The 57671-nt window shown below is 45.3% G+C and carries 46 protein-coding genes (2 of these 46 running past the window's edge); 16 read left to right on the top strand and 30 right to left on the bottom strand.

Features of this window, described 5'->3' with window-relative positions:
* Positions 1–708, top strand: the 3' portion of a protein-coding gene (locus GJS45_RS17255) for a sodium:solute symporter (RefSeq protein WP_162343102.1). It extends 771 nt beyond the left edge of the window; 708 of the gene's 1479 nt are visible here — the last part of the coding sequence; its start codon lies beyond the left edge, outside the window; its stop codon occupies positions 706–708.
* A 9-nt stretch (positions 709–717) separates the two neighbouring features.
* On the opposite strand, the gene GJS45_RS17250 is transcribed toward GJS45_RS17255, so the two are convergent.
* The gene (locus GJS45_RS17250; protein ID WP_162343101.1) at positions 718–1377 is read right to left on the bottom strand and encodes an MCP four helix bundle domain-containing protein; all 660 of its coding nucleotides are present in this window, start codon (positions 1375–1377) and stop codon (positions 718–720) included.
* Positions 1378–1575: 198 nt separating this feature from the next.
* On the bottom strand, positions 1576–3675 hold the full coding sequence (locus tag GJS45_RS17245; RefSeq protein WP_235954839.1) for an ATP-binding protein: 2100 nt from the start codon (positions 3673–3675) through the stop codon (positions 1576–1578).
* A 549-nt stretch (positions 3676–4224) separates the two neighbouring features.
* On the opposite strand from GJS45_RS17245, the gene pgi reads away from it, so the two are divergent.
* Positions 4225–5871 (top strand): glucose-6-phosphate isomerase, encoded by a 1647-nt coding sequence (pgi, locus tag GJS45_RS17240; RefSeq protein ID WP_162343099.1) that lies wholly within the window; start codon positions 4225–4227, stop codon positions 5869–5871.
* 22 nt (positions 5872–5893) lie between these two features.
* Here pgi and GJS45_RS17235 read toward each other — a convergent pair whose 3' ends face one another.
* On the bottom strand, positions 5894–6175 hold the full coding sequence (locus GJS45_RS17235; protein ID WP_162343098.1) for a TIGR03643 family protein: 282 nt from the start codon (positions 6173–6175) through the stop codon (positions 5894–5896).
* Between the two features lie 21 nt (positions 6176–6196).
* Here GJS45_RS17235 and GJS45_RS17230 point away from each other — a divergent pair, with 21 nt between their 5' ends.
* A complete protein-coding gene (locus tag GJS45_RS17230) occupies positions 6197–7678 on the top strand; it encodes a cryptochrome/deoxyribodipyrimidine photo-lyase family protein (protein ID WP_235954835.1) in 1482 nt (493 codons plus the stop codon).
* Between the two features lie 2 nt (positions 7679–7680).
* Here GJS45_RS17230 and GJS45_RS17225 read toward each other — a convergent pair whose 3' ends face one another.
* Positions 7681–8799: a DegT/DnrJ/EryC1/StrS family aminotransferase gene (locus tag GJS45_RS17225; RefSeq protein WP_162343096.1), complete on the bottom strand. Its 1119-nt coding sequence runs from the start codon at positions 8797–8799 to the stop codon at positions 7681–7683.
* Positions 8800–8962: 163 nt separating this feature from the next.
* Between GJS45_RS17225 and GJS45_RS17220 the strand changes: the two genes are divergently transcribed.
* Positions 8963–9808, top strand: coding sequence for an alpha/beta hydrolase (locus GJS45_RS17220; RefSeq protein ID WP_162343095.1), 846 nt, complete (start codon positions 8963–8965; stop codon positions 9806–9808).
* 116 nt (positions 9809–9924) lie between these two features.
* Here GJS45_RS17220 and GJS45_RS17215 read toward each other — a convergent pair whose 3' ends face one another.
* Positions 9925–10905 carry a hypothetical protein gene (locus tag GJS45_RS17215; protein ID WP_162343094.1) on the bottom strand — a complete coding sequence of 327 codons (981 nt, stop codon included), beginning with the start codon at positions 10903–10905 and terminating at the stop codon, positions 9925–9927.
* Between the two features lie 350 nt (positions 10906–11255).
* Between GJS45_RS17215 and GJS45_RS17210 the strand changes: the two genes are divergently transcribed.
* From GJS45_RS17210 to GJS45_RS17200, 3 genes are read left to right on the top strand one after another with little or no spacing between them, the layout of a single operon-like run.
* Positions 11256–11747: a QcrA and Rieske domain-containing protein gene (locus tag GJS45_RS17210; RefSeq protein ID WP_162343093.1), complete on the top strand. Its 492-nt coding sequence runs from the start codon at positions 11256–11258 to the stop codon at positions 11745–11747.
* Positions 11744–12295, top strand: a complete 552-nt coding sequence (locus GJS45_RS17205) for a YceI family protein (RefSeq protein WP_162343092.1) — start codon at positions 11744–11746, stop codon at positions 12293–12295. Before GJS45_RS17210 ends, GJS45_RS17205 begins: the two co-directional genes overlap by 4 nt.
* Before the next feature lies 1 nt (position 12296).
* Complete coding sequence (locus GJS45_RS17200; RefSeq protein WP_235954833.1) at positions 12297–13184, top strand: DUF5777 family beta-barrel protein; 888 nt, start codon at positions 12297–12299, stop codon at positions 13182–13184.
* Between the two features lie 39 nt (positions 13185–13223).
* On the opposite strand, the gene GJS45_RS17195 is transcribed toward GJS45_RS17200, so the two are convergent.
* The 5 genes from GJS45_RS17195 to GJS45_RS17175 all read right to left on the bottom strand — a co-directional run bounded on the left by GJS45_RS17195 (position 13224) and on the right by GJS45_RS17175 (position 18098).
* A complete protein-coding gene (locus GJS45_RS17195) occupies positions 13224–14180 on the bottom strand; it encodes a sodium-dependent bicarbonate transport family permease (protein ID WP_162343091.1) in 957 nt (318 codons plus the stop codon).
* Between the two features lie 33 nt (positions 14181–14213).
* Complete coding sequence (locus GJS45_RS17190; protein ID WP_162343090.1) at positions 14214–14729, bottom strand: hypothetical protein; 516 nt, start codon at positions 14727–14729, stop codon at positions 14214–14216.
* A gap of 140 nt (positions 14730–14869) precedes the next feature.
* Positions 14870–15793 (bottom strand): LysR family transcriptional regulator, encoded by a 924-nt coding sequence (locus GJS45_RS17185; protein ID WP_162343089.1) that lies wholly within the window; start codon positions 15791–15793, stop codon positions 14870–14872.
* 170 nt (positions 15794–15963) lie between these two features.
* Positions 15964–16581 (bottom strand): NADPH-dependent F420 reductase, encoded by a 618-nt coding sequence (locus GJS45_RS17180; RefSeq protein ID WP_235954832.1) that lies wholly within the window; start codon positions 16579–16581, stop codon positions 15964–15966.
* 215 nt (positions 16582–16796) lie between these two features.
* On the bottom strand, positions 16797–18098 hold the full coding sequence (locus GJS45_RS17175) for an MFS transporter (RefSeq protein WP_162343088.1): 1302 nt from the start codon (positions 18096–18098) through the stop codon (positions 16797–16799).
* A gap of 113 nt (positions 18099–18211) precedes the next feature.
* Between GJS45_RS17175 and GJS45_RS17170 the strand changes: the two genes are divergently transcribed.
* Entirely contained in the window at positions 18212–18883 is a 672-nt protein-coding gene (locus tag GJS45_RS17170) for an FAD-binding oxidoreductase (RefSeq protein WP_162343087.1), read from the top strand.
* Between the two features lie 263 nt (positions 18884–19146).
* On the opposite strand, the gene GJS45_RS17165 is transcribed toward GJS45_RS17170, so the two are convergent.
* The 3 genes from GJS45_RS17165 to GJS45_RS17155 form a co-directional block, all read right to left on the bottom strand.
* Entirely contained in the window at positions 19147–20211 is a 1065-nt protein-coding gene (locus GJS45_RS17165) for a sensor histidine kinase (protein ID WP_162343086.1), read from the bottom strand.
* Between the two features lie 8 nt (positions 20212–20219).
* On the bottom strand, positions 20220–20909 hold the full coding sequence (locus GJS45_RS17160; RefSeq protein WP_162343085.1) for a response regulator transcription factor: 690 nt from the start codon (positions 20907–20909) through the stop codon (positions 20220–20222).
* Positions 20910–21058: 149 nt separating this feature from the next.
* A complete protein-coding gene (locus tag GJS45_RS17155) occupies positions 21059–21853 on the bottom strand; it encodes a DUF3108 domain-containing protein (RefSeq protein ID WP_162343166.1) in 795 nt (264 codons plus the stop codon).
* Between the two features lie 184 nt (positions 21854–22037).
* On the opposite strand from GJS45_RS17155, the gene recA reads away from it, so the two are divergent.
* Complete coding sequence (recA, locus tag GJS45_RS17150; RefSeq protein WP_162343084.1) at positions 22038–23087, top strand: recombinase RecA; 1050 nt, start codon at positions 22038–22040, stop codon at positions 23085–23087.
* A 33-nt stretch (positions 23088–23120) separates the two neighbouring features.
* Here recA and GJS45_RS17145 read toward each other — a convergent pair whose 3' ends face one another.
* A complete protein-coding gene (locus GJS45_RS17145; protein ID WP_202928116.1) occupies positions 23121–24365 on the bottom strand; it encodes an ABC transporter permease in 1245 nt (414 codons plus the stop codon).
* Between the two features lie 117 nt (positions 24366–24482).
* On the opposite strand from GJS45_RS17145, the gene queA reads away from it, so the two are divergent.
* Positions 24483–25532 carry a tRNA preQ1(34) S-adenosylmethionine ribosyltransferase-isomerase QueA gene (gene queA / locus GJS45_RS17140; RefSeq protein WP_162343083.1) on the top strand — a complete coding sequence of 350 codons (1050 nt, stop codon included), beginning with the start codon at positions 24483–24485 and terminating at the stop codon, positions 25530–25532.
* An 80-nt stretch (positions 25533–25612) separates the two neighbouring features.
* On the opposite strand, the gene GJS45_RS17135 is transcribed toward queA, so the two are convergent.
* Both GJS45_RS17135 and GJS45_RS17130 read right to left on the bottom strand, forming a co-directional pair.
* Entirely contained in the window at positions 25613–27631 is a 2019-nt protein-coding gene (locus GJS45_RS17135; RefSeq protein WP_162343082.1) for a cation:proton antiporter domain-containing protein, read from the bottom strand.
* Positions 27632–27758: 127 nt separating this feature from the next.
* Complete coding sequence (locus GJS45_RS17130) at positions 27759–28238, bottom strand: Mpo1 family 2-hydroxy fatty acid dioxygenase (protein ID WP_162343081.1); 480 nt, start codon at positions 28236–28238, stop codon at positions 27759–27761.
* 196 nt (positions 28239–28434) lie between these two features.
* On the opposite strand from GJS45_RS17130, the gene nhaC reads away from it, so the two are divergent.
* A complete protein-coding gene (gene nhaC / locus GJS45_RS17125; RefSeq protein WP_162343080.1) occupies positions 28435–29919 on the top strand; it encodes a Na+/H+ antiporter NhaC in 1485 nt (494 codons plus the stop codon).
* Complete coding sequence (locus GJS45_RS17120) at positions 29916–30518, top strand: 3'-5' exonuclease (protein WP_162343079.1); 603 nt, start codon at positions 29916–29918, stop codon at positions 30516–30518. The genes nhaC and GJS45_RS17120 overlap by 4 nt, the downstream gene beginning before the upstream one ends.
* On the opposite strand, the gene GJS45_RS17115 is transcribed toward GJS45_RS17120, so the two are convergent.
* Positions 30511–31164, bottom strand: coding sequence for an IMPACT family protein (locus GJS45_RS17115; RefSeq protein ID WP_317165113.1), 654 nt, complete (start codon positions 31162–31164; stop codon positions 30511–30513). The two genes, GJS45_RS17120 and GJS45_RS17115, sit on opposite strands and share 8 nt — an antisense overlap.
* Before the next feature lie 176 nt (positions 31165–31340).
* Here GJS45_RS17115 and GJS45_RS17110 point away from each other — a divergent pair, with 176 nt between their 5' ends.
* Positions 31341–32312 (top strand): glycosyltransferase family 2 protein, encoded by a 972-nt coding sequence (locus tag GJS45_RS17110; RefSeq protein ID WP_162343078.1) that lies wholly within the window; start codon positions 31341–31343, stop codon positions 32310–32312.
* Here the strand turns inward: GJS45_RS17110 and GJS45_RS17105 are convergent.
* Genes GJS45_RS17105 through GJS45_RS17085 form a run of 5 tightly spaced genes read right to left on the bottom strand, consistent with a single transcriptional unit; the run spans position 32307 to position 39396 of the window.
* Positions 32307–33584 carry a M16 family metallopeptidase gene (locus GJS45_RS17105; protein WP_162343077.1) on the bottom strand — a complete coding sequence of 426 codons (1278 nt, stop codon included), beginning with the start codon at positions 33582–33584 and terminating at the stop codon, positions 32307–32309. The two genes, GJS45_RS17110 and GJS45_RS17105, sit on opposite strands and share 6 nt — an antisense overlap.
* Entirely contained in the window at positions 33581–34798 is a 1218-nt protein-coding gene (gene porV / locus GJS45_RS17100) for a type IX secretion system outer membrane channel protein PorV (RefSeq protein WP_162343076.1), read from the bottom strand. The genes GJS45_RS17105 and porV overlap by 4 nt, the downstream gene beginning before the upstream one ends.
* Entirely contained in the window at positions 34795–38058 is a 3264-nt protein-coding gene (gene porU / locus GJS45_RS17095; protein ID WP_162343075.1) for a type IX secretion system sortase PorU, read from the bottom strand. The genes porV and porU overlap by 4 nt, the downstream gene beginning before the upstream one ends.
* Positions 38042–38746 carry a CDP-diacylglycerol--serine O-phosphatidyltransferase gene (gene pssA, locus GJS45_RS17090; RefSeq protein ID WP_162343074.1) on the bottom strand — a complete coding sequence of 235 codons (705 nt, stop codon included), beginning with the start codon at positions 38744–38746 and terminating at the stop codon, positions 38042–38044. Before pssA ends, porU begins: the two co-directional genes overlap by 17 nt.
* Positions 38743–39396 (bottom strand): MBL fold metallo-hydrolase, encoded by a 654-nt coding sequence (locus tag GJS45_RS17085; protein WP_162343073.1) that lies wholly within the window; start codon positions 39394–39396, stop codon positions 38743–38745. The genes pssA and GJS45_RS17085 overlap by 4 nt, the downstream gene beginning before the upstream one ends.
* A gap of 56 nt (positions 39397–39452) precedes the next feature.
* Here GJS45_RS17085 and GJS45_RS17080 point away from each other — a divergent pair, with 56 nt between their 5' ends.
* Genes GJS45_RS17080 through GJS45_RS17070 form a run of 3 tightly spaced genes read left to right on the top strand, consistent with a single transcriptional unit; the run spans position 39453 to position 44883 of the window.
* Positions 39453–40508 carry an NAD(P)/FAD-dependent oxidoreductase gene (locus GJS45_RS17080; RefSeq protein ID WP_162343072.1) on the top strand — a complete coding sequence of 352 codons (1056 nt, stop codon included), beginning with the start codon at positions 39453–39455 and terminating at the stop codon, positions 40506–40508.
* 30 nt (positions 40509–40538) lie between these two features.
* Positions 40539–43988, top strand: coding sequence for a biopolymer transporter Tol (locus GJS45_RS17075; RefSeq protein ID WP_162343071.1), 3450 nt, complete (start codon positions 40539–40541; stop codon positions 43986–43988).
* Positions 43989–44004: 16 nt separating this feature from the next.
* Positions 44005–44883, top strand: a complete 879-nt coding sequence (locus tag GJS45_RS17070) for a YicC/YloC family endoribonuclease (protein WP_202928112.1) — start codon at positions 44005–44007, stop codon at positions 44881–44883.
* 7 nt (positions 44884–44890) lie between these two features.
* On the opposite strand, the gene GJS45_RS17065 is transcribed toward GJS45_RS17070, so the two are convergent.
* From GJS45_RS17065 to GJS45_RS17030, 8 genes are all read right to left on the bottom strand, one after another.
* A complete protein-coding gene (locus GJS45_RS17065) occupies positions 44891–45250 on the bottom strand; it encodes a DUF2237 family protein (RefSeq protein ID WP_162343070.1) in 360 nt (119 codons plus the stop codon).
* 79 nt (positions 45251–45329) lie between these two features.
* Positions 45330–46004, bottom strand: coding sequence for an energy transducer TonB (locus tag GJS45_RS17060; RefSeq protein WP_162343069.1), 675 nt, complete (start codon positions 46002–46004; stop codon positions 45330–45332).
* A 73-nt stretch (positions 46005–46077) separates the two neighbouring features.
* A complete protein-coding gene (locus tag GJS45_RS17055; RefSeq protein ID WP_162343068.1) occupies positions 46078–46416 on the bottom strand; it encodes a VanZ family protein in 339 nt (112 codons plus the stop codon).
* Positions 46417–46468: 52 nt separating this feature from the next.
* Positions 46469–46846: a glycine cleavage system protein GcvH gene (gene gcvH / locus GJS45_RS17050; RefSeq protein WP_162343067.1), complete on the bottom strand. Its 378-nt coding sequence runs from the start codon at positions 46844–46846 to the stop codon at positions 46469–46471.
* A gap of 50 nt (positions 46847–46896) precedes the next feature.
* On the bottom strand, positions 46897–53967 hold the full coding sequence (gene sov / locus GJS45_RS17045; protein ID WP_162343066.1) for a T9SS outer membrane translocon Sov/SprA: 7071 nt from the start codon (positions 53965–53967) through the stop codon (positions 46897–46899).
* A gap of 103 nt (positions 53968–54070) precedes the next feature.
* Positions 54071–54673, bottom strand: a complete 603-nt coding sequence (ruvA, locus tag GJS45_RS17040; protein WP_162343065.1) for a Holliday junction branch migration protein RuvA — start codon at positions 54671–54673, stop codon at positions 54071–54073.
* Positions 54670–56934, bottom strand: a complete 2265-nt coding sequence (locus GJS45_RS17035) for an NADP-dependent malic enzyme (protein WP_162343064.1) — start codon at positions 56932–56934, stop codon at positions 54670–54672. The genes ruvA and GJS45_RS17035 overlap by 4 nt, the downstream gene beginning before the upstream one ends.
* A gap of 34 nt (positions 56935–56968) precedes the next feature.
* A protein-coding gene (locus GJS45_RS17030; RefSeq protein WP_162343063.1) for a DUF4837 family protein crosses the window boundary here: on the bottom strand, positions 56969–57671 show its 3' portion. 398 nt of this gene lie beyond the right edge of the window; only the last 703 of its 1101 coding nucleotides appear in the window; its start codon lies off the right edge, out of view; its stop codon occupies positions 56969–56971.

Here is a 57671-nt window from a genome sequence, read left to right as displayed (position 1 = left end):
CTTAGTGCCAAAACCGATAAGGAAGCGGTGAAATCCACTTTGTTGGGCAGTTTGCTTTATGTGCCGGTTTCCCTGTTGTTTTTCTTTATTGGTACGGCTTTGTTTGCCTATTACCAAGCCATGCCGGGGTTGCTACCCGAAGATTTTAGCGGGAGCGAGCATGCTGACAAGGTGTTTCCCTATTTTATTGTCAATGGCCTGCCCGTTGGCATGACCGGATTGCTGATTGCTTCCATTTTTGCAGCTGGAATGAGTACCATTTCAACCAGTATTAACAGCTCAGCAACCATTATTTTGACGGATCATATTAAGAAATACCTTTCACCGGACCTGCCTGAAAAGTCCGAAATGAAGGTGTTGGTTATCGCATCCTTGGTAATGGGTTGTCTGAGCATTCTGATTGCCATCGCTTTTAACGGAGTAGAGAGTGCGTTGGATGCCTGGTGGGCACTGTCGGCGATATTTAGTGGAGGTATTTTAGGCTTGTTTTTGCTGGGCTATATTGGTAGAAACATTCGAAGGAAATATGCCGCTATTGGTGTGGTTTTAGGGGTGTTGCTGATTGGCTGGATGAGCTTGTCGCCGGTTATCTTTGAAAAAGGCATGGCTTTCAGGAGTCCTTTTCATGCTAACCTAACCATTGTTTTTGGTACGTTGGTTATTTTCCTTGTTGGATTTCTGCTTTCCGCCTGGGCGAATAGAAGGTAGGGTTTCAAGTTATTTCGAATAACTTTCCTTTTTTTCGATGCCCCTGGATGAATAGATCAGCATGCTAATGATGATCAACAGTACAAATAGCACCGCATATTCAAATTGAAGCCATATATCAGATCGGGCTTTAATTCGGTAACTGAGATTGGTGAGTTTTTCGCCCTCTCTCAGCTGAATTTTTGACAGCTCTCGAAGGTCATAAAACACCCTTTCAAAGTCGGTATTGAATTTATCCACGCTTGTTTGGTAATTCTGTTCGGACTTTTCCAAATTGGTAAAGTAGCTTTCAATTTCCAGCTTGTCGGCGACCAGGCTCTTAAATTCTTGTAAGTATTCGGACTCCTTCGGCGTGAGGTGGGTTTTTTCAAAATCTGATATAATATTCAGAATCTGTTCATGATAATCCATTACCTGGTTTTTTACAGAAAGGTACTGATCCAGCGATTCTGTATTGGCGACAATCAGGCGCATCCTGAAGAGCAATTCAGTGATATTAAAAATATAATCCTGAACCACCAATCTGTCTTCATAAACCGTCACAAAGGAAGCCTCCAACTCATCCACGTTACTTTTATCGACCAGACTTTTTGCAAAAATTAAAAACAAAACCAAGGATAAAGCGATGGCTATCTTGATTTTAAAGGCTTTGAAGGAACTGTCGCTCATTTCATTCGGGTTTAGATTATTTATTTGGATTTGCGGTGTTAATAAACGCCCGCGGCACGAAATTAACTGAGAAAACCGCGTTTGTCAATTAGTTTGAAAATAACAGGGTGGTTTTTGGTCTAACACAACTCTCTAAATAAATAAAGGGAAAAAAATTCAAATTAGCAATTTACCCTGGAAGAATTAATGCCCCGAGGGTTAGGCGATTGGTAAGGTGAAGGTGAAGGTGCTTCCTTTACCCAACTCACTTTCTACATGAATATCTCCTCCATTGATTTTGACAAAGTCCTTGGTTAACTGAAGCCCCAATCCGGTACCTTTTTCTCCGGCCGTTCCATACCGGTTTTTTTCTTTAAAGGCCGGGGTAAATATTTTGGTCAGCGTCTGACGATCTATACCTATCCCATCGTCTTGAATGGAGATTTCCCAATAGGAATCATCTACCTTTTTACTAGTGATAGAAATGTTACCTCCCCGATTGGTGAATTTTAGCGCATTATTGATCAGGTTTCTCAAAATCAGGTTGCATTGCTCACGGTCTACCAGGCAGTCCGTATGGGCTTCGAGATTATCGGCGATGCTGATGTCTTTCGCCTCCGATACCGGTTTGTAAAGACTCATTATTTCCTTTAGAATTTTATTGATGGATACCTTTTCCGTGTCGGTAACGATGCCTTTCATTTGTCCTTTGGCCCAGTGGAGCAGGTTAATTAAGGTGAAATGAACCTGTTCTACTTCGTTTCTCAATTGTGCAGACACCAAAAGAAACTCCTCCTGGGTCAGTTTTTCGTCTACTACGTATTGCATGAGCCCTTTCAGGCTGTTGATCGGGCTTTTCAAATCATGGCCAACGATGCTAAATAATTTATCCTTCGTCTGGTTAACCTCGAACATTTGGTTAGCTACTTTTTCGATCTCATTTTTTTGCAGTAAGATTTTTTTATTCAGTTTCTCCAACTCATTTTTCTGCGTGGTGACCGTCTCCCTGGCTTTTATTTGAGACTTGATTGATCGTAGTGCAATAAAAAAGGCAACCAACAGAATTACCAGAATGATGGTCACTCCGGTACGTAGTCGCTGTTCCATTCTGGCTTCATTTCGAAGCTCTGTTTCCCGCCGCGCCTGAAGAAATTCGGCTTCCTTTTTTGCCAGCGCGTATTCGGTTGTGAGTTTTTGAATTTCTACTTTTGTGCCCTCATTCAAAATACTGTCCTGATAAGCTTTGTGCAATTTAAAATGATACAAGGCTTTTGAGGGATTGTTTTCTCCTTCGTACAGTTCACTTAGCAGCAAATGAGCTTTTTGTACCTCCCCTTTCAAATGGCTTTCCAGTGCCACTTCAAGACCTTCTTCAATAGTTTTTTTGGCCGCAGTTAGGTTTCCCAGCTTCATTTGAGTTTCGCCGATTCCTAACAGGTCGTATGAGATGCCTACTTTGTCATTTCTTTCTGTATCCAGCCCCAGGGCGGTTTCAAAATGAAAAAGCGCCTCCTCAAATTTCTCCTGCTCCAGGTAGATATCCCCTATGTTAAAGTGACAAACGGAAACCAATTGCCTGTTGTCTATATCCTCCCCAATTTTCAGGGAAGCCTGATAGTTTTGAAGCGATTTTTCCAGTGCTCCATTTTCTTTGTATACCTCTCCTATATTGGCCATCGAATAGGCCATTCCGGGTACATTTTGGATTTGTTTGCGAATTTCCAATGCCCTATTGTGGTAGCTCAAGGCCTTCTCAAAGTCCCCTAAATCCAAAAAAACCAACCCAAGGTTGCTGAGCGTCTTACTTTGCTCGTTTTCTGACAAATGTTGCTCTTTAATTTCCAGCGCCCGGAGATAGGCCGTCACTGACTCCTCCAAAAGCCCCCTTTCGTAATAGTTTAGGCCAATACTATTGTTTATATTGGCCATGCCTCGCCAGTACTGGATTTTCTCGGATAAATGCAGGCCTTCCTCAAAGAACCCCATGGCCTGTTCGTACTCACCACGAAGGTTATGATAAGCACCGATATTACGATAAGCATCTATGATACCCTCGGTGTATTCCACCTTTTCGCTGGCTTCCAGGCTTTTCATTCCCAAAAGGAAAGTGCTGTCAGGATTTAAATTATAGTATAGCTCTGCCAACTGATTGATAAAATCGATATAGGGCTTGTCAGGCGTGAAATTTTCTTTGTTTTCTATCGAATCGATTTTGGTTTTGATGGCATCAATCGCTTCTCTTTGACCGAAAGAAAAATGTGACCACAATACGGCTGCAGTGGTGGCGGTCAGAAAAAATAGTTTAAAATTTAAAATCACTTTCAAGATTTATGGTATTTGACTTCTCAGATCAATGTTTCAATAGGTCGCAAAAATGATGCAAATATGGGGACTCGATTTTATTAAAGGTCACCATTCCCATACGGGTCAATTCCCTTTTATTTAATAGTTAATAATATACTAAATTTAACGATGGTTAGAAATGTTCTGATATTTTTAATTCAAATAACCTATCCGATATTCTGTCTCCCTGGTCTTGAATAGGGCTCAATTTATTCATTTTGATCCAATTATTATTCGATTTGAAAAATTTGACAGAAGAAATATGTGATTGGTAACTAACTAGTATAATGGAACAGAGGAGACTGGATTTAGCCCTGGTGATTTGCGAAAATTGAGGGTTGGAAATTTCAAAATTTTGGTTCCTGAATTCTTCGAGTCAGGCATTCAAAATCCAGTTTTTAGGATGACCTGGGTCATTACCCGATTTTAGCTGTTCTTTTTTCCGGCTGGCATTTTTAGAATCTTATTTTTCTTGCGGACATTTATTTTTAGTTTTACTCCTTTAACGATGAACATACCAGTCCTATGAAAAATATAGATCCAAGTAATACCAAGGCATGGAAAGCACTTAAGGAGGCTTCTCTATCAAATATTGAAATAAAAAAATTATTTCAGGATGATGCAAAACGGTTTGAGAAATACCAGGTAAGGTTTAAAGATATCCTGTTGGATTATTCCAAAAACCGGATGGATGATTCCATCAGGCAATTGTTGCTTGACCTGGCTGGGCAGACCGACCTGAAAACCGCCATGGAGTCCATGTTTACCGGGAAATTGATCAATGGCACGGAAAACAGAGCCGTACTTCATACAGCACTCCGAAACCGGTCAGACGCTCCGGTCTACGTGGACGGGAAAAATGTTATGCCAGAAATCAACCGTGTATTGGAAAAGATGAGGGTGTTCTCTGAAAAAGTTTCCAAAGGGGTATGGAAAGGCTATACTGGAAAACCCATCGATTCCCTGGTAAATATCGGCATCGGGGGCAGTGACCTGGGACCGGTGATGGTTACGGAAGCATTGAAGCCTTATCAGCATCCTCATATCAAAACCTATTTTGTATCCAATGTGGATGGTTCTCATATTACTGAAGTGCTGAAACAGGTTAACCCTGAGACAACCTTGTTTTTTATTGCCTCAAAGACCTTTACCACACAAGAGACGATGACCAATGCCCATACAGCCCGGGATTGGTTTTTGGAAAACGCCCACCATAAAGATGAAGTAGCCAAACATTTTGTTGCCCTTTCCACGAATGGAAATGCGGTTCGGGAGTTTGGAATTGATTTGAACAATATGTTCGAGTTTTGGGATTGGGTAGGAGGGAGGTATTCCCTCTGGTCCGCGATTGGGCTTACCATTTCCTGTTCGGTAGGGTTTGATAATTTCAGAAAACTGCTGGAGGGTGCGCATGCCATGGATAACCATTTTCGGCAGGAACCCTTCGAGCAGAACATTCCCGTACTTTTGGCCCTGATTGGAATCTGGAACACCAATTTTTTGGGGGCAGCTTCGGAAGCCATCCTACCCTATGATCAGTACATGCACCGGTTTCCGGCCTATTTTCAGCAGGGAAACATGGAAAGTAACGGTAAATGCATCGATAGGGAAGGAAATCAAGTCAACTATTCCACCGGACCAGTCATCTGGGGAGAACCGGGCACTAATGGGCAGCATGCCTTTTATCAGTTGATCCATCAGGGCACGCAGTTGGTTCCCTGCGACTTTATTGCCCCTGCACATACTCATAACCCCTTGGGAGATCATCACCTTAAATTGATGTCAAACTTTTTTGCCCAAACGGAGGCACTGATGAATGGAAAAAGCCTGGAAGAGGTGCAACAAGAAATGGAGAGGGAAGGGAAAGCACCTGAAATAATCGATAAAATTGCCCCTCACCGTGTGTTTGAAGGGAATCGACCGACCAATTCGATCCTTGTCAAGAAGATAAATCCGGCTACCCTTGGCGCATTGATCGCCATGTATGAGCACAAAATTTTTGTGCAGGGGGCAATCTGGAATATCTACAGCTTTGACCAATGGGGAGTAGAATTGGGAAAGGTTTTGGCCAAATCCATCCTGCCTGAATTGGCCTCACCGGAAAAGGTCAGCGGACATGACGCGTCTACCAACGGCCTGATAAACGCGTTCAAAAATTTCAGAAAAGAATGAGGTGGAGCCATCCGAGCAAAGCTTAGGTGATCTGGTTATTGCTAATGCTCTTTTGGCGGGTTGACTTAAATCGAGTGTTTCCAGTTGCTGCATTAAGCTTTTGGTGCTTGGTGGCTCTGTTTTGTACCCTTTTTCTCCACATTCGGAAAGAGCTCTCCTTTAATTCCCTGCGCATAAGCTTGATTACGTCTTTTTCCGGGAGGTTAAATTGCTGGTAGATGGCATCGAAAGGGGTCCGGTCTTCCCAGGCCATTTCAATGACCCGGTCTGTATCCTCGGGGGAAAGGTGAATGCGATCGCTCATGGGTTGTAAACTTTTTTTTCCGTGTATGGTTTTCGGGATATGGAAAAAATCAATGTGGTTTGGTTTAAACGAGACCTTAGGCTTAAAGACCATGCACCATTGAAGCATGCCCTTGAAGAGGGGCTTCCCATTTTGCTGGTCTATTTTGTAGAACCTTCTTTAGTACGGGCGTCTCAAAGCAATATCCGCCATTGGAAATTTATCTATGAGAGTTTGGTCGACCTGAATCAATCGCTTGCGGTAGTGGGGGGCAAAATCCACCTATTCCATGAGGAAGTCATTCCTGCCTTTGAGCAAATACAACAGCACTACCAATTGAATAAATTGTTTTCGCACCAGGAAACAGGCATAGCGATTACCTATCAGCGGGATAAGGAAGTGAAACGTTTCTGCCAGGTGAATAAGGTCATCTGGCAGGAATGGCAACAAAATGGCGTTCAGCGTGGTAGAAAAAACCGGAAAGGTTGGTCTGCTCAATGGGAAACATTTATGAATCGATCTCTTGAAAATCCAGCCTGGGAAAAGGGGGATTTCCTGAATCCCGATTTTTCTGAAATTTCAATGATGCAGAAACCTTTAGACTGGATGAAGCATTCTCCCTTTACCCTGCAGCAAGGTGGGGAGAACCGAGCGCATCAATACCTTAAAAGTTTCCTGGAAGGGCGGGTAGAAAACTATAGCCGTTTTATCAGTAAACCGGAAGCGAGCCGGAGGAGTTGTTCCCGGTTATCCCCTTACCTGGCCTGGGGAAACCTTTCGGTAAGGCAGGTCTTTCAGGCAGCAGAATCCTTGCGAAAGGCGGGCAAATGTACCGGACCGATCCGGAATTTTCAATCCAGGCTTAGATGGCACTGCCATTTCATTCAAAAATTTGAAATGGAAGAAAGAATGGAATTTGAACCGATCAACCAGGGATTTATGGACTACGGTTATGAGGAAAATCCCGAGTGGCTGAAGGCCTGGAAAATGGGAAAAACAGGTATCCCGCTGGTGGATGCCTGCATGCGTTGCCTTATACAGACAGGCTATGTGAATTTTAGAATGAGGGCCATGTTGGTGTCTTTCCTAACGCATCATTTGAACCTGGACTGGAGAGCGGGAGCGGATCATTTGGCACAGTTATTTTTGGATTTTGAACCGGGGATCCACTATCCACAATTACAGATGCAGGCTGGCGTGACGGGAGTCAACCAGGTGCGGATTTACAATCCGATAAAACAGTCCGGAGATCATGACCCTGAGGGTGTTTTTATAAAAAAATGGGTACCGGAACTGGCCTCGCTGCCCTTTCCCTATTTTCATGAACCATGGAAAACGCCCCCGATTGAGGGGCAAATGGCGGGGTTTACCTTGGGAGATACCTATCCTTTTCCAATCATGGATCCGGAAAAGGCCGCAAGGTTGGCGAGAGAAAAAATCTGGAAGGCGCAATCCCTCCCGGATGTAAAAAAAGAGGCCAAACGAATCTTAGCCAGACACACCCTGTCCCTGCGTTGGAGGTGAGATTACCAGTTATTGATGCTTGTTATTATATGCCGGATATTGTCATCTGAGAGTGTTGGATAGAGTGGCAAACTCAGGGTTTCCCGGTGGATTTTTTCCGTTACAGGTAAGGCTCCGGGGCTCATGCCCTTTCTGAGCGCAAGCTGACGGTGAGGAGGAGTGGCATAGTGAACGGCCGTCTCGATGCCCTGTTGGTCCAGGTAAGAAGCCAAGAGCTTTCTTTTTTTGGTCAAGACCGTAAAAAGATGCCAGGTATGATGAAAATCCTGGTTTTCGGGCGTTGGAAGAAGTATGTCGGGATGGCTAATGTTGCTCAAGTAATTATTTGCCAAAGCCATCCTTCGTATATTGTCCTGATCCAGGTAGGGTAATTTCACCCGCAGTGCAGCCGCCTGGATTTCAGCCATTCGGTAATTGGTACCGGCATAGGTATAACAATGCTTTCCCGTTCTTCCATAATGCCTCAGTGCCCGGATGATGGAAGCTAATTCCGGATCATTGGTAGTAACGGCTCCCGCATCTCCCAGGGCCCCCAGATTTTTGGTTGGGAAAAAACTGTGGGCAGCTGCATGGCCTAAATTACCCGTTTTCCTCCGCTCGAACCGGCTTCCAACTGCCTGGGCATTGTCCTCAATCAATAGCATGCCTTGAGATTCTAAAAGGGAGGCAATCCCTTTGGAATAAGCGGTTCTTCCATAGAGGTGAACCATCACCATCGCTTTGGTTTTCGAGGTAATTTTTTTTTCCAGGGCCCCGGCTGTCGGCAGGAAGGAAGGAATTTCCGGATCTATCGGCACAGGCACCAGGCCTTGATTGACAATGGCCAGAAAGGTAGCAATAAAGGTATTGGCTGGTAGCAGTATTTCATCGTTTTTTTGAATGCGTCCCATCTCCAGGTATGCTCTGAGAATCAGTTCCAGGGCATTGGTTCCATTGCTCAGGCCGATGGTATGGCTGGTTCCAATAAAAGCACTAAATTCATTTTCAAATTGCCGGATTTGTTCCCCTACCACATACTGTCCGCTGTGGACCACTTCCAGGATGCGTTGGCTTAATTGAGGTTCAAAACGACCATTAACTGCCTGCAGGTCCTGAAATTTAATACGTTTTGTGGGTATCATTCGTAAGGTTTTACAATTGATCTGTTACATTTGAGCGGCGAACCATCGAAAGGAAAAGGATCAGGATATGCGCCTCTATTTCGCTTAAAAATAAAAATCACACCTTAACCTGTCAGGAAGTGGCCCGACTATTTTTGTTAAAGTTAACTAATAAACAGAAATCATGTTAAAGTATCTTTCAGTAATGCTGCTCTTTCTGGCGGCTTCCTGTTCCTTCAAAGGGATCACCGTTTCTGAAAACATAACCTATATGGAGGAGGGATTTTTGGGAGCATTGCCCGAAAAGCAACTCAACATCTTTGCCCCCCAAAAAACCAGGCAGCCCCTACCGGTTCTGGTGTTTATCCATGGCGGTAGCTGGCGTTCAGGGAGCAAGGAGCGGTACGGGTTTTTTGGCAGGCGCATGGCCCGGCGGAATATTGTGACGGTCATCATAGATTATCCGTTAAGTCCTGATAACCAGGTCCAGGCCATGGCGCTGGCGACTGCCAAGTCCCTTGATTGGGTGGCTGCCAATATTGCGGACTATGGTGGGGATCCGGAAAGGATTGTGGTTTCGGGGCATTCGGCGGGAGGTCATCTGGCGGCACTCGTAGCTGTTAGGGACATTTATTTTGACAGCTTAGCCGTAGAAAGTCCCGTGGCGGGGGCGGCCTTGATTGATGCGGCGGGATTGGATATGTACCATTACCTGGTAAATCAAAATTACGAGCCGGGAACCTCTCATTTGAAAACCTTTACAAATGACCCCAAGATATGGAAAGAGACCTCACCCATTTATCACCTACACGGGGACATGCCGCCCATGCTGATAATGATGGGTGGAAAGACCTATTCCAGTATTTTGGAGGGTACCGATCGGTTTATGGAGGACTACAGGGACCATGTACCGAATCCAAATTATAACGTTCAAAAGAACAAAAGGCATATCCCCATGATGGTGCAGTTTTTTTATACTCCCGGAAGGGCTTTCCGCTGGGTAAGGGATTTTGTGAAAGAAATCGACTAAGCTTTTTCCGATCGGAAATGCAACTTTGTCCTTTAAGTCGTTGGTTTGGCGACGGGTTTTTAGAAGGGAAATAGCCTAATAGCGCTTTCCTGGAGGCTGTTATTACCGCCAGCTAATCAGTTTGCAGGCCGTTGAGATTGGGAAAACACCTCAATTCTGGTCTCACCTTCCAACTGGTAAGGAGCCGCCAATAGTTCCAAATAGCCATCGGCCGTCACCACCAAACCTGCGGCCGCCTTAAAATCAACCGTTTTTCCTGGGTAAAAAAACTTGCTGGACAATTTACGAATTCGGGCAGGTGAGTTTTCTAATATCAGTTGATACAGGTCAGCAACCTGTTTACCGTCGTTAATTTTGGTCGTACCTATCAGGTATAGCTGCTCTTTCTGATCGGTAAACAAGTTTATGTTTTGATAGGAATACCATTCCGTATCTGACCAGGAACTTCGGGCTTCTGTATCCGTGTCAATACTAAATTCAAGTGTAAAATCGCCGGTTCCCCGGAAAAATTCAGCTTCCGGGCAGGTGTATATATCCAGGTTCTTACTGTCCCAGTTGGCCACCAGCAGCCAAATTTTTTGCCGGTAGGCGGTTAGTCCAACGGCTCCTGCGGTTACTCGTTGGTAGTCGCCGGTTCGTTTCACGCTATACACCGGGTTAGACCAGGGTCTTCGGGAATTCAGATCATAAATTTGTACAACCGATACGTTTCGTTTTTGATTGTCCTCAATTCCTACCGCAAGGTAATGGTCGAAAACCTGAAATCCTCCGGCGTGCCGGAAAGGGGAATTCATCAGCCCATTGATGGCCATGGTTTGTTCCCGTTTGAGGTTTGCCGCTACCAGGTAACTTTTCGATTCAGCACTTCCACTCATAAAAAGTGTTGCATCGCCATACCTTTGAATGCCCTGAAGGTGCCCCCCTTCTGACTCAAATTCAAGGTTATTTTTCAGGGTAACGGTGCGGGTAGGGGTACTGCTTAATGCTTCAAAGGACTGCTCTAAATCAGGCAGGACAGGGGATGGGCCCGATTGTGCCAAGGTGCAATCACCTAGCGCAAAGAGGAATGCCATCAAAATAGCAGGGAAACACTTCATGGGTGGATAGTCTTTGGATGCCTTAAAATAGGTGGTACCCGGGACATTTGCAATGGAAACCGATGTGCGGCGTAAGGAAATGCCGGTCAGGGCTTGAAATCGGGGGCACTTCCGGAGTTGTTTTTTTTACCGCTTGAAAAAATCCTATACGAATTACTGATTTTATTTTTTACCGAAACATGGCTTCTGGCTGATGTTACCAAATCTGAATAATCGTCCATCTAATTCTGAGTTTACAGGTCTTCGTTTCATTTGTTTTTCAATTATATCGTATCGGATTCAATCCGCACAGACGGTCCAGCTCGTAAATGGCTCTAAAGCATAGAATGCGAAGCCAAAAAATAAGGATTATGGAAAAGAGACCAATAGTAAAACAAGGAAGACTGGAAATAAACCGAAGGGATTTTCTGCAGAAAACAGGTTTGCTTTCGGGGATGGCCGTTTTTGGAATAGGGTTTTTTACAGGCTGCACTGAAGCGGAAGACATGCTCCCCGATAGTGATGGGGACGAAGACAAAAATGGAATCCAGATTGATCAGCAAGGGGTAACCATTGATTTGGCACGAAACGAAAGCCTGGCAGCATCAGGTGGATGGATGCTAATTCGGGAAGCCCAGTTGCTGGTAGTGAATCTGGAGGGGGAATTCAGTGCATTGACCTCCGTATGTACGCATTCCCAATGTGATCGAAACTGGACTTTTGGGGATCGGATTTTTACCTGTACCTGCCATGGATCCCGATTTGATGCTTCCGGACAAGTGGTTAACGGTCCAGCTACCCGGCCCCTGACTGCTTATCCCATAAGTCGGGAGGACGATCATCTTAAAATCACTTTATCATGAGTTGGAAGCGGTTATGGTTACTTCCCTTGGTCTACTTGCTTCTGGTGGAGGAGGCCTTGGCTCAGGAGTACCAGACAGAAACCGGGGAAGTGGTTTTTTTATCCTCCGCATCCCTGAACGAATTTACCGGCGAGTCCGGAAAGCTCAATGGGCTTTTGGATCTCGATACCAACACGTTTGATTTCTACATTGACCTCAATACCCTGGAGACAGGCATCGGGTTGCGGGACCGCCACATGCGTGAAAACTACCTGGAGACAAAGGAATATCCCTTTGCTGAATTTTCTGGAAAATTTGAAGAATCGGGGCAGCTAAATTTAAATCAACCAGTGATGGTAAAAGCGGTGGGCACCTTTAAAATACATGGTCAGGAAAAAGACTTGGTTATACCTGGAAAGGTAACCAAAATTTCTGCATCAGAAGTGCTTCTGGAAGCCGAATTCCAGGTGAAATTAAGTGATTATGACATCGCCATACCCCAACTAATGTTTTACGAATTGTCTGAAATTCAACAAGTCACCATCAAAGCCATCTTAAAAAATGAATGATATGAAACGGATAACCAAATCGCGTAGGCTACTGACTGCTGTTGGGACCTTGCTGTTATTCTTAATTCAGGGAGTTTCCTTTGCACAATTGGAAAGGAAATTGGCAACGGAGGATCGCAAAACGGACCTCTTGTTTCATGCTCCTCGCCACATTAACCTGCTTACGGTGGAGGCATTGGATAAAAATACGCTTCATTTTGCCATCATGCACACTTTTGGTCCGGTAAATGGAGGGATTCGAAACCTTTATGGCCTGGACCACGGGGCAAACATTCAATTTAGCTTTGAGTATGCACTTGAGGATAAGTTTTCCCTGGGAGTTTCCCGATCAGGAAGGGACAAGTTTTACAACCTGTATGGAAGGTACCACCTGCTGGAGCAGACCGAAAGTGGTAAAATGCCTTTTTCCCTTTCACTGATGGCCGCAGCGGGTGTAAACACCGTGGACTATGGCTACTTGCAGGAAAATAACCCCGATTTTGCCCAAAGGAGTAGTTTTGCAGCGCAGGTAATGCTGGCAAGAAAAATCACTGATCAATTCAGCCTTCAACTGAGTCCTCTTTTGGCCTATTTTAACAGCCCAATACCGGCCTATTCCATAGAAGGAGATCAGCAGCTATATCTGGCCCTGGGGTTTTCCGGAAAATACAAGGTGACCCCCATGTCCTCCCTTACCTTGCAATGGATACCCAATTTGAATAATGGATTGCGAAATAATGTGGGCGTTGGTATCGATGTGGAAGCGGGAGGACATGTTTTTCAAATGTATTTTGTCACCTCCCCGGCACTGAACGAACAATACCTGTTGGCAGGAGGAAATGGTGTTCCCGGAGAAGAATTTCGTCTCGGATTCAATGTAAACCGCATCTTTGCTACCGGAGGAAACTAGCGAAGCATTTTGTTTTTTTTGGAAATGGTCATTAGGTGTTTATTGGATAATCATAAAATAGATGGGAAAGCCAATGGTGATATTTACCGGGAAGGTTACTGCCAGGGCCATGGGCAGAAAGATGCCAGGGTTTGCTTTGGGAACGGCCATTTTCATCGCGGCCGGCACCGCTATGTAGGAGGCCGAGGCAGCTAGGATCGCCAGCATAAACCGATCCCCGGGTTCGGGACTGACCCATTCGCTGAGGAATGCTACCAGCGAACCATTCAGGATTGGGATTATCACCGCAAAGGTGCTTGTAAACCATCCCGATTGAAGAAAATCCTTCAGTTTTTTACCACTGGTGATTCCCATATCGAGCAAAAAGATCGCCAGAAAACCTTTGAAAATATCGGTGGTAAAGGGTTTGATGCCTTCGGCTTCCTGTTCATTGGCAAGAAATCCAATGACCAGGCTTCCTAAAATCAAAAAGACGCTGCCATTGGTGATGGAGTGTTTTAGCAAATTCCCAAGGCTGGCCTGTTTTCCATTTCCATTTCCAAACCACCGTATTAGCAGTACCCCCAAAATAATAGCAGGTGCTTCCATCAGTGCCATGATGGCCACCATGTGTCCGCTGAAATCAAGTGTCTGCATTTCCAGAAAACTAGCGGCGGTTACAAAGGTGACAGCGCTAACCGAACCGTAGGCGGCCGCGATGGCTCCGGCATTTTCCACCCCCATGCGTTTTTTCAATATAAAAAACGTGTACAGTGGTATGATACAGGCCGTAGTCATTCCAAAAAGGATGGCCCATACGATTCCCATCTCAAATTGGCTATGTGCCAGTTCCTGGCCTCCCTTAAAACCTATAGCGAATAAGAGGTAAAGGGATATAAATTTCGAAGAGTTTTCGGGTATTTTCAAATCACTTTTGAGCCTGACAGCAAGAATCCCAAGGAAAAAAAACAACAAGGCAGGGTTGGTCAGGCTTTGCAGAAGCAATTGCACATTCATAGTTTCGAAGTAGGAGGGTACTGGGGATAAATTTTAGACAGCGGAGTAGACGGTATTGCCCCTTTCCGGTACAGCCGGGTTGATACATTCCGTGTGTTGGGTTGAGGGGTCGACCAGCAGTCCGGTGATATGTATGCCCCCTTCCCGTATTAACCCTTGAAATAGGGGATGATGGGCAATTTGATAGCTGAGGTCCTCGATATGGATCAAAGCCAGCTGCCTCACTTTTTCTTTTTCTGATTCAAAGCGATTGATCTGGTAGTAGTGATCAATATAGAGGTCAAACAACTGCTTTTCTGAAAAAGTGGTCAGTGTTTTCGAATGATTAATTACGTTGCTTTTTAGGGGGCAGTTCAGGTCGTGAACGATGGTAAGCTGGTCCACAGGCTCACAACTCAAGAAATCCGCTAATTTTTCAATAAACGGCAATTCATCGAACCGGAATACAGACCCTAGTGCGGTAAGGAAAAAATGATGGATTCCGTATTTTCTTTGGATAAAGTGTTCAGATAAACCGAGCGGACAAACTAAGTAAAGGTTGTTTTGCATGGGACAGCTATTTTTGTTTCATGCAAACCTATAAATGAATTATTATTAATGAAAATTTATATTTATTATAAAAAACATAAAAATAATTTATATTAATACTAATGTTTTGGCTTAAAGTAACTTATGGGATGGTGATTGCCTCAATACTTCAGGTACCAATCAAAATTCTTTTGGATCAAGGTACTGGCTTCGTGTTTAATGTGGGAAATGAATGCCTGAGCGACAGGACTGTGTTTTTTTCCTTTTACCCATACCAATTGCCACATGGTAGCCATGGGTAATCCTGTTACAGGGAATATTTTGATGTCCCCGTTATTGAGCTCGTTTTTTAGTCCGATGAGTGGCATAATGGAAAAACCCAGCCCTGCGATGACGGCCTGTTTTACGGCTTCGTTGGATGTCAGTTCCAGTTTTTTGGCGATCGCCCAATGGTTTTGTTCCACAAAGGACTCCATCATCTGTCGGGTTCCGGAGCCTTTTTCCCGGTAGATCCAGTTCAATTCGTCAAATTGTGCTTCCAGGGAGCGGCTTTCATCAAACGAGGATCGGGAATTACCTACCATGTACAGCTTATTTGGGAGCAAGTCTATGTGCTCCAGGTTCAGCTTTTTAGGAAGTATTGATACCATGGAAAAATCAACCTCGTTGTCCTCCAGGCTTTCGACCACGCGTTGTTTGTTCGTTACGTCCATAAGTAATTCCACCCCTGGATTTCTTCTCAAAAATTCAGAGAGGAAGTAAGGCATCACGTACTTGGCGGTGGAGACAATGGTGATTTTCAGTCTCCCTGCCAGTTGTCCTTTGTACTGCAAGGATTTCTGATTGATGCCATTGACCTGATTAATGATCTCGGCAGCCGCTTCTGCGATTTCTTTCCCAAATTCAGTAATGTATATTTTCCTTCCGACTACCTCGGTCAGCGGAATATCGAACTGCGCCTGAAAGTTTTTTAATTGAATGGAGACCGCTGGTTGAGTGAGGTGTAATTGCTCCGACGCTTTGGTTACGCTCTGGGTTTGCGCTACCTTTAAGAATACCTGAAGTTGATTTAATGTATAATGCATTGCTTATAAATTCCACTTCAAAGATAGGCATCTATTTATTTTTTCGGAGCCCCGATGAAAAAAAATGCCCCCTCAAGGACACAATCTAGGAGGAAGTAAAGCATGGAAAGATTTAAGAAGTTTTAAAAATGCCCTTTTTAGTGTAAATCCTGACCTGATCGATGATTGAGCTATACCGAAATTAGCTTAAAGTGACATTGGCTGTTTTGATTTTGCTGGTGTGCTATTTTCATTTTCAGGTGATAGAAGGCTTCCAATAGGTGGGCACTATCGTAGGCTCCCGCATCAATGGCTTTAAAACCGGCCAATTCGATCCATTTTTTTACCTTGGCTTTATTTTCATTGTTTTCCCCACAATAGTAGGTTTCTTGTATCACTCCCAGTGGATCTGAATTCGGATAGTCCATGCCCAGGTTATTAAAGGCCTTATATAAATTTTTATCTCCCAACTGCTCCTGAATGAGAGAGGTATTTCCAGCGTTTCCTTCGGTATACGAACTGTTGGTGCAATCGATGATGATGGTGTCGGGATTGTTTTCTTGAAGCAGCGAGTCACAAATGGACGGCAAGCATTCGTTTTCGCAACATATAAAAACAATGTCCGCTTTTGCGATGGCATCTGAATAGGGTAGTACTTTATCCAGTAATTTATTGTAAATTTTCCATTCGATGTCCTTGATTTCAAAATTCGTTTTCACCCCAAAAATCACTTCAATCCCCCTGTTCATATACCGGTTTCCCAGGCTTCTTGCCAGCTTACTTTCTCCTAAAATTGCGATATTCATCATGTCAAAATCGATTTATTTTCTTACCCACGTTCACTTCTCTCAATAGATTTGTAGAAGAAATATAGTGAATAAATCGGGAGGCGTAAAATAATATAATGAATAAAATGTATTTATAAAATAAATTACAATAATCAAGGGTTGTAAATCAGTTTAGGCTACATAAAATTTTAGATGGATTTAAAGCCTTACTAACGAATCAGGGAAAATGGGGTATTTCAATCCTGTGCTTCTGCTAACCGACTCCCTAAAATGGCGGCCATAAGCAGTAGGGCCGAAAAAATCCAAAGCATGGGCTGAATACCAAAAATTCCTGCCAAGCTTCCGAGACCTGCTCCAATTAATGTGAACATGCCAATGGCGGTATTGGAAAGGGATACGTAGGAAGGCCGGTCCTTTTCGGGGGCAAAATCTACCAGGTACGTTTTTCTGCTTAACCGGGCACCGCCATGAGCCATGACCTGTATCAGAAATAGAACCGCAAACGTGTAGCTATTCTGAAGGAAGGCGGGCCAAAGTGGAAACAAGGCCATCAGCGCAATGTTAACCATTCCCAATAGCGCGATGACAATCATGAGTTTTTTGCTGGACCGATCGGCAAATCTCCCCCAGAAGGGGCTGCTGATGACACTGCCAATTCCCGCAGCCAGCACCATTATCCCCAGATTACTTACTTCTTCCCCGATTTCGACTCTCCCCAGCAGCACAAAAAACGGTTGGGCCAGGGGAATGGCCATCAATAAGCCCCGGGTAACAATGAACATCCGTAAGTTTCGGTCTTCCTGCCAAAAGGTCCAGGCCTTTTTAATTTCCTGAATAGGCGTTCTGCCGCCTGAGGTTGCCCCGGGCTCCTCGTGGATAAGACTGAACAGAAACCCGGACAATACCCAAAGGATTGCCCCGGAAAGAACCAGCATAAACAGGAATTCCCGATCGCTGTTTTTAAAAAAATCGGCCAGAATTAAACCGCCAACCAAGAGCGTCAGAATGCCCCCAGTAGTAGCCCGCATGGCGAGCAGTTGCCCCCTTTTTCCTTTCGGCGTGGTCTTGGCTGTTACGTCTTTAAAACTGATGCTGGCGACTCCACTGCTAATGCTAAACAAGGCCAGGCAGACCAGCAACAGCCAGCCGCCCAAGGCGCCATCCAGGTTCCAGACCACAAAGGCCATGGCCAATAATGCCAGTGCCTGAATCCAGGCAGGGATGACCCAAAACCATTTTCTTATGGGAAAGGAACGGATTTTTGCGGATACTACCAATTGCGGTAATAGGGATCCGGCATCCTTGATGGGGACCAAGGCTCCCGAAAAGGCTGCAGGGACTCCCATAGCCGCCAACACCCAGGGAAGGGTGGTGCCGGGACTAACCAGTTGTCCTGCCAATTTGGACAAGGCACCGCTACCTACATTTTTGAAAAAATTAGAAGGTGTTTCCCGGCAGGCTTCCTCGGAAATATTGGCACAAGCCCGTACTTCACCCTCATCTGTGATCCATTCGTATACGCGCTCGCTTATTTTCATATTTGATTTGGAAATACACCGGTCACGAAAGTAAAAATTCCCTCGAATATTTCCATTCTTGGATTAATGTTTGCTACATAACTGATAGGTTTTTAACAGAAATAAATGCTATTATGGAAAATTTTAAAGTAAAAATTTTAGATAAAAAACAAGTTACGCACGATACCTTCGCTTTTCAGACGGAGAAACCCAAGGGATATTCCTTTGAACCGGGACAGGCTACCGAAGTGAGTCTGCTTAAAGAAGATTGGGCCGAAGAAAAGCGACCTTTTACGTTTACTAGTCTGCCATCAGACCCAAATCTGGAATTCACCATCAAGACCTATACGGATCACGAGGGAGTGACCAAGCGGCTGCGAGAGGCCGTTCCGGGTGATAGCCTGGAGATTGGGGATGCCTGGGGTGCGATCTCCTATAAGGGAGAAGGGGTGTTCATTGCCGGAGGAGCCGGAGTCACTCCGTTTATCTCCATCTTCCGAGACTTGCGTCAAAAAAATCAAATCGGTAATAACGAACTGATATTTGCCAACAAGACCAATGATGATATCATTCTTTTTGAGGAATTAAAAACCATTTTGGGTCACAAATTCCATAATATCATCGAAAAGCAAGCAGATACGGCCTACGACCAGGGAAGGATCAATAAGGCTTATTTAGAAAAGAAAATCAGCAGTTTCAAAAACCGTCATTTTTACCTTTGTGGGCCGGAAGGTTTTATGAAAGCAGTTGAAAAAGCACTGGGAGAGCTGGGCGTGAAACCCGACTCCCTTGTGTTTGAGCAATAGGAAGAAGTTGAATTTAGATAAAGCCTGGCGTATCATATCCATTCGCTCCGGGGTGTACGTATGGACACCAGCGAATCGACTGGTTGATAATCCGATGCCGGATAGTAGATTTCATCTCGCTGCGGCCGCTGCGTGAACCCGTTTTTTTGCAGCGTCCGCAAAGGATTCGTTAGGGGCTGTGGCGGGTGGTTTCATTTGAACCTCCTTCGGGTCGGGCAGTTGAATTCCCCGGAATTTGACCAACAGGGGCTGGCAATATTTCTTTAGCCCTTTTTTTCCAGCCCTACCGGGCTACTTCCGGTCGGCAGGTCAAAGCTGAAAACCGAGCCCTTACCGACGATGGAACTTACGGAAATGGTGCTTTTGTGGCCTTCCAGAATGTGCTTGACAATGGCCAGGCCCAGGCCCGTTCCACCTTTCTCCCGGGACCGGCTTTTATCTACCCGGTAAAAACGTTCGAAAATACGCTTCAGGTCCTCGGGATGAATGCCCATGCCCTGGTCTTTTATTTTGACCGTTAGGTGGTTTTTATGGCTTTTTAACTGGATCGTGACCTCCCCTCCGTCTTTGTTGTATTTGATGGCGTTGGAGACCAGGTTCTGGATCACCCGGAATATTTTCTCCCGGTCGGCATGCGTGAAATAACGTTCCTCCGAGGAATGCTGAAAATGGATCTGTATATCCCGTTTGTGGGCCTTGCCCTCCAGTTGCTCAATCACTTCCAAAATGGTTTCCCGTAGGTCAAAATGGACCGGATGAAAGCGGATAAAGCCACTTTCGATCTGGTTGATGGTGATCAGATCCTGAACCAGGTTATCCAGGTTGTTCAGGCTTTTGGCGGCCCGTTTCAGAAATTTATCGCGGACGGTATGGTCTTCCACTGCTCCGTCCAGAAGGGTATGGATATAGCCTTGCGCGGCAAAAATTGGCGTTTTTAGCTCATGGGAAATATCCGCAATAAATTCCTTCCGGAAGGTTTCGTTTTTTTGAAGGGTTTCGATTTCCCGGTTTTTTGCTGCGGCATATTCGTTGATGTTGGTTTGGATGCTTTTTAAGGGGGGTAGGGAGGCTTTGATTTTTTTCACACCTTTGAAAGACAGGTCCTTCCGCTGGATTTTTTCCAGTACGTTGTAAATATTGCTGATTTCCTTAAACACCAGAAATTCCAGGCTTAGGTGGATGAGCAGGTAAGAAATGGAGAAGGAAAGCGCGCCGGATGCCAGCAAGACCATAGCCCCCACTTCATCAATCAGGGACAAAAAGGCCACCAAAAGCAAGGCGATGGCTACGGCCAGTACAAACGCGATTCCCCTGGAAGTACTGAACATGCCCGGCCTTAAATTAAATTGAACTTGTAGCCGACACCTTTTACAGTAAAAATATAGTCATCGCCAATTTTTTCCCGAACCTTTCGGATGTGAACGTCTACTGTCCGTGCCAGCACAAACACGTCGGCTCCCCAGATGTTTTTGAGCAACTCATCCCGGCTGAATACCATGTTGGGGTTCTTTGCCAGAAAGTAGAGCAGTTCAAACTCCTTTTTGGGAAGGATGATGGTCTTACCCGCCTGAGAAATGGTATAGCTGCTACGATCGATGACCAGATCCCTGATTTCAATTTTAGTACTGTCGGGTTCTTTTTTATTTTCCCGGCGAAACAAGGCACCTATGCGGCTAACGAGTGCCCTCGGTTTGATCGGTTTGTGGATATAATCGTCCGCCCCCACATCAAAGGCGGCTACCTCTGAATATTCCTCGGAGCGTGCCGTTAAAAAGATAATGAAGGTGTTTTTTAGCTCGGGAATATCCCTGATTTGCCGGCAGGTTTCGACCCCGTCCTGATTGGGCATCATGATGTCCAGCAGGATGACATCGGGTTGGAAGGTACGGGCTTTTTTGACGGCCTGTATCCCATCTTGGGCAGAGCTTACCTCGTACCCTTCTTTTTCCAGATTATAGGTGACGATTTCGATGATATCTTCTTCGTCGTCCACTACCAGGACTTTTAACTTTTGTTTGTCACTCATGGATTGATAACAACAGTAAATTAAAATTGAGTTGCAAAGGTAGGTAAAATATAAAAAATAGCTTTATATCCCGAACGGATTGATCAGAAGAATGGTAAATTTTTGAGATGAATTTAAAATGTGTTAGGCTACTATTAACCAGGTGTTAATCAATTGTTACGTAATCCTTCGGCGGATACAATGTCCATGTTGATGGAACCGACCACCATGCTGGCTTTAATCTTTACCGGTATCCGGTTTTCATCAGCCGTAATCCACATTTTGATAGGCTTTTTGCCTCGGAATAATTTATTACTTGGCATCACCGGGCTGAATACATGGGTGTCAAAATCACCCAGGGAAGTGGATACCTCATCTTTACCCTCGTATATTAACTTTAGGTTATAATTTTTTTCATCGAAGAATCCCTTTATGCTAATTTCATCCCCCTTTCTCAATCCTTGAAAATCCATGGTCCGCAGCAAGTAATACCCGCTCACAATATCCTGTACCTGGTAAGGCACATCAAATTTCTGCGTTTTAACCAGGTTTTCATTTTCCCGGTCGTACAGTTTCACTTCGGCTTTCCCATCATCCTGGTCAAAATCAATGACTTCGTGTTTACGATAATTGCCTTCTTCAATGTGACGGTAAGAGCGGTAGGGGACGATTCGGGCCGTGTCAATGTAGGTGCCCCAATTATCTTTCACATAAAATAGTTTGAAAATATTAAGCGTTTTGCCATACACATCAATTTTATAGGCTGGCTTTCCATTTACCCGGTGGATATCATCCGAAATCACCATTTTTGCTTCTGCGGCATTTATAAAAAAGTAGCTGACATTAAAGGTAAGCGTTTCTCCTTTGCCAAACGCCTGGTTTTTTCTTGCCGGTACCGGGTCAGGTGCCTGGAAATGTACCAGTAAAAGGAGCGTTAGGAAGATGGTTTGCAGCTGTAAGACCATGCGTTTTTTAAAAGCGTTTACTTCAAAGTCCGTACCATTTTGACTATCAATGCCAGGGACTGGTTTCTTCAAAGCTATACTAACGAAATCGGAAAACAATGGTTATCCGGAGTTGTGAATGATCCCTCGAATGTTTACTTTCACATTATCAATTGAACGATTTTAACTTCTGAAGATACATAGTATGAGTGCGAACACTGAGAAATTAAAAGCCTTGCAGCTAACGCTGGATAAGCTGGAGAAAACCTATGGCAAAGGTACGGTAATGAAACTGAGCGATAATGTGGTGCTGGACGTGCCAGCCATTTCTACCGGTTCCCTCGGCTTGGACATGGCATTGGGAATTGGCGGCGTACCCAGAGGGAGGGTGATCGAAATATATGGACCGGAATCTTCCGGTAAAACCACCCTTTCCATGCACTGCATCGCCGAGGCCCAAAAGGCAGGTGGTCTGGCCGCTTTCATCGATGCGGAGCATGCCTTCGATAAGTCCTATGCGGAAAAGCTCGGAATTGACATCGAAAATCTGCTGATTTCTCAGCCGGATAGTGGGGAGCAGGCCCTGGAGATTACCGAACACCTGATCCGGTCTGGAGCCATAGATATTATCGTGATTGACTCGGTGGCCGCACTGGTTCCCAAAGGAGAATTGGAAGGCGAGATGGGTGATTCTAAAATGGGTCTTCAGGCCCGATTGATGTCACAAGCCCTGCGTAAACTGACCGGCGCTATTAATAAAACAGGCTGTGCCTGCATTTTTATTAACCAGCTCCGGGAAAAAATTGGGGTGATGTTTGGTAATCCTGAAACCACCACCGGTGGTAATGCGCTGAAGTTTTATGCTTCGGTACGGCTGGACATACGAAGGATAGGCCAGATCAAGGAAGGTCCGGATAATATTTTGGGCAACCGAACCAAAGTGAAAGTGGTGAAAAACAAGGTTTCTCCGCCTTTTAAGGTCGTGGAATTTGATATCATGTATGGTGAGGGCATTTCCAAAGTCGGCGAAATAATCGATTTGGGTGTGGAATTCGAAATTGTAAAAAAGGCAGGCTCCTGGTTCTCCTATGAGGGAAATAAATTGGGACAAGGAAGGGATGCTGTCAAAACCTTGCTGCTGGACAATCCGGAATTAATGGAAGAACTGGAGCTTAAAATCAAAGAAAAAGCAGGCATACTGAAGGATAGCAAGGAAAAAGCCAAATCCAACGGAAAAAGTAAAAAAGAAGAATAGTCAATAGCGGATATCTTCGGATTCCGGTAGTCGTTAGGCCGTACGGATAGCTTCTACCGGATCCATTTTGGCCGCCATGGAGGCGGGAATGATACCCGAAGCAATCCCAATGGCCGAAGATAATCCGATTCCCAACAGTATATTTTTAAAGCTAAGGATAATTTCAAGATTGCCCAGGGAAATAAACGTGGTCCCAAAGACGATTAACAATCCTGCCAATCCGCCGATAAGGCTCAAAAAGGTGGCCTCAAAGAGAAACTGCAGGAGAATAAAATAATTCTTTGCACCCAGCGATTTTTGAATGCCTATAATGCCGGTCCGTTCTTTAACGGATACAAACATGATATTTGCGATTCCAAAACCACCGATCAATATCGAAAACCCCCCAATCACCCAGCCGGCGATGGAAATAACGGCAAAAATGGAACCCACGGCATCCTGGATAAACTCCGATTTGTTCAACGCAAAATTATTCTCTTCGGTAGGTTTTAACCCTCTTTTTGCCCGGAGCAATCCGGCCATTTCGTTTTCCAAATAAATCAAACCCGGGTCATCTTCCGTGCCTTTGGCAGCAATAATGGGTTCGATTCCGTTTTTGCCTACATAAAACAATTTACTAAAGGCACCATAAGGCACCAGCAAGGCTTCGTCTTTGGAAGGAGTATCAAAGAGACCTTCCCCTTCTTCTTCCAGAATGCCCACTACGATAAACGTTAATCCTTTGATTTTAAATTCCTTTCCCAGGGGGTTTTGGTTGGGAAACAAGGCATCGGCAATTTTGACACCTATAATCGAAACATTTCTGGAGGAATTGATTTCCATTTGGGTAAAAAAGCGTCCTTCCTGTAGGGGAATATCGTATACTTCTTTATGATTGTAAACCACCCCGTCCAGATTGGCCATTTCGTATGCGTTGCTTCCTGCCTTTACCGTGGTTCGGGTGTTGGCAAAGATGGTTACCGAAGCAGCACTTTTGAGTCGCTCATCCAAAAAAGAATATTCGGAATAGTTACCAGGCGGTCTCCTGAAATACCGCCACCAGGGGTATTCCTGGGGGCCGGAAGAAAAAGGAAACCGGTCTACCCGGATGACGTTACTACCCAGAAAGGTAAGGCTGTCCTTGATGTTCCGTTCCAGAGAATCTACCAGGGTAAAAACAGCAATGATGGCAAAAATCCCCACCGTTACACCTAGCAATGAGAGGATGGTCCGTGTGAGGTTGGACTTTAATGCTTGCATTGCAAAGCGAAAACTTTCCCAAATAAAACGAAATACCATCAATGTTAAGATGATGTAAAATAATTCCACAAGATAAGTAGAATAAAGGTAAATTCTTACTATCTTTGCATTTTTTACGATAATTACGTTCACTCGTTATTTCCAAAATTAATACACATGAAGTTATCTGATTTCAAATTTGAAATTCCTAAAAAACTTATATCCTTACATCCTCCGGCAAACCGAGATGAGTCCAGATTGATGGTGATTCATCGCGATACCGGAAAAATAGAGCATAGGGTTTTTAAGGATATCATTGAATATTTTGGGGAGGGCGATGTATTCGTCACCAATAATACCAAAGTATTTCCGGCCAGGCTGTATGGAAATAAGGAAAAAACAGGAGCGAAAATTGAAGTTTTCCTGCTTCGGGAATTAAACCAGGATCTCAGACTTTGGGATGTGCTGGTGGATCCTGCGCGAAAAATACGTGTTGGAAACAAGTTGTATTTTGGCGACAGCGATCTGGTAGCGGAGGTGATAGACAATACCACTTCCAGGGGGAGAACCATTCGGTTCCTGTTTGATGGCACGGATGAAGAATTTTACAAAACCATTGACACGCTCGGAGAGACACCGATACTGAAAGAATTTATTGAACGGGATGTGGTCGATTCGGACCGGGAGCGCTATCAGACCATTTTTGCCAAACACGTGGGGGCTGTTGCAGCACCTACTGCGGGCCTGCATTTTACCCCTCATCTGTTAAAAAGGTTGGAAATCAAAGGAGTGGAAGTCAGTCCGATCACCTTGCACATTGGTCTGGGTACTTTCCGTCAGGTAGACGTAGAGGACCTTACCAAGCATAAAATGGATTCGGAGAATTACGATATACCCCAGGAGACCGTAGACTTGGTTAACAAGTCGCTGGATGCCAAAAAAAGAGTGGTAGCCGTGGGGACCACTTCTTTGAAAACCATAGAATCTTCTGTGACCGCCAATGGCCGGCTGAAGTCAAGTAGTGGCTGGACAGATAAATTCATCATCCCTCCTTATGAATTTAAAATTGCCAATGCACTGATCACCAATTTTCATTTGCCAGAGTCCACCTTACTAATGACGGCATCTGCCTTCGGCGGATACGATTTGATAATGAAAGCATACAAGGAAGCCATCAAAGAGAATTATAAGTTCTTTAGTTATGGTGACGCCATGCTGATCTTATAAAGCTTTTCAGGCTGTTAATAAAAAATCCTGTCGGTAAAAGCGACAGGATTTTTTATTTGCTCCTATTTTTACTGTGGCTGTTAGGAAATGCTAACGTCTTCTTCAAACTTCTCCAGGGCCTCCTGCCGGGCCACCACGTAGACGATATCTCCTAATTTGATTTTGGTATCTCCATTGATATCTGTATTTGTTTTGCCGTCCCTTTTAATGGCCACCAGGTTGATTCCCACTTTTTCCCGCAAATCAATATCCTTAATGGGTTTTCCGATAAAAGTGCCGTGATCCTTTTCAATTTTAATTCCTGCGAAATTGATTTCCGGGATATCCAGAGCGATGGTTGAGCCGCTGTCACCTTGCAGGGAGCGAAATACCTCGTAGTTGTGGTAGCGCACATCGTGGGTGAAATCATCGATTTCTCCTTTGGGTACCAGGTACTTGTTCAGCACCCGGGTAAATATCTCAATGGATGTCTCAAATTCTTCGGGAATCACCTCATCGGCACCTAGTCGGAGCATGGCCTCTATTTCGTTTACATATCGTGTTCTAACAATGATAAAGGCATTTTGGGTTATCGCGCGGATATTGGTAATGATGCCTCGTGTTGCTTCATGATTGGAGATAGCAATCACAGCCACCCTTGCTTTGTGGATTTTCACGTGCTCTAAGACCACCGGATTGGCGGCATCTCCATACATGATGGGTTCTCCGTTGGCAGACTCTACCCGTACGGTTTCCGGGTTCATTTCTATGATCGCATAGGCAATGTTGGCTCTCTTTGCTGCGCGCGCCAAATTCCGGCCATTCAGCCCGAAACCGATAATGACAAGATGATCGCCAAGTTCATCGGTTTCAATCTTAGCGATATGGGCCACTGGTTTTTCTCCAAACCGGGACTTTATTTTCTCTGGTAAAGGGATATTCAGCACCCTGCAGGCGAGATTTTCTCTTTTCTTTAAAATAAAGGGTGTCATTACCATGGTCAAAATAGAAATCGCCAGGAAATATTGATAGGTAATGGGATCTAAAAGCTCGTATTCAAGTCCTTCTTTTGCCAGCAATAAGGAAAATTCACCGACCTGAAAGATAGAAAACCCTACGATAAATGAACCCTTAAGATCACTACCAATGGATTTTACGGCCAGGGTAGTAATCAGAAATTTGACAACAAAGGTCAGCAGGACTAGCGCCAGGATAATCAGAATGTTATCCAACAAAAAACCCAGATCGAATAGCATGCCCACCGATACAAAAAAGAAACTGAGAAATATTTCCCGAAAGGGTAGAATTTTCCCGGTAGCGTGGTGGCTGTATTCAGATTCGCTTATGATCAGTCCTGCAAGAAAAGCTCCTAAACCCAGCGATAACCCCAATAATGAGGTGACATAGGCTACGGCAAAACAGGTAACGATAATGCTCAAGAGAAACAGTTCTTCGTTTTTTGACTTGGCGACCCGGTACAGCAACTGAGGGATGAGGTACTTAGCACTGAGGATGGTTAATACGATCACCAGGCCGCCTTTAAGTACCATATACGTCAATGAAAGCAGGACATTGTCCGATTCTCCGGCAAGCATGGGCGTTAATAGCACCAATGGAACGATGATGATATCCTGAAAAATCAATATGGCAAGGGTGGTTCTTCCGGAAATGCTATTAACCTGCCCCGTCTCCTGCAGTAGTTTAAGAACGATGGCCGTACTACTCAGGGCAAACAGAAAACCAAAAAACACGGCCTTATTCCAGTCATACCCGAAAGAATACGTTATCAGGGTAGTCGCTCCGATGGTGAGGAGCACCTGCAAGCTGCCACCGATAAATACCGCCTTCTTGATAGCCATCAGGCTTTTCAGCGAAAATTCCATCCCAATTACAAAAAGCAGAAGGATTACCCCAATCTCTGATAAGACTTCCACCGCCGTGGAAGCATCTACCAGGGAAAGCCCATAAGGTCCAGCAATCGCTCCCGTCAGCAGGTACCCAATAATGGTAGGTAACTTTAGCCGCATGAAAAGCAATATCACTAACGTAGACAGTCCGAATATGACTACAATGTCAGACAAAAGGGGAATTTCAGCCGCTGCGAGTATAAAAGGATTCATTTTTTGGTTTGGGTTAAAAATTCGTAGGGATCAAATTTCCCTGAATATAATAAAAATAACGCAGGCATTTAAATGGTATCGAGACTGGAAATACAGCGTGATTTTCCTAACAGGTTTACTAGTAAACTCAATACGCAAGGCCTAAACGCTTGTATATGAAATGCATCAGCCAGGCAGGCCCAATCAAAAGGAATTGCAAATCTTTTAGAAAAGAGGGTTTTTTTCCTTCCATTTTATGCCCGTAAAATTGAAAAATCCAGGCAAGTACAAAAATCCCCAAACAAAAGCTCCAAAGTGGAAACGGTAATATTAAAGTGAATACGCTTGCTACCGCCAGGCAAAGGGCCGTAAAAAGCATCATCCCCAATGCCAACGGCGGAGAAAGGGCCAGGTAATAAATCCATACCAGCAGCAATGCCGGAGTAGCCCAATTGGCAAAATGACTCAACAGAAACTCCATCTCCCTCAGCGGACCGGGAGGGATACTGTAAAGCAAGCCCACTAAGCTGAAGTAAATAGCGGGAACACAAAGCCAATGAATGGATTTGTTGGTGGGATTTTGGTGGCTGAGGTCGTATTCCTGTAGCAGGCTGTCAATTTTTCTCATGAACCTGTATCGTTAAGCCAAATTATTTGGTATTAAGTTAAATAAAATAATTGAAAAACAAATACCTTTCCATACATTCAGAATAAAATTTGGAAAGTATGCGTTAGTCTTTAAGTAACAAAGAGTATCAGCGGTTTGGGCGGTAAATACATATTTTTTTTTAACTTTAGGTTTATCTTTTCTTAGACCAATCATAATGGGTACAACTTCTAAAAGGCCCTCCATCTGGGAGGCATTATTTCCAATCATCTTTCTGATTGTCCTTTTGGTGATCAATATCAATGTTTTTGGCACAGACGGACTCTTTGGATCCAATCAGTTGGTATTGGTCATTTCTTCTGGGGTAGCCGGCTTGTTGGCCGTTTTTAGATTGGGCGTGAAATGGGATGTCATTCAGGATGGCATGATCAAAAGCATTTCATCCGCCATGTCCTCTATTTTGATTTTGCTTTTAATAGGCTCCCTGGCGGGAACCTGGATGTTGAGTGGAATCGTACCTGCAATGATTTATTATGGACTTCAGGTGTTGAATCCTACTATATTTTTATTAGCCGCCTGTGTGGTTTGTGGAGTAGTATCCATTGCCACTGGAAGTAGCTGGACGACGGTAGCTACCGTAGGAGTCGCCCTTTTGGGAATTGGAAAAGCCCTGGGGTTTGGAGAGGGCATCATTGGCGGAGCGATTATTTCAGGGGCTTACTTCGGGGATAAAATGTCACCGCTTTCGGACACCACCAACCTGGCTCCGGCCATGGCAGGGACGGATTTGTTCACGCATATCCGGCACATGGTAAGAACCACGGTTCCTTCTATATCCCTTACCCTTTTGATCTTTGGGGTTATCGGGGTAATGGGACAGCCGGAGGGTACAGTCGGCCAGGTGCAGGCGATTTCCGACGTGATTTCTGAAACCTTTGTAGTCAATGGATGGCTATTCATTGTTCCCGCACTTGTATTGTTTCTTATTATTAAAAAGGTCCCTGCCATTCCAACCTTGCTCGCTGGAGCACTGTTGGGAGGGGTTTTTGCGGTCATTTTTCAGGGAGAGATTATCCGGGAATTATCCAGTGGTATGGACGGAGGAGTGTTGCTGCGTACCTTTAGCGTTGTGATGCAAGCGTTGTTTGGGGACACGGCGATTGTTACCTCCAACGAAATTGTCAACGAGTTACTGGTTACCGGAGGGATGGCAGGGATGCTGTTTACCGTTTGGTTGATCCTGTGTGCCATGGTTTTTGGAGGGATAATGGAGGTAAGCGGCATGCTTAAGGTCATCGCCGAGGGGGTGATTAGCAAAGTAAACTCGGTCGGGTCCCTGATAGCCGCTACTGCTGGTACCGGTGTCTTTTTCAATCTTACTACCTCGGACCAATACCTGGCTATTTTGGTTCCTGGTAGAATGTATGCCGATATTTACAGAAAGAAAGGCCTAAAGGGGGAAAACCTGAGCAGGACCCTGGAGGATAGTGCTACCGTTACTTCGGTTTTGATCCCCTGGAATACCTGTGGCGCGACCCAGGCCTCCGTTTTAGGAGTAGCCACCCTTACCTATGCCCCGTATTGTTTTTTTAATATTATTAGCCCGTTCATGACGATTCTGTTTGGGTATATGAATTGGGGAATTAATTATTACACAAAAGAAGAAATGGAACAGCATAAAGAAGAAGAGATTTTGGCATGATACCACTTAAAATATCCAAAGAAGAAGTAAATGAACTGGAAATAGAAGCATTTCCCGGTGAAATCATCTTGGTTCAGGACCAAAAGGACTTGCGACGGATGGAATCAGATCTGGCTTCTCAAAAATTTATTGGCTTCGACACGGAAACCAGACCAGCATTTAGAAGAGGCGTTTCCTACGATGTTTCTTTACTTCAGTTGTCTACCCGGGAAACGGCTTACCTTATCCGCCTCAATGAACAGGGTTTTCCCATTCAGGCAAAAGCCCTGCTGGAAAATACCAATATCGTAAAAGTTGGGGCTGCTGTCAGAGACGATATCAAAGCCTTGAAAAAACTGGACACTAACTTTACCCCCGATTCTTTTTTCGACCTAAATGAAGAATTGCGAAAAGTAGGGTTCCTGAATGTGGGGGTGAGAAATCTTAGTGCCATGGTCCTGGGGATCCGGATTTCCAAATCCGAGCAGGTGTCCAACTGGGAAGCCCCCACCTTGACAGAAAAGCAGATGCTCTACGCTGCTACGGATGCCTGGGCTTGTTTGGAGATATTTTTGAAACTTTATCGACAGGGGTACCTGGATGAAATCTTCTCTATGTAAGAAATTCCAGAGAAGGAACGGTCGAAAGTATTTTTCTAACTTCATCCTCCTGTTTTTGGCGGCATTCCACCCTTATCTGACAACGCAAGTCAAATTTCTGATCTGAAATTTTCAGGTTATGGCGTTGGATGAGGTGCATGACTTCATCCATTGATAGGTAATCAAAGCGCATGCTAATGCTGGCGACCCGTGTTTTTTGGATCACTTCACTGGCTTCTATGGCTTCTGCAGCAGCCGTTTTATAGGCTCGCACCAATCCGCCCACACCAAGTTTGACCCCTCCAAAGTACCTCACTACCACGACCAGGGATTGCGTTAGCCCCCGGGAGCGAAGTTGCCCCAATATGGGGTCCCCGGCGCTATGGTGGGGTTCACCATCGTCATTGGCTCGATATACATCCTGATTTTTACCCAGAATATAGGCGTAGCAATGATGCCGGGCATCGTGGTAGGATTTTTTGAGCTCGTCCAGGATCTGTTGGATTTCCGCCTCATCTTCCACCGGGTAGGCAAACGATAAAAATTTACTCCCTTTCTCTTTGTAGAGCCCGTTGGCAGGTGTTTTTAAGGTCAGGTAGGTGTCTTCCATCAATTCGAGTGCTTCCGAGGTAGCTGCCGGTTGGATTAGAATTGCTAATTTAGCCAAATAGAATGTATCTGCCAGCCAGTATACAGGTATAGGGTAGAAATTAACGTTATTACCTGTTTTTAGGCCATTGCTTAGGGCTGGCTGGGATGGATGAATTGTCAAAGCCCGGATGTTGTTATTCGAGGTGATTTTCCCTGCATGTAAGAGGGGTAATCGAAAGCTTAAGCACTCAAATGAATCAGAAGGAAAAGGAACCGCTGGTTTCGGTGATATGCACCTGTCATAATCAGGCAGCTTACGTGGAAGCCGCTATGGAAAGTGTCCTGCAACAGGCGTATCCACACCGTGCACTGTTTGTAATAGATAATGGAAGTAGTGATTCCTCACAGAAAGTAATTCGAGACTGGGTGGAGAAAAACGAAGAAAAATTGAATGTTAGGTACCTGTTTCACGATACTCCCATCAATTACTGCCGGGCATTCAATAGGACTTTGACCCAGGTCAGTGGCACTTATGTGGTAGATTTGGCAGCCGATGATTTCCTGGCCCCCCTTCACCTAAGCAGCGCAGTTCACCGCCTCCAGGAAACAGGAGCGAAAATTTACTTCAGCAATGTGCTTCACCTATTTCCCGACGGGAGTACCCGTCCTTTTTATCCGGTAGATGCTTCGGGAAAAGCGAGCGTACCCGTGACGGCAGGCAATGTCTTCCCCGTGGTGGTGAGGAGATACGCCATCAGTTCGGCGGCTCTGGTGTTGGATGCGGCAGTCTTGAAAGCAGCAGGTGGCTATGACGAAACCCTGGCCTATGAAGATTTTGACCTGCTTGTGAGAATGGCACGAGAGCATGCCTTTGTCTACGGGGATTATTTAGGAGTAACTAAGCGCATCCTGGCAGGTTCGCTGTCGACCCGGCAATACCAGTCCCGTCATTCAGTCTTGCTTCCTTCTACCTTCCGGGTTTGTGAAAAAATAGCTGCTATGGTACGTACAGCAGAAGAAAAGCATGCCTTGAAATTTCGAATTTTGCACGAAGCCAAACATTCCCTGGCTTCCGCCAATTTTAAGATGGCTGCGCAATTTTTAGAATTATACGCCCGCCATTTTTCCCGGAACTGGAAATTTCATCTGTATAAAACCTGGTTCCTCACCAAATGGGATTTTTCTGGTGCTTACGAGTGGTGGATAAAAAACAGGGGACTATAACTGACCAACAATGACTTCCTGCATCGATTCAGGAGAAAAATAATTTTCACCCATTTCCTGTAATTGGGTGCCATCAAAATCTTTAATAAAGGCCAATTTCCGAGCGTAAAATGAGAAATCTAACCCTTCAAAGTAAACGTGTTGAAAGTGACTCATCAAGTCAAAAGGGCTACTGAATTTAGCCAGGAGGTTTCCGGCAAGGTAATTTTTTATTTTTTCTAATTCCTCCCCTGGGATCGGATCGGTAATCAGCCGCTGAATTTCCTTGTAGACTTCCCGGATCACCTCATCTCCATACCCTCCTTTCACATCCGCAGCCACCATCCAATAGGAACCACCATTCAGATTTCCTAAAAAACTATTGATCCCGTAGGTATACCCTTTTTCCTCCCGAATATTACGAATCAGGCGGCTACCGAAATATCCTCCCAGCACGGTATTAAACAAAGAAAGCGGCAGGTAATCCGGGTGGGTAAGTGGGACCATCCATTTGCCGATACGAATACTGGATTGCAGGGCATTGGCTTTCGCTTCGGCCTGCCTTCCCGTGGTAGGACTAGCGAGCGGTGGGCTGGTGTTTTTTCCTGAAATCAGTGGTAAATCTTCAAAATAGTTTTCCAGCAAGCTAAGTTCTGCTTCCGAAAGGTGCCCGGTAACGAATAAATGAGGTTGGGTAAGAAATTCAGTTTGGTAGTAGGAAACAAGCTGCTCCCTGGAAATGGCATCGACATCCGCTTCGGTAGCCTGGAAACCAAAGGGGTGTTGCTCCCCAAAAAGGCCAGATCGGATTAGCTGATTGGCCCGAGAGGAAGTTTGTTCATTCTGAATGCTGATGCTCAGTTTTTTCTGGGATTTTCGTTTTTTCAGGTTCTTTTCAGGAAATACAGCTTCTGTGAATAAGGAACGAAATACCGGCAAAACCTTCGCAAGGTGTTTTTTGGTTGTTAATAAGCTGAGGCCCTGTCGCTCATAGCCCGAAATGACTTCTACTTCCGAGCCGTGAAAGTCAAAAAAATCATCTAATGCCTCCGATGGCAAGTTTTTTGTCCCCTCTGAGAGCATGTGCAGCATAAAAAACGGAACCAGCGGATTAAAGGCTTTCTTTTCCTGAAAATGCACTGGAAATATCACTTCGAGTTTTACCGCTGCAATGGTCGGGGACGGAATATAATACAACCGGGTGCCGCCTATTAGGTGGCGGCATTCGGGAGGTGTTAGGTTGATTTGATCGGGTATCTGGAATGGGGGAGCCTGACTGCGGTCTATGCTCATCTTGGAACGTTATAAAGTAGTGTGAACCTAAGCGTTTCTGCCAATGGATGGTTTTGAACCTGGGGAACGAGGTAAGAAAAGTCAAATCCCAGACGGTTGAATTTAAAACCCACGCCCATGGTAAAATACCTGCGGCCTCCTTTTTTTGGGTTTTCATAGAAATAGCCTGCGCGCAAAGCAAATTTATCGTCGTAGGAATATTCGGTACCGAAAGAAACCATTATTTCCTGGATTTCTTCCCGAAACCCATCCGGAGCATCAAAGGGTGATCCGAACATTCCGCTGATCAGCGGACGGGTTGGATCCTTACCAGCCGCAATCACCGGCTCATTGGTATTAGGGTCCAGTACCAATTGCCCGTTTTCATCCACCTCGTACAAAGGTGGGGTAGGAACCAGCATCTTATTAAAATCCAGTGCGAGGGTAATGGTATTTAATTCGTCCATTGGAAGCTGCAAAGCGGATCCAAACTTTAGGTTGGTGGGCAGGTAATCGAGATCCTCTGCACTGTTATAGGTAATTTTCGGGCCTATATTGGAAAGGTTAATTCCCCAGGAGAAATTGGCTTCTTTATCCGATAGTATTATTTCTGAAGTGTGGTAGATCCCCACATCCGTTCCGATGCTTACTCCGGGTCTGCTTTCGTTGCCACCGGCAGAGCTTAAATTACCCGAAAGGTTGGAGTGGATGAATCGTGCGCTGATACCCAGGGAAAGGTTATCCGATAATTTTCGGGAGTAAGTACCACCAATCGCGATGTCCCGTGGGCTGAAATCCCCCAAAGGATTACCTCTTGTGTCTGTCAATTGGATATCGCCCATGTTAAAATACCTTAGATCCAGGCCAAACGCAGAAACATTATCGATCCGCTTGTAGCCGGTCAGGTAGTTTAGCGACATGTCTGGTACTAGTCGCCCCAGCCAGGGAGAATAGGATAAGGAAAACCCCATGTCATCTTCGATGAATGCCAGTTTGCCCGCATTCCAGTGGGCCGAATTGGCATCAGGAGAGGTGGCCACCCCTACGTCTCCCATACCAGAATGCCTGCTGTCCGGGGCAAAATTGAGAAAAGGTACCGCGGTAATGATTACCCGCCTATCAACATCCTGCCCGGATAGCTGTGGTATGGAAAGTTGTGCGTGGCTATCTACCTGAAAAGCGATGAATGCCACTAAAAAAAGTGAGAGCTGAAGAATGTTTTTGGTCAATTTCATTGAATAATAATTTTGCCTCCTTTACTTCCCGAAGTGCCGTCTCCTTCAGAAAAGAGTTCTATTTGGTAAAGATAAGTTCCTTTTGCCGGATATTTGGTTTTGCTTTGTAAAAATATCCATTGAATGTCTGTTAAAAACCGTTCGGCTTTTGGAAAACGCCGCTCCAATGAAAATATTTCACGTCCTGACAAAGAAAATATGCGTAAGTTTAAAAGCAAATTTTCTCCCGGGCGGTTATGGGAAATAAAAAAATGAACGACATCCGAAGCCGGGTTGGGGAAGGAGCGGACCCTGTCTACCGTCAGCCTAATACTGCCTTCTACCCTCACTTCAAGGGTTCTGGTGGAGGTATTCCCCAGGGGATCAGAGGCACTAATCTCCAGGGTATTCCTACCTTCCATCAAATCCTCTATAAGGAACTTAAGGTACCCTTGCTGGTACGTTCCGGAACGGGCTTGATAATAATCCCTAAGAGAAGCGGGTTGATTTTCATTGATTTTTAAAGTGATGCCTTCGGGATTGCCTAAATCAATGCCTGATTCATCGGACAGAAAAATCCAGATTGGGCTCTGTGTGGTAGGTATCAGTTGCCTTGTATCCAAACTGTCAAATAAAGACACTTCTATTTCCGGGCCGCTGCGATCCTGGGGCAAGTCACTGTTTCCGAACTGTAAGGGAATTCCTGACCCGCCAAAGGCCTCCCGTGACCGCTCGTTATCCATTGCGAAAAGCTTGATTTTTCCAGTAATCCCTTCTTCCTGCAATCCCCCGTTTCCCAAAAAAAGTTCTCCTTCAAATTGTCCCTCCGTGACCCTTCCGGTGCCGCTGAACAAAGGCTGGTGGTAGTCAAGGAAGGTGGTAGCCGGGCTTTCATTCCCTAGCGTTTCTATGGTTTTCGGTTCATTTTCGATGCGGATTTCAAAGGTTCCATCGAAGCCGGAAATCAGGGCTCCGGTCAGCGGGTCCTGGATTTCTCCCTGGTATTGTATGCGCTGCAGCCCGGAAAGGGTGTCGGTTTCGAATCCCGTTTGGATATTTTTTAGGGAAGTGGTCATCGCTTCCAATTGCGGAATGGACAATCGTAAGGACGGGTCACCCAAAAGGGAAAAATTCCGGTTTAAAGCCCCGGAAAGGCTTTCGTTCTTGGTTTTTTTGAAAACATCTCCCAAGGATAAGGATCCTCCTTTATCGAAAATGGCTTCAATAAAGGCTTTGTTTAAGGCATAATTGATACTGCTGAATACCGGTCTCCCAGTGGATAATACAGCAATGGCCCCTTTGTTTTTGGCAAATAGCAATTCTTCGGCCCCTGACCGTAAGAAGGGGCTGTCGTGCCTTCCAAATTCACAGGTGGCGGTGACAAAAATCGGATAGTGCCTGTTTTCGGGCCAGTCACCAATATCGGGCACCGTAAAAATCTGCTCGGCCGCCCAGGTCAGTTCATTGCCATGCCCTACGTAATTAACTAATAATAGCCCGGCGTTTATATGGTCTTCCAAGGCACTTTTGGCCTCAGGAAGGGTGGGTTCGGATGGGTTCTTTTCAAACGTATCCAGGTATAATTTTCTGAGCTCAAACTCGGGATGGGTTTTATGCAAATAGGCTGCGTGCCTTTCGGCATCTCGCAAGTGAATGTTTTGGTCCCCGTCGTCTGCGATAAACAGCAGTTTTCTTTTCCAGGCACCGGCGGGAGCCTCGCTGTATTGAATGATTTTATCCACGGCTATTGCCGCTTCTGCAGGGCTGATGGCCGGTATTCTGCCTACACCTATGTCCAGTTCGTGGTCGCCCGCATTGGACTCCTCCCATTGACCTTTACCCATTGCCAGAAATCCAAAATAGTCGTCTGAACCAAAGGTAGTCAGGGGGTCCAGGCTGCTTCTTGAACTGTATGTGGGAACCAGATTGGGTCTTCCTCCTAATTTATGTTTGTAATCAAAACTTCCTTTTCCAAAGAAGAGGACGTGTTTGAGTTTTTTCCCTACCTGCCACTGAAATGCCAGGAAATTGCGGATACTGGTAATGTCGGGATTACCAAAGCCAAAGCTATCGTAAAGGGTATGGGTTAACAATACTTCAGTTGTAGTCCCATGCGCATTTTTAAACCGGGCTAATCTTTCTGCCTGGGAAAGAAGTGAGGGGGCGGTTACGATGATTAACTCGGGAAAACCGGATGGCAATCCGGAATCCGAGGTGATGGCGATGGGTTTGGGGATTTCGGGAACCTGCTCAGGGTCAAAAATCGCTAGTTTTTTGGCAGCGGTGACGATGGACTGATCCGTTCCGAGCTCCTTTACCTCATGAAAGTCACTGATATCCCAAACGTTGTGCGTATTTCCGGAAATCAAGGTGGGATTTCCAGACAAGTTGTAGAAAATACCTGCCGGTAGGGCTGTGGGTGCATAGGGATATCCCACAAGCAAATCTTTCAGGTAGCCTGCTCCGTTTGGATTTGAGGTCGTATAGGTAAAGCGGAGTGAGAAGTTTTCGTTCGTTTCTGTAAGGGGCACTGCTGATTCAAATACGGCCTCCTTGCCTTTGACGGCATAGCGACTGTTGGGGATAGAGGGGATCAATAGTTCACCTAAGTCTTCCCCACGGGAGCTGAACTGAATCCGGCTGTCGCCAAAGGATTGCGCCATCATCCTGGCACGAATGGATACCTGCCCATCCGGTAGGGTTTCCGGTAGCGGAAAGGTGATGGTCTGGGTCCCATTGTTAAAAGTACGCAGGCCATACCAGGACCTTCCGGAAGTCAGCAGGTTAAATTCTTCCGATTTATAGACCTGATATTGAATCAGGGATTCATTCCAGGTCTGCTGTGCCGGAATTACCGCTTCTTCGGGAATACTCCGTACCGGATTTTCCGGAGCCTTTCCCGTCCGGATTAGGTAATACAGGGTATCGGTATAGGGATGGGCCTCCAATCGGGCTTTGCCGTTTTCCAAACGAATCCGATCGGCCTGTCCCAGAAAGAAGTAAAGGTGATCGCCTATCTTTTTTTGAGGTACTTCCTTTGAATGAAACAGACTGCTATCCAGTTCTTGAGGCAGGGATCCGGCTTCTCCATAAAGTGAAATTTCGTTCAGGTTACCCAGGCCCCAGGCACTGGCCTGATCCTGCGAAAGCCGGTAAATGCCTTCCGAAACGATGGGGATTTTAAACTGTTGCTGAGAAACGAGAGGACAGGCAAGGAATAGGAATAAGCCCATAAAAAGTCCCCTACACATGCGCACGGAAAAGTTACGTTTTCCTCTCATTTTTTTCCAGTCGATTACTAACTACGGACAGGAATATATAGGAAACGACCGCTATGGGGATGCCTGCCCATCCCCAAATAATGATTCCCGCCAGTGAAATTAGCAGCATTAGGTAGCGGGATTCGTTTTGTCGCCAACCAAAATGCTTGAACTTCAATGCCAACAAGGGTAGTTCCGCAGTCAATAGGAACGAAAAAATAAGCGTTAAGGCTGAAAGTACCCACGGATTGTTCCAGATTCCTGCTAAAATTTCCATTTCCTGGCCCATCAACGGGAGGGTGGAAAAAAACAGCGCATTAGCCGGTGTGGGCAAGCCAATGAACCGATCAGTTTGCCGCTCGTCAATATTGAATTTGGCAAGCCGTAAGGCAGACTGGATCCCGATCAAAAATCCAATGTATGGTAAATATGCCGGTCCTTCCGATGATTGGATCAGCAAAAAGACGATAAAAGAAGGCAGTACCCCAAAGGTAACCAGGTCGGCAAGTGAATCCAGTTGTTTGCCAATCTCACTATGTACGCCGAGCATTCGCGCCGCAAATCCATCGAAAAAATCGAAAATGGCTGCTGCCAAAATAAAGTAAAATCCATAAACGGCACCGTTCACCATGACGTAGTGAATCCCCACCATTCCGGCTAAAAGATTCAAACAAGTGATCAGGTTCGGGATATGTTTGGTCAGGTTCAAGAAGATGCTGATTTGCCTACGAATGGATTGGTTTCCTTTTCTTCACCAATGGTTGTTTTGGGACCGTGTCCGGGGTGGACCACTACCTCATCCGGCAATGCGAAGAGTTTTTGGCGGATTGCTTGAATCAGGGTTTCGTGATGACCTCCAGGAAGATCGGTGCGACCAATGCTTCCTTTAAAAAGTGCATCTCCTCCGATACAGGTTGCCGACTCCTGGTGATAGAATACCAAGTGACCCGGAGAGTGACCGGGCACCCATAAGGAAAGTAACTGGGAATTCCCAAACTTGATATACTCACCTTCGCGAATGTAATGGTCTGCTTTACTTTCCTGGTATTGGGCAAATCCGTAATTCGGAGCATAACTACTTACCGCTCTGAGAATCACTTCTTCCTCCTGATGATACCACAATGGAATGTCATAGGTGCTTTTAACGAAGGCATTGCCCAGTACATGGTCAATGTGGCAATGGGTATTCAGCAATTTGACGGGTGTCAAACCATTTTTGGAAATAAAGTCAAACAATTCGCCTTTTTCTTGTTTCTCATAACATCCCGGATCAATGATCAATGCTTCCTTACTGTCATCATAAACCAGGTAGGTATTTTCAGCAAATGGATTGAATGTGAATGACTTAATCTGTAACATGATAAAATGGTTTGAAATTCAAGTTCAAAATAACAAAGAATGCGTTAATTTAGACTATGGAAGTTGATTTTTTACTAATTGGTCAGGGATTGGCAGGTAGTATTTTGTCTTACCGCCTGATAAAGGCAGGGTTTAAGGTCTGCCTGGTAGACGATGGTAGCCCCGCTAGTAGCAGTAAGGTGGCTGCCGGACTTTATAATCCCGTTACCGGTAGAAAAATGGTAAAAACCTGGCAGGCGGATATACTGTTTGACGAGATAGAAGCGTTTTACAGGGAATTGGAAACCGTTTTAAACCAAAACTTTCTGCATCCCACCGGCATCTACCGGCCGTTTATATCCTACGAGGAACAAAACGAGTGGCTGTCCAAAAGTGCAGATTCTCAGTACGACCGGTATATCGGAAAAATAGTACGGGAGCCGGGTTTTCCCGGGGTGAGTGACCCTTTTGGGGGATTGTTGCTCAAATCGTCCGGTTACCTGGATATTAAAAAGATGCTGGAAAGCTACCGATCCTGGTTGTTGAAAAGGGGAAGTCTGATCCAGGGCCGCTTTTCGGAAGCGCAATTGACAGAAGATGCTTCCGGCAATTGGCAGTTTCAGATTATCCGTGCCCCAAAACTGATTTTCTGCAATGGGATCGGAGTGAAAGACAACTCCTTTTTCAACTGGGTTCCTTTTACCCCGGTGAAGGGAGAAATATTGACGGTAAGGCAGGCGTTTAAATCGCATGAAATAATCAACAGAGGGGTTTTCAGAATTGATTTGGGAAATGGGATCGGAAAGGTGGGGTCTACTTACAATAACCGAGAAATAGATCTGGAGCCGACCGCCTCGGGTAAGCGTGAGATTCTGGATAAGTTACGACAACTGGTCCCAATCGAGGTTTCCTCGATTATTGATCATCAGGTAGGTATCCGGCCGGCAATGAGGGACCGGCGACCGGTGATGGGAAGGCATCCCAAAAAAGAAAACGTTTTCCTGTTTGGAGGGCTTGGGGCAAAGGGAGTTTCTCTGGCTCCCTATTTTAGTAAAGAAATGACCGAATATTTAATTTCAGGAAAGGAACCTCAAAAAGAAGTGAACATAAATCGTTTTTTTAAGTATATTTAAGATATTGGCAAATAATTGGAAGGCAAGTAAATGAGACTTAAAAATCTAGCACTTATTTGGGTACTGGTTTTCTGTGGCTGCGGCGGTTCGCTAATGGCCCAATTTGATCAGGAACGATTTGGAAAAAACAGGGTTCAGCATAAAGAAAAAGATTGGTACTTTTTCGCATCGAACAATTTCGAGGTTTATTATTACGACGGTGGGCAAACCAATGCCCGAATGGCTATCGATTTTTTGGAAGAAGAATTTGATGAACTAACCCAGTCAATCGGCTATGTCGCCTATACCAAGCCAAAAATATTTATTTACAATTCGAATCAGGAATTACTGGAAAGTAATTTAAATCTGAACAACAATAACTATACTGTAGATGGTCAAACCTTTTTCAGTAAGCTGCTTGCCGAAGTAGCCTATTCCGGCTCCTGGGAGTCTTTTAAAAGTGAGTTACTGTACAAAACGTCAAAAATAATTATCGAAGAAATGCTGTACGGTTCCAGCATTTCTGATGCCTTCCAGGCCAATCTCATTAATAATTTCCCGGATTGGTTTATTGACGGGGCCGCCCGCTACCTGGCCTATGAGTGGAGCCGGGAAATGGATGATTTTGTCAGGCATTACCTTCGGGACAACGAAAATCCCAAGCTCTTTAAATTACGGGACAAGGAAGCCGGGCTGGTAGGGCAGTCGATCTGGAATTACATTGTAGAAAAGTATGGGAGAAGGTATATATCCAGTATCTTAAATCTAAGTAGGATCAATCGAAACGAAGAAAACAGCATCTCCAATACCCTGGGGAGAAGGTTCCGAGATTTCACAAACGAGTGGAGGAATTTTTACACCGGGATTAACAAGGAGGTTTTTCAAAACTTCAAAGACATTAACGAAAGTAATGTCCTTGTTTCCACTCCTAAAAATAAATACGGGGCCCTTTCCAGCCTGAGTTTTAGCCCTGACGGTAAGCACCTGGCCTACGTTCAAAATGTGGAAGGAAAATTCAAAGTGAAGGTCAGGGATCTTTCTAGCAGCAGGGAAAGAGTAATCCTTAGAGGAGGTTACGCCTCCTACGAGCAGCAAGCAGATTACACGACCCCTGCATTGGCCTGGAGAGATACGCTGAACCTGGTAATCGCAACCTTTAAAAGAGGAGTCACCACCTTGCGTATGCGTGCCATTGATGGGAGTAGTCAGGATAAAATATTTTTGCGGAACATCACCCAGATACTTGACCTGGATTTCGCTCCCGACGCCCGCACCATGGTGCTTTCCGCTATCAATAATGGGAAGACCGATATTTACACCCTAAATATGCGAGGCCAGGGCAGAAGGATCACAAACGATATATTTGATAACCGAACGCCCATTTTCCTGAACGACTCCACGATCATATACTCCTCCAACAAAACGGATTTGCCGGATAGTCTGATGACAGGGGTAATGGATGTAAATCATTTACCGGACTACTACAACCTATTTCAACTGAACCTTGGAGACAGTACCTACGAAAATCGGTTGACAAACCTGAACCACATCAACCTGCAGCCTAAAAAGCTTAACAATGCGATGATTCTTCATCTCAGCGAACAAAGTGGTATCACCAACATCATGCGGCTTGGTTTAGGCAATTCGATTTCTAGTCAGGTTTCTGCCTTTAATAAAAGCCTGGAATCTTTTGATTATGATCTGCAAACGAATAAATGGGCTTATGCGGTAAGAGACGGGAGTCAGAGTAAATTGATTGTGGAGACCTTTCCAAACCTGGACCAGTTTACACCCAGCACACCCCGAATCCAGTTGGAGCAAGCCAAGATGCTAAACGAACGGATCTCCAACCGGAGAATTCAACGGGAAGATGAAAGCGGTGATGAATCAGATCTTGAGGGGGAAGAATCCGTCGATACTACCGATAATGAGGCCGTAGAATTAGAAAACGCAAGCCCAGAAATGGCAGAAGCCGACTCAAGTGCTGCAGTAAATAATCTGGAAGATTTATTGATCGGAGGAGCCGCTGAGGAAGGCAATCTACCTGATGCCAGCGAACCGATCCTCCAGGACAGCCTGCCGGAAGCTAACGAAGCGCAAACCACCGCCATCAATGTGGATCGGCTACGGTTTGAAAGGGAAGATGGATTGGATACGGATAATTACACCTTTGACACGATTCCAAATCTCTACGGGCAGGAGTCGGCCCGCGACCAGGAAGAGCAAACTTCCCCGGCAGAACGAAGAAGCAACATCTTGGATGCCTTCCGGCAGCAGAACATGGTGAAGCGGGTTCAGGGTCCAAGGAACTATATTCCTCAGTTCATCACTACCAGCCTGAATACCTCCTTTGTTGTGGATCCATTGAGAGGTTTCGGTATCAACCTGAATGGCCGAATGACCGATCTTCTTGATAATCATTCGATAAAAGGAGGAGTCATGACGGCCTTGGATTTTCAGTCCGGCAGCGATTTGTACTTTGAATACGAATACCTTAAATACCGTCTTGATATCAGGGGGAGATTTGACCGAAGGTCCATTTTAAGAGAAGAAGGCGACCTCACTTCCCAAAAATACGTTCTTTCTAAATCAGAGATTGGCGTTTCCTATCCCTTGTCGGTTAGTACCCGAGTGAGTCTGGCCCCATTTATAGCAAAAAGTCAATACTTCAACCTAAACCCCGATTCCATTCTCAGGGGAAGTGACGGCCCTCAAAACCGACTGGATATCAATTATGCTGGAGGGAGAGCCGAAATAGTGGTGGATAAGACCAGGCAGCTGGGACTTTACATGGAACAGGGGTTGAAAGGAAAAATCGGAATGGTCCATTATCAGGGGCTCAATATGGTTGAACGCTCCTTTACAAATGCCTACCTGGATCTTCGCAATTATCAGAAAATACATAAAAACATTACCCTGGCGACAAGACTATATGTCGGTAGTTTCTTCGGTAATAACCCACAAAAATACCTGGTAGGAGGGATGGATAACTGGCTATTTAACCAGTTTCACCAGCCGCCAACCAACCGACCGGAAGTTTCGCCAATCCGGAATGAGTCAGGCGTGGAAAATTCCGATCTTTTGTTTGCTGAATTTGTAGACTTACGAGGATTCGATTACGATGAAATCAGGGGGAATAATGTGATTACCTTTAGTTCCGAATTGCGGATTCCCTTATTTTCTTACCTCTCCAGAGGAAATATCACCTCAAATTTTATCAGAAACTTTCAGTTAGTCGGGTTTTATGATGCAGGGTCCGCCTGGACCAATGCAGCACCCTGGGAAAGGGTAAACGATCAAAATACCGAAATAATCAATACCGAAGGCTCGCCATTTGTCATTACCCTAAATAATTTCAATAATCCATGGTTGCAAAGCTATGGAGCAGGCATACGAACCGTTTTGTTAAATTACTACGTGAAACTTGACGCAGCACGACCAGTTCGAAATTACTCCATAGAAAAGACAAGATTCTATGTAACTTTGGGGTATAATTTTTAAAGACAAATCTTTTGTGATGATAAAATCCATGACAGGCTTTGGCCTGGCTGCCTTTGAAGACCAGAATTATTCGATTCAGATTGAAATAAAAACACTGAATTCCAAGTTTCTTGATCTTAGTTTCAGGTCTCCCAAACAGTTTTCGGATAAAGAAACGGAGGTAAAAACCCTGGTATCTGCTGCCCTGGAGAGAGGAAAGGTGATGATCTCCATTGAATTTGTGTCAAAAATCGAAGACGAACTTCCCATCGTGATACAGGAAGAACTTTTTCAACGTTATTTTCAGAAATATGCTGAAATGGCTGCATCGGTGGAGACCAATACACCGGAACTATTCAAACTGGCACTGCAATCTCCGAACGTGGTGCTTTCAAATTCGGACAAAACAGGCAGTACAGAAGCGTGGGAAAAAGTAAAGGAAGTGCTAGTACAAGCCTTGGAAGAATGTGACCTCTCCAGAATCAGGGAGGGGGCTGTATTGATGGAGAAATTTTCCGAAAGCCTGGACCTGATTCAGAGTAGTCTGGATTCCATCAAGGAATTGGTACCGATTCGTAAAGAACGGCTAAAAAATAAAATAAAGAATAATTTTTCAGACTGGGTCAAAGAGCAGGATTTTGATGCCAATCGCTTTGAACAGGAATTGATTTACTATTTCGAAAAGCTGGATATATCAGAGGAAATAGTGCGACTCGAAGCGCATTTAAAGTTGTTTTCGCAGGTGCTGTATTCGGACCGATCCGAGGGTAAGAAAATGGGCTTTGTGAGCCAGGAATTGGGTAGGGAGATCAATACCATTGGCTCCAAAGCCAATGATGCCACGATACAGCATCAGGTGATCAACATGAAAGATGAACTGGAGAAGATAAAGGAACAGGCATTAAATATTTTGTAGTCCCTCCTTATTTGGCCGCGAATTTCACCAATTCGTCCAGTCCTATCAGGTCTAGTGTTTTTTCGTGTGTAGCCTCCAATAGTACTTTGGGAGCGACATTGGCATGGTAGGCCTGAATCCATCGGGTAAGACATAGGCACCACTTGTCACCGGGGTGTAAGCCTGGAAAATCGTATGCTGGCCGGGGCGTAGTCAAATCGTTGCCCACCGACTGGCTAAATTCCAAAAATTCTTTGGTCATGATCGCACAGACGGTATGGGTACCTGTGTCATCTGCACCGGTGAGACAATATCCATCTCGGTAGAACCCTGTTTTAGGTGAGAAACAGCAAGGTTTAAGGGCTAGTCCAAATACGTTCTTTACCATAATGGAGGCAGTTAAATAAAAAAACCATAGATGGTAACACCTATGGTTTTATATTCAATGTAACATTTACTGTTAGAAATTAGCTTAGCTTAAATCGGATCGGAAGTCTCATTTTTACTCTAACGGGACGTCCACGCTGTCTTCCTGGTTCCCAGGCTGGCGCATTTCGAACCACTCTCATGGCCTCTTCATCGCAGCCTCCGCCGATTCCCCTCAGGATGCCAACATCCTGGATGGAACCATCCGTATTCACTACGAAAACAACGTACACGGTGCCTTCGATTCCCATCCTTCTGGCTTGAGTTGGGTATTTCAGGTTATTAGAAAGGTATTTGTTCCATCCTTCCATTCCTCCCGGAGGGGTAGGCATGTTTTCCACTACATCGAAGATTTCCTCTGCTTTTTCCTCAACGGGTGCCTCTGAAATCTCAACCTCTTTAATGACGGTTTCTTCCTGAACATCCACGTCGAAGTTTACTTCGATTTTTTCTTCAATCTCCACCTCATCGGGGATTTCCTTAATCTCAGGCTGCTCTACCGGTGGCGGTGGTGGTGGCGGTTGCTCCGTGATCGGAATATCTAATAATTCTTCAAAGTCGTCATCGATCGATCCTAAATCCTTGAGCAGGCCATCATTATAAGACTTGTACTCAAAAGCGAATAGAACCAGACCAACACTGACCATCAACCCAAGGTTCAGGAACATTCCTGTTTTCTTGCTTAGATCAGCTTTTGGTGTTTTTTTGGCTTCCATGGTATAATTCCTTTTTTATTTTATTGATTCTGTTTGTGTATTCCAAGTAACAATCATAACAAATTATTTTTATTTATACAAGAGTGCTACCCTTCTTATTCATATAAACAAAAATAACTGTACCAATAGTTCCCCCCAATATATTGGTGGTAATATCCAGGTAATCAAAAGATCTGCCCGGAACCAGTACTTGCAAGTACTCTGTGAAGATAGCAATAAAAATCCATAAAACTAAATAATTAGTAAAATATTTTGATTTTTCCCGCTTCTCTGGGTTTAGTTTTTGGCGAATAACCCTACTCCAGAGAAATGCCATTCCGAAAAACATTCCAAAATGGATTAATTTATCCGAACCATAGAAACGGGGAAGCTCCGGAACGTTGCTGCCAGGACTAAATAGGGCATAAGCCATGCCTATTGACCATCCGAATGCGAGCAATTTTCTAAGATTCAAAGTTCCTCCTTTATTGCCCGATCAGCGATTCGTACTCCTCTGGTGAAAGTAAAGCCAGGTCCGCATCATCGTCTAATTCGATTTTGATCATCCATCCTTTGTCATAGGGATCGTCATTGACTAATTCCGGAGAATCTTCTAATTCCTCATTTAATTCCAGAATTTTGCCACTGACGGGCATAAATAAGTCGGAAACCGTTTTTACGGCCTCTACAGAGCCAAAAATCCCTCCTGCATCCAGGCTTTCCCCTACGGTGTCCACCTCTACAAAGACGATGTCTCCTAATTCCTTTTGAGCAAAATCGGTGATGCCTATTATGGCCGTCTTACCTTCTATTCGGACCCATTCGTGGTCTTTGGTGTACTGTAAATTTTTCGGAAAATTCATTGGCTAGTCGTTAACGGTTCAAAAATACAATGTTTCTTATCAGGACAAAATTATTGGCTTAAATTAAATGTCAATTGTCCTCCAAAAGAGGTTGAACTTCTTCTGAAAGCGGTAGATACTTTCGGATCGTTGATGGTTCGGTCAAAATAAAACTGAATATTCAGTTTTTGATTGACCACATACCCCACACTGGGCCGCATCTGAACGTTCAGGTTTCCATTCGTTAGTGTGTTTTCTCCCTCGATTTTCCGCTGTATGGTATTCGTATCCACGATTCGGGTAGAAATCCGTATGGTCAGGTCGTTATTCAACACCTCTTGTCTCCCTTGAATCTTGAAGGGTACCTTTACTCCGGCCTTGGTATACCCCAGGTCAAAGCGAAAGTCCTGGCTGTTTTGTTCCGTTACCTGGGCATTGGAAAAATTTAATCCGATGGTTCTTTGGGTATTGTATTCAAAGCTAATATTCATCCGGTCTTTGGTCAGTAAGTCCAAGCCAATCAGGGGGCCAAATTCCTCCGAAATGACGACATCGTTCAAAATCATAATGGGGATATATGACCCAAATTCATCGGTCATGCTGGGCATGGGAAGTTGTTGCAGGGTATTGTACAATTCCAATCCTTCCTGGTAAATCAGGGCATTGGAAAAATTACTGACTTCATAGCGCGAAGTATAATTATGCGTTAGGTTAATGGAAGAAAAGTATTCGCTTAAGGCAGGTAAGCGGGCCAGTCCCCGGTATTCTAACCGCCAATTTGGTAGCGGAAATTTGGGGAATGGATTCAGCGAAACGGAAGAGGCTTCTTGACCCGAATAAGCAGCTAAAAAGGCGGGGATTAATACATTTTGCCCGTTGATGTTATAGGCCCCACCCGGATTTTCTGTTTCCAGCCTGGACTGGATAATGGTACGGTAGTTTTCAAAGTTTGTGAAAAGAGGCGAAACATTTTGCGTGTCCTGGCCATTGAATACTGTTTTCAGGATGTTGTAACTGATGCTGTAGGAGCCCAGCCTGTTGGGATTGACCGAGGTGAAATCTTCTTCTCCCGGTCCGGACCTGCGAAATATTTCACTATAATCCCCATTTTCCCGTTTTCGGAAGTCTACCGTAATCCGAAAATCTGTTAATGGCTCTATCAGAGAGCTGACCTGTAAGTTTTTAGATTGGTTTTGACGAAACGCTTGCGTAAGCGAGCTGCTGGCAGCCAAAACGCCCCGATTGGCCAGTTCGAAGCGGATGTCACTGTTTTGGCTTCCCATTAAAAAGCCAAGTCCCGGATTTAGAAAACTACGGTCCATGCCCAGTAAGCCCGTGTTTGGAAGGTAGCCGGGTAGGAAGGTACCTTCGGTGATCTGATACCTGAAATTCACCTCTTTTATCATCATCAGAAATTTCAGGGCATCTGCCACAATACCTTCGGTGGAGGGTTCCTCGTCCTCTTCCTCGTCATCGGAGGCGGCAGGTGCAGGAGTGCTGCCGGGTATGCTGGGACGTTTTGGCGCATTCAGGGCATTGAGTCGCTTGTTTTTATTATAGAGTTGTACCAGATCCAACTTGCCCGAAATCGACCGGTCCCGTGAATTCTGAATGACATTACCCAGGGTGTCTTTTTGCCCAATGGCGCCGGTGAGCCAACTGTAGGTAGCTTCATACCTCAAGTCGGCACTAATCCAGTCTGTCAGCGGCGATTTTTCCAGCGGGACGCTGTAGTTTACCACGGCTTGCTGGTTGTAGTTAGTGGTCCTGCCCAGTCTTCTGATATTGTTTCTCAATGAATCCAGTTTTCCCTCCGTATCCAGGTCTCCTTCTGGTTCGTCTACTACGGCGCTTACGCTGGAACTCACATCTACCGAGAGGCTTTCTGTGAGGTCCCAATTTAAACTGTAAAAGCGGTTAATGTAAAAACTTTTCTGAAATAAGGGATCGACTCCGGCCGTACTGAGTTGGTCGTTGCGGTTTTGGGTGCGCATAAACCTTCTGTCCACGTCGATTCTTGCCGAAACCTGGCTGGGGGAAAAATTGATATTGAAATCCCGGATCAATTGCAAGTGGTCGCTTCGCAAAAAGCCTATTTTTTGAAAGGGGGTGACCACCAGCGGATCCGGCTGGTAATTATAGGCAATACTTCCCCTGTAGGTTTCGAAATTGTAACTTTCCAATTGGGTATTGCTCTGCCTTACGGAGCCGTAAGCATAGGAGAAGGAGAAGTTTTCCAGGTCATAGAGCCGGTTGGTTTCTTTTTCAGGGTCCCTGATTTTGCGCACATTGTTCAGACTAAAATTATTTCGTTTGGACTGGTCCAAAACCAGGTTTTGATAGGCCTCCCGCTCTGAATCCGAGCGGAATTTCTGCAGGGCTATTTCGAAAGGAACGTCTGGATTTAAGGGGTCAAACTCCGGTTTCGTGGAGGAGTTTTCCACACTTACATATAGCGGAATGCTGAAGCCCATTCCTTCCGGTAATATTTTATCCACACTTACATTGGCCGAAATGTCGTATTGGGTGGTGGATTCCCGAGCCCTTTCCGATAACCGGGTTTCCAATCCCCCAAAGCCGAAGGTATTGTGCCTTATGGAGGAAGAAATCGTAGCCACATCCGCAATTTGAGCATTTAATCGGGCATTGGCGGCCCAACCGGAGGATTTATTGAAATCAGTGGCCCGCAATTCATTCGCCCAGACACAAACGGATTTGCTGGCTCCTCCGGTATTCCCGGGGTTGCGGATACCAATCATCATTCCCTGTATGAAATTCAATTCAGGCCGGCCCACAACGGTGATCCGGTATTGCCTCACCTGAACGGAATAGGGGAGGTTCTGAGGCCGTTGGTTGTTGTCTCTTTCCGCTTTCACCCCTACAATTTCATCGATCCCTACATCAATTTCATTTTCCAATGGCCAGATTTGCCGGGGATCTCGTGTGCCGGGTGGTGTGATGTTCAGGGGCACCTCGATTTCGTAATAATTGTCGGTGTAGTCCGTACCGATACGCAAGAAGGCTGTCAACTCGCCATCGTTGGCATCCTGACTATCGGCATGCAAAAACATTTTAAGCCGGCCGTATTGGACCAGGTCCTGGCTGGCATTCTTAAATACAGCCCGGGAGTCCCTGCTTTGAAGGTTTTCCACACAAAGCCGCAGCGATTGCTCGTTCAACTGCCGCTCTATGGTGGAGGTATTGTCGCGATCTCTGAATATACCGGGAGGCAATACATAAGGACTTTGGTTTTCGCCTCCTTGCCCGTTTTCTTCAATATTTACGACGCCGACGGTTAAGTTGGAATTATCCGGTTCGGGTATTTCGGAAAATCCCTTTTCAAACAGCGATTCCTGAAAAATGCGCCACTGACTACCCACCAGCCGAAAATGCCCCATCCTCATAACCACAGGCTGTTGAAAATCGGTGAGATAAGTCCGGATAAATCGGATCGACTTAAATCCGGATATATTTCCTACCGATGCATCCGGCTGCCGGATCGGTATCCTGAACAAATACCAGTCGACCTCTTCTCCGTTTTCTACGTGTGTTACCCGGTCTACGATATTGTTCTCACCTACCTCAAGTTCACCAGGTCGAAGATCTACTTCGTATTCGTAATAGCTCTCTACCTCATTTAAAGTATTATCGTTATTCAGATCTTCATTGTCCGGTACGTTCGAACCGGAAGGCGTGTAGGGCAGGTTTGTATTGGAAGTGATGGGGGTATTCCCTTCCAAGCCGTTAAACCGCTTGTATCGTTCCAGGATTTTAACATCGTTTTGGTCAAATTCACCGTCCAGGTAATACTGAAAATCATCTGCGGCAGGATCTTCCCTGATCCGCTCCAGGGATTGGGGGGTTACGTTTAACCGGTTTAGAAATCTATCCTGGTAAAATTCGGCCTCCTCTTCGCTGCTCAATCCATTTAACCCTACGTCCTGATTCTCCCGGGCCTCTGGGGAATTGTCAAACGCCGGGGTGAGAAACTGCTGGTTGGTTACCCGCCCCCATTCATTGGTAGCAGTACCTCCTGTCTCTCCATCAGCTGGAAGGCCGTTTTCGAATGCATGGCGGCCATCTAAGATTACGTCTTCGGATAATTCTCCCAGGTTAAAGACTAGTTTTCCTCCAGTGGTGTTATTTTCATTGAAGATACCATCCAACACTCGTCCATTAGGCCCTGGAAGGAAGGGGTCCATTAGCCAGAATTCAATGTATTCGATATTGGTCCGGTCAAAGTCAACTTCTGAGGTAATGGCCCGGGTAACGCCCCCGTAATTTTCCCTCGGATTGGGAAGCAACCCGGAGGCATCCAGCGAGGGATTGAAGTTATACATGCCTCGTTCGTGTGGAAAATAAGCCATTTCAAACAAGGGCTCCGGGGTGATCAGCACATCCCGGTTTCGCCCCTTGAAAATTTCCTGGGGCAGTACCCTGCGTACATAATGGTTTCGCCGGTCATCATTGGTAATGTTTGGTGGGACACCTCTTCCTGAAGGTCTGTAAAACACGTTATCGATGGAATACCAGGCCAGCCGGGCCCGCTTGTAGGCATTGCCCAGCCGATCCTCGGTCATGGGACTTTCATCGAATTGGTTATCTTCGGTGGCGGGGGTGGCGGCTAGTTTCCAGTTTTGGGGGGAGGACCCTAAATTGAACGGGATAATGGCAGTCTCAAAATCATCAATATAGGAGGCTCCTTCTCCATCCACCTGATTGGAAGTGCCCGGGATAAGGTGGGCAAATTCTCCGCTAAACTGAATCAAGGACGGTTCTTTGGTCTCGGTAAAAGGCAGGGCATCCGCCAGCTTGGTGAGAAATAGGGATTCCTCATCGTAGTTCACGTCCAATCCCCATAGAGAGTTCCGAAGGGTTTCATTGCCGGTAGCAATTCTTGAAATATTAGGTCTTTCGTTGAGGTAGAGGAAGGTACCGCCGATGTTGAAATTTTCATTGACCATGTAATCCAGGCGAGTACCCAGCAAACTCCGCGTCTGAAAGGATACCAAATCAGCCTTTTCAAAACTGACGCTGATTCGTTTGCCGGATTGTAAAATGCCCTCATTGATAATGACCACCCGGCCGATATTGTAATCAACGGTGTAGTCTACTCCCTCTGTCAGCGGAATGTTCCCGGCAGTTACCAACACGGATCCCTCGCTGATATTGAGGCCAGGTAGCATGATTTCGGATGCTGATCCGGAGGTAAAACTGCCTTTCAGGAAATATTTATTCAGCCGTGTCACCAGCTCAGCATCTGCCTGGGTAGTTCGATATAAGGTATCGTAAACAAATTTATCTATCAAATTAACCTCAGAGGGTAAAAAATTGTCTTCAAGGGTCTCCCCGAAGGGTTCTAACACCGGAAAGATTACCAGCCCCTGTTCGGGAATCATGGTTAGGCCTTGCACAAAGTCAAAATTGCCATCTGGCTGCGGGTCATTTTGCGGATTGAGGTTATCCAGTTTCAGGAGGCGGATTAACGGGATGTCTTTGACATTTTCCCCCTCCAGCAGGCTGGGGTTGTCCAGGCCTGTACGGTCATCCCGATAAATAACCTGAAGCTGAAAGCCGTCTTTCTGAATTTGGTTGGCATTCAGGTTGTAAATATTTTTCATCATCAGGTCCCAGGTAGGGATCCGGGTATTGATCCTGGCCGGGCGGAGCATTTTCAGGAAGATGACATCGTCTTCTGATCTGTTTTGATAATCTTCTGATAGTTCTCCTACCTTATAGCTTTGACCGTTATAGGTGTATTCGTAAGATACGGCAATGACTTCATCATTCTGGAGTTTTCGGGACAAACTGAAATAGCCTAACTGCCTATGAAAGGTATATTCGTTTTCGGCCAATTTACGAGCACCATTGATTTGCTCAAATTCCACGCCTCTCTCCAGTCCCAAATCAGAACTGATGGCCGTGGCAGCCGTCTCGAAATCCCGGTAAGCGGTATTGCTCCTTAGGGTATTGTAAAGTTCGTTGGCACTGTTGGCGGCGGGAGATTGGGGGGTTCCCTGACCGATGCCGGGGTTTTCCGGGTTATAGATGCGTTGCCCTTCTCCCAGGTCCATAAAGGCGGCGAAGTTTCGTAGGGTTTGGGTGTTATTGGCCCGGTTCATAATATAGACCTCTACCCGGGTGATCTGTACTCCTGACAACACCTGAGGGAGACCTCTTAACCAGTTTTCATAGTTGTTTCTAAAAAAATGGCCCAGAAAAAAGTGGCGGTTTTCATCGTAAGCGGAGGCCCGGACTTCAAAGGGCCTGCCTTGATTTCCTCCTTCGATAACAATTTCATCCCTTCGTCCCCGCTGGGTGGAGGCGACGGTTGTCATAAAAAGTTTACCAAACTGCATCTGTGTTTTTACACCAAAGAGGTTTTGCGCCCCCTGAATCAGGCTGTTTTGGATTGGCATGCTGACGTTTCCAATTTCTATGGTTTTCAGAATGTCCTCGTCGAAGCCGGCATATTCCACCTTTAGCTGGTTTTCGAAATCAAAGGAATTGTTGCTGTCAAAATTGGCTCCAATCCGTACTTTTTCCCCCAACATGCCGTTGACGCTCATTTGTATTTGTTGATTGAAGTTGAATCCACCATTGCGCTGTTGCCTGATCGGAATGGATGGGTTATCAATTCTTCGGAAGATGCCACCAAAATCCAGGTTTACATTTCCTGTAGGCACAATGGTAATTTCATTTCCACCAAAAATCCGGTCAAAAGTAGGACTCATGGTAATGGGAGGAATGAGGCCCCGTCCCCCAACCGCACTCTCGCCGTCAAGCCCTCTGGAGCGGTTTCGCCAATATTCCTGGCGGATGCGCAATTCCTGCATCCGCGAATAATCTTCAAAGTCCAGGGAATACCCCGGATCCAGGGAACCGGAATCCAGATCCTGATAGATCCTGTAATTTACCGCTGTATCTACTTCCACTTCAATCCGTTGGTTTTGATTAGGGGATAGTATAAAAGGGGATTTATTTCGTAAAAATGGATTTTGATAGGGGTAAAGCGGCTGGGTATCGAGATCGTCCCAAAGCAGGTAAGAAGGTAATTCCTTTCGCTTGTTTAAGGTGTCCATCTTGGTAGGAATGGTATCGGAAGCCGGTTCCTGATAGGCATTTGCTACGGAATACGACATACTCAACACCAGACTAAACACTCCCGGAAGTAGAATGCTGTACCGATGAAATGACTTTATTCTCCAAAAAATATTTGAGAAACTAAAGGCCAATGTTGCTTGGTTATGATGACGACTTTAAAGATGCTTTAATTAATGCTTCCAACGAAACATCTGGGCCACTTTTTTTCAAAACAGTCTGGATATTTTTCTCCGCCTGCGCCTTGGTAAAACCAAGAGTAATCAAGGCTTGTAACGCTTCCTGTTTTAATTTATTGCTGCTTTGAATAAAGCCAGGGATTGTACCATCGCCAGTCGAAATTCCTTCTTTCTTAATTTTATCCTTTAGTTCCAAAACGATACGTTGGGCAGTTTTTGCACCGATCCCTTTTACCCGTTGAATGGTGGCGTGGTCGTTCTGTAAAATGGCCTGCTCCAACTCTTCCACGCTCAGTGAGGAAAGGATCATCAAGCCGGTATTAGGGCCTACACCATTAATGGAGATCAATTCTAAAAATGCTTTTTTTTCCGAAGGCTCTTTAAACCCATACAGGGTATGACCGTCTTCCTTGATATGCTGATAAGTATGCAGGTAGATTTGTTCTTCTTCCTTTACCTTTCCGTAAGTGGTAAGTGAAATTTTGACTTCATATCCTATCCCCTGTATATCAATGATCACATAGGTCGGATCCTTGTAGGTAAGCTTTCCTTTTAAATAAGCGATCATGGTGACTCGACACTTTGGGCATCCACTACAGCAATGGCTACCATGTTGACAATTTCCCTAACCGAACTACCAAGTTGGAGTACATGCACGGATTTATTCATTCCTAATAGAATTGGTCCTATGGCTTCGGCATTTCCGATTTCTGACACCAGTTTGTAGGCAATATTCCCGGAAGCAAGGTCGGGGAAGATCAGTGTGTTCGCTTTATTGTTGATCAACGCACTGAAGGGGTAATTCTCTTTTTGGATATTTTCATCCAGTGCCACATTGGCTTGCATTTCGCCTTCAATAATGAGTTCCGGAAAGCGGTCTTTTGCTTTTTGGGTGGCCAGGGCTGTTTTGGTTGGGACATTTCCTTTTGCGGATCCGAAATTGGAAAACGAAAGGATAGCCACTTTAGGGTCAATATCGAAAAACCGAACGCCGTTGGCCGTGAGTCCGATGATCTCCACCAGTTCATCAGCCGTAGGATTTTCATTGACCGTGGTGTCGGCAAAGAAAAAGGGCCCTTTGTCCGAGTTAATGATGTACATACCGGCTACGCGGTCCACTCCTTTTTTTACCCCAATAATTTGTAGTGAGGGCAATACGGTTCGTGGATAATCTTTGGTAAGTCCTGAAATTAGTGCATCTCCCTCGCCCACTTCTACCATCATGGCCCCGAAGTAATTCCGGTCTTTCATGAGTTTTCGTGCCTCATAGGGAGTCAGCCCTTTCCGTTTTCGCTTGTCGTAAAGAATTTCACCAAAACGCCTGATCGTCGCTTTTTCTTCGTTGGGATCAATAACTTTTACCGATTCCAGATCCAGTGAGTTGACCCTGATCAGTTTTTTTATTTTTTGGCGGTTACCCAGCAGAATGGGCTCTCCGATACCTTCATCCCGGATTAACTGGGCGGCTTTCAGGATTTTGGGATTGTCTGCCTCGGCAAAAACGACACGTTTGGGCTCTTTCTTCGCCCGGGCAATGACACGGGACATCAACCGCTGGTCTATTCCTATTCGTTCCTGCAGGTCCAATTCATACGCTTCCCAATCCTGAATATGGGTTTTGGCTACTCCGGAAGCCATGGCAGCCTTGGCTACTGCTGGGGCAATAGTGGTAATCAGCCGGGGATCCAACGGTTTGGGGATCAGATAGGTTTTTCCAAAGGCCAATTTGGTTTCACCGTAAGCTTTGTTGACAATATCGGGTACCGGCTCCTTTGCCAGGTTGGCAATCGCATAGGCTGCTGCCAGCTTCATTTCTTCATTGATACCCGTAGCCCGCACGTCCAGTGCTCCTCTGAAAATATAGGGAAACCCGATGACATTATTGACCTGGTTGGGATAGTCCGACCGGCCGGTTGCCATGATGATGTCTTTTCGGGCTGCCATGGCTTCTTCGTAGCTTATCTCGGGGGTAGGGTTGGCCAGCGCAAATACAATTGGATTGGCAGCCATGGACTGAACTTGTTCCTGGCTGATAATATTACCTGCAGAGAGGCCCAGAAATACATCAGCCCCCTTCATAGCATCGGTGATGTGATGAATATCTTTGTCGGTGGCAAACATTTGATGAATTTCGTTAAGCCCGGGTCTGTCCTGCCGGATGACCCCTTCGATGTCACACATGATGAGGTTTTCCAATTTTACCCCCAGGCCAACGTAAAAACGTGCACAGGATACCGCCGCTGCTCCTGCACCGCTGACGACGAGTTTAATGTCTTCTATACGTTTGCCGATCATCCCCAATGCATTCAGGAGGGCGGCTCCGGATATAATGGCCGTTCCATGCTGGTCATCGTGCATGACCGGGATTTTCATCAATTCTTTCAATCTCTTTTCGATGATAAAACACTCCGGAGCTTTGATGTCTTCCAGATTAATCCCACCAAAAGTCGGCTCAAGGGAGCGAATAATCTGAATTAAACTGTCCGGATCGTTTTCGTCAATTTCCAGATCAAAAACGTCTATTCCGGCGAATTTTTTAAACAATACCCCTTTTCCCTCCATAACGGGTTTGGAAGCTTCCGGACCGATATTTCCCAGTCCCAATACGGCAGTACCGTTGGAAATAACGGCCACAAGGTTGCCTTTGGCGGTGTATTTGTAGATGGAATCCGGGTCTTCCTGTATGGCTTTGCAGGGTTCGGCCACGCCAGGAGAGTAGGCGAGGGCGAGATCAAGCTGACTGGAAAGGGGCTTAGAAGGTATCACTTCTATTTTTCCAGGTTTTTTGAATTGATGGTAATTTAATGCATCCTCTTTTCTGATCTTCATTAATAGGCTGGGGAAAAATGGTACAAATTAGGACTTAGTTTTCTTCTTCCTCATTTTCAAATGAAGTGGCTTGTAAAATGGTTTCAATTTCCCGAAGAGAGGCTCTATGTGCCTCATTGGGGTAATAGACAAATCCTTCCATGTAGAATAGTTTCCCATTTTTGTCATCTACCACCGTATACGACAAAAAGGATCCCCCCATGGATAAGTTGTTGGTCTTCCAGGAACCCCGCATCTCAATACTGAATTTACCATCAATCTGCGTGTTTTTGAAGACCGGAGGCACCTGCTTTTCGGTCACCAAATACGATTCTTTAATATCCGGGTCGCCAAATATACGCGTTTTGGTAATCTCATCGCGGAAAGCAATGATGTTTTCCGGAAAGACCTGCGACTCATCAGTGTAATCCGTTTCGTAGAAAAACAGGCTTATGTCTGGTTTATCGGGCCTGGGAGTAGGTTGTCGAAACCATAGAAACTTTTCTTCTTCCAGTACGAATTGGTAAGAAGCGGGCAAATTCAGGGTTAGGCCAAATTTTTCTTGGGATTTGGTGCTTGCTATCCCATTTTTTCGATTAAACAGCGCCCTGGCCAGTCCTTCTTTTTCCCTGTTGATGAAAAAATTCTGAAGTTGGGTTTTGTTGGCGCGTAAGTTTTGGACCAGTTCTTCTTCATTTTCTCCAAAGAGGTACATCACCTCCTGGCCTCTGGCAAATTCATCCTTATTTCGCAACATG

It is taken from the genome of Cyclobacterium salsum (assembly GCF_010119245.1).
Classification (GTDB): Bacteria; Bacteroidota; Bacteroidia; order Cytophagales; family Cyclobacteriaceae; genus Cyclobacterium; species Cyclobacterium salsum.
This window is presented reverse-complemented; position numbering and strand designations above follow the sequence as displayed.

Excerpts from the sequence above, each read along its gene's own strand:
- GJS45_RS17250 (WP_162343101.1), bottom strand. The coding sequence starts at position 1,377 with ATGAGCGACAGTTCCTTCAAAGCCTTTAAAATCAAGATAGCCATCGCT.
- pgi (WP_162343099.1), top strand. The coding sequence starts at position 4,225 with ATGAAAAATATAGATCCAAGTAATACCAAGGCATGGAAAGCACTTAAG.
- GJS45_RS17235 (WP_162343098.1), bottom strand. The coding sequence starts at position 6,175 with ATGAGCGATCGCATTCACCTTTCCCCCGAGGATACAGACCGGGTCATT.
- GJS45_RS17225 (WP_162343096.1), bottom strand. The coding sequence starts at position 8,799 with ATGATACCCACAAAACGTATTAAATTTCAGGACCTGCAGGCAGTTAAT.
- GJS45_RS17220 (WP_162343095.1), top strand. The coding sequence starts at position 8,963 with ATGTTAAAGTATCTTTCAGTAATGCTGCTCTTTCTGGCGGCTTCCTGT.
- GJS45_RS17215 (WP_162343094.1), bottom strand. The coding sequence starts at position 10,905 with ATGAAGTGTTTCCCTGCTATTTTGATGGCATTCCTCTTTGCGCTAGGT.
- GJS45_RS17210 (WP_162343093.1), top strand. The coding sequence starts at position 11,256 with ATGGAAAAGAGACCAATAGTAAAACAAGGAAGACTGGAAATAAACCGA.
- GJS45_RS17205 (WP_162343092.1), top strand. The coding sequence starts at position 11,744 with ATGAGTTGGAAGCGGTTATGGTTACTTCCCTTGGTCTACTTGCTTCTG.
- GJS45_RS17200 (WP_235954833.1), top strand. The coding sequence starts at position 12,297 with ATGAAACGGATAACCAAATCGCGTAGGCTACTGACTGCTGTTGGGACC.
- GJS45_RS17195 (WP_162343091.1), bottom strand. The coding sequence starts at position 14,180 with ATGAATGTGCAATTGCTTCTGCAAAGCCTGACCAACCCTGCCTTGTTG.
- GJS45_RS17190 (WP_162343090.1), bottom strand. The coding sequence starts at position 14,729 with ATGCAAAACAACCTTTACTTAGTTTGTCCGCTCGGTTTATCTGAACAC.
- GJS45_RS17185 (WP_162343089.1), bottom strand. The coding sequence starts at position 15,793 with ATGCATTATACATTAAATCAACTTCAGGTATTCTTAAAGGTAGCGCAA.
- GJS45_RS17180 (WP_235954832.1), bottom strand. The coding sequence starts at position 16,581 with ATGATGAATATCGCAATTTTAGGAGAAAGTAAGCTGGCAAGAAGCCTG.
- GJS45_RS17175 (WP_162343088.1), bottom strand. The coding sequence starts at position 18,098 with ATGAAAATAAGCGAGCGCGTATACGAATGGATCACAGATGAGGGTGAA.
- GJS45_RS17170 (WP_162343087.1), top strand. The coding sequence starts at position 18,212 with ATGGAAAATTTTAAAGTAAAAATTTTAGATAAAAAACAAGTTACGCAC.
- GJS45_RS17165 (WP_162343086.1), bottom strand. The coding sequence starts at position 20,211 with ATGTTCAGTACTTCCAGGGGAATCGCGTTTGTACTGGCCGTAGCCATC.
- GJS45_RS17160 (WP_162343085.1), bottom strand. The coding sequence starts at position 20,909 with ATGAGTGACAAACAAAAGTTAAAAGTCCTGGTAGTGGACGACGAAGAA.
- GJS45_RS17155 (WP_162343166.1), bottom strand. The coding sequence starts at position 21,853 with ATGGTCTTACAGCTGCAAACCATCTTCCTAACGCTCCTTTTACTGGTA.
- recA (WP_162343084.1), top strand. The coding sequence starts at position 22,038 with ATGAGTGCGAACACTGAGAAATTAAAAGCCTTGCAGCTAACGCTGGAT.
- GJS45_RS17145 (WP_202928116.1), bottom strand. The coding sequence starts at position 24,365 with ATGGTATTTCGTTTTATTTGGGAAAGTTTTCGCTTTGCAATGCAAGCA.
- queA (WP_162343083.1), top strand. The coding sequence starts at position 24,483 with ATGAAGTTATCTGATTTCAAATTTGAAATTCCTAAAAAACTTATATCC.
- GJS45_RS17135 (WP_162343082.1), bottom strand. The coding sequence starts at position 27,631 with ATGAATCCTTTTATACTCGCAGCGGCTGAAATTCCCCTTTTGTCTGAC.
- GJS45_RS17130 (WP_162343081.1), bottom strand. The coding sequence starts at position 28,238 with ATGAGAAAAATTGACAGCCTGCTACAGGAATACGACCTCAGCCACCAA.
- nhaC (WP_162343080.1), top strand. The coding sequence starts at position 28,435 with ATGGGTACAACTTCTAAAAGGCCCTCCATCTGGGAGGCATTATTTCCA.
- GJS45_RS17120 (WP_162343079.1), top strand. The coding sequence starts at position 29,916 with ATGATACCACTTAAAATATCCAAAGAAGAAGTAAATGAACTGGAAATA.
- GJS45_RS17110 (WP_162343078.1), top strand. The coding sequence starts at position 31,341 with ATGAATCAGAAGGAAAAGGAACCGCTGGTTTCGGTGATATGCACCTGT.
- GJS45_RS17105 (WP_162343077.1), bottom strand. The coding sequence starts at position 33,584 with ATGAGCATAGACCGCAGTCAGGCTCCCCCATTCCAGATACCCGATCAA.
- porV (WP_162343076.1), bottom strand. The coding sequence starts at position 34,798 with ATGAAATTGACCAAAAACATTCTTCAGCTCTCACTTTTTTTAGTGGCA.
- porU (WP_162343075.1), bottom strand. The coding sequence starts at position 38,058 with ATGAGAGGAAAACGTAACTTTTCCGTGCGCATGTGTAGGGGACTTTTT.
- GJS45_RS17085 (WP_162343073.1), bottom strand. The coding sequence starts at position 39,396 with ATGTTACAGATTAAGTCATTCACATTCAATCCATTTGCTGAAAATACC.
- GJS45_RS17080 (WP_162343072.1), top strand. The coding sequence starts at position 39,453 with ATGGAAGTTGATTTTTTACTAATTGGTCAGGGATTGGCAGGTAGTATT.
- GJS45_RS17075 (WP_162343071.1), top strand. The coding sequence starts at position 40,539 with ATGAGACTTAAAAATCTAGCACTTATTTGGGTACTGGTTTTCTGTGGC.
- GJS45_RS17070 (WP_202928112.1), top strand. The coding sequence starts at position 44,005 with ATGATAAAATCCATGACAGGCTTTGGCCTGGCTGCCTTTGAAGACCAG.
- GJS45_RS17065 (WP_162343070.1), bottom strand. The coding sequence starts at position 45,250 with ATGGTAAAGAACGTATTTGGACTAGCCCTTAAACCTTGCTGTTTCTCA.
- GJS45_RS17060 (WP_162343069.1), bottom strand. The coding sequence starts at position 46,004 with ATGGAAGCCAAAAAAACACCAAAAGCTGATCTAAGCAAGAAAACAGGA.
- GJS45_RS17055 (WP_162343068.1), bottom strand. The coding sequence starts at position 46,416 with ATGGCTTATGCCCTATTTAGTCCTGGCAGCAACGTTCCGGAGCTTCCC.
- gcvH (WP_162343067.1), bottom strand. The coding sequence starts at position 46,846 with ATGAATTTTCCGAAAAATTTACAGTACACCAAAGACCACGAATGGGTC.
- sov (WP_162343066.1), bottom strand. The coding sequence starts at position 53,967 with ATGTCGTATTCCGTAGCAAATGCCTATCAGGAACCGGCTTCCGATACC.
- ruvA (WP_162343065.1), bottom strand. The coding sequence starts at position 54,673 with ATGATCGCTTATTTAAAAGGAAAGCTTACCTACAAGGATCCGACCTAT.
- GJS45_RS17035 (WP_162343064.1), bottom strand. The coding sequence starts at position 56,934 with ATGAAGATCAGAAAAGAGGATGCATTAAATTACCATCAATTCAAAAAA.